Origin of the sequence: Candidatus Thioglobus autotrophicus (assembly GCF_001293165.1) — a bacterium.
Lineage (GTDB): Bacteria > Pseudomonadota > Gammaproteobacteria > PS1 > Pseudothioglobaceae > Thioglobus_A > Thioglobus_A autotrophicus.
Map to the genome: position 1 here is coordinate 1377860 of NZ_CP010552.1, position 56941 is coordinate 1434800.

At 38.1% G+C, this 56941-nt stretch carries 64 protein-coding genes, 2 tRNA genes and 1 pseudogene (2 of these 67 cut by a window edge); 43 read left to right on the forward strand and 24 right to left on the reverse strand.

Annotation, left to right across the window (positions count from 1 at the left end):
* The 15 genes and pseudogenes from SP60_RS07475 to SP60_RS07545 form a co-directional block, all read left to right on the forward strand.
* Positions 1 to 351: the 3' portion of a cytochrome c-type biogenesis protein gene (locus tag SP60_RS07475; protein WP_082319665.1), read on the forward strand. It extends 117 nt beyond the left edge of the window; 351 of the gene's 468 nt are visible here — the last part of the coding sequence; its start codon lies off the left edge, out of view; it ends in the stop codon at positions 349 to 351.
* Positions 348 to 746, forward strand: a complete 399-nt coding sequence (locus tag SP60_RS07480; protein WP_053952032.1) for a secondary thiamine-phosphate synthase enzyme YjbQ — start codon at positions 348 to 350, stop codon at positions 744 to 746. The genes SP60_RS07475 and SP60_RS07480 overlap by 4 nt, the downstream gene beginning before the upstream one ends.
* Entirely contained in the window at positions 743 to 1408 is a 666-nt protein-coding gene (locus SP60_RS07485) for a tetratricopeptide repeat protein (protein WP_053952033.1), read from the forward strand. The genes SP60_RS07480 and SP60_RS07485 overlap by 4 nt, the downstream gene beginning before the upstream one ends.
* A 4-nt stretch (positions 1409 to 1412) precedes the next feature.
* Positions 1413 to 2903, forward strand: a complete 1491-nt coding sequence (gene lysS / locus SP60_RS07490) for a lysine--tRNA ligase (protein WP_053952034.1) — start codon at positions 1413 to 1415, stop codon at positions 2901 to 2903.
* A complete protein-coding gene (gene cmk / locus SP60_RS07495) occupies positions 2900 to 3568 on the forward strand; it encodes a (d)CMP kinase (RefSeq protein ID WP_053952035.1) in 669 nt (222 codons plus the stop codon). The genes lysS and cmk overlap by 4 nt, the downstream gene beginning before the upstream one ends.
* Before the next feature lie 94 nt (positions 3569 to 3662).
* Positions 3663 to 5339 carry a 30S ribosomal protein S1 gene (gene rpsA, locus SP60_RS07500; RefSeq protein WP_053952036.1) on the forward strand — a complete coding sequence of 559 codons (1677 nt, stop codon included), beginning with the start codon at positions 3663 to 3665 and terminating at the stop codon, positions 5337 to 5339.
* Between the two features lie 39 nt (positions 5340 to 5378).
* Positions 5379 to 5681 (forward strand): annotated as a pseudogene (locus tag SP60_RS07505) (HU family DNA-binding protein); the annotation flags it as partial.
* A 71-nt stretch (positions 5682 to 5752) separates the two neighbouring features.
* Positions 5753 to 5828, forward strand: a tRNA-Lys gene (locus SP60_RS07510).
* A gap of 403 nt (positions 5829 to 6231) precedes the next feature.
* Complete coding sequence (locus SP60_RS07515) at positions 6232 to 7587, forward strand: hypothetical protein (protein ID WP_053952038.1); 1356 nt, start codon at positions 6232 to 6234, stop codon at positions 7585 to 7587.
* Position 7588: 1 nt separating this feature from the next.
* A complete protein-coding gene (locus SP60_RS07520; protein ID WP_158403356.1) occupies positions 7589 to 8752 on the forward strand; it encodes a tetratricopeptide repeat protein in 1164 nt (387 codons plus the stop codon).
* Between the two features lie 13 nt (positions 8753 to 8765).
* Positions 8766 to 9695 carry a heparin lyase I family protein gene (locus SP60_RS07525; protein ID WP_053952040.1) on the forward strand — a complete coding sequence of 310 codons (930 nt, stop codon included), beginning with the start codon at positions 8766 to 8768 and terminating at the stop codon, positions 9693 to 9695.
* Between the two features lie 314 nt (positions 9696 to 10009).
* Positions 10010 to 10477, forward strand: a complete 468-nt coding sequence (locus SP60_RS07530) for a hypothetical protein (protein WP_053952041.1) — start codon at positions 10010 to 10012, stop codon at positions 10475 to 10477.
* Between the two features lie 100 nt (positions 10478 to 10577).
* Positions 10578 to 11060: an FKBP-type peptidyl-prolyl cis-trans isomerase gene (locus SP60_RS07535; protein WP_053952042.1), complete on the forward strand. Its 483-nt coding sequence runs from the start codon at positions 10578 to 10580 to the stop codon at positions 11058 to 11060.
* Positions 11061 to 11082: 22 nt separating this feature from the next.
* A complete protein-coding gene (locus SP60_RS07540; protein WP_053952043.1) occupies positions 11083 to 11724 on the forward strand; it encodes a class I SAM-dependent methyltransferase in 642 nt (213 codons plus the stop codon).
* Positions 11721 to 12089, forward strand: a complete 369-nt coding sequence (locus SP60_RS07545; RefSeq protein ID WP_082319666.1) for a DUF423 domain-containing protein — start codon at positions 11721 to 11723, stop codon at positions 12087 to 12089. Before SP60_RS07540 ends, SP60_RS07545 begins: the two co-directional genes overlap by 4 nt.
* 72 nt (positions 12090 to 12161) lie before the next feature.
* Here SP60_RS07545 and SP60_RS07550 read toward each other — a convergent pair whose 3' ends face one another.
* On the reverse strand, positions 12162 to 12920 hold the full coding sequence (locus SP60_RS07550) for a DUF302 domain-containing protein (RefSeq protein WP_053952044.1): 759 nt from the start codon (positions 12918 to 12920) through the stop codon (positions 12162 to 12164).
* Between the two features lie 99 nt (positions 12921 to 13019).
* Here SP60_RS07550 and SP60_RS07555 point away from each other — a divergent pair, with 99 nt between their 5' ends.
* On the forward strand, positions 13020 to 14330 hold the full coding sequence (locus SP60_RS07555) for an MBL fold metallo-hydrolase (protein WP_053952045.1): 1311 nt from the start codon (positions 13020 to 13022) through the stop codon (positions 14328 to 14330).
* Between the two features lies 1 nt (position 14331).
* Here the strand turns inward: SP60_RS07555 and SP60_RS07560 are convergent, their stop codons facing one another.
* From SP60_RS07560 to SP60_RS07590, 8 genes are all read right to left on the reverse strand, one after another.
* Positions 14332 to 14919, reverse strand: a complete 588-nt coding sequence (locus SP60_RS07560; RefSeq protein ID WP_053952046.1) for a DUF938 domain-containing protein — start codon at positions 14917 to 14919, stop codon at positions 14332 to 14334.
* Positions 14916 to 16043 carry a GNAT family N-acetyltransferase gene (locus SP60_RS07565; protein ID WP_053952047.1) on the reverse strand — a complete coding sequence of 376 codons (1128 nt, stop codon included), beginning with the start codon at positions 16041 to 16043 and terminating at the stop codon, positions 14916 to 14918. The genes SP60_RS07560 and SP60_RS07565 overlap by 4 nt, the downstream gene beginning before the upstream one ends.
* A 54-nt stretch (positions 16044 to 16097) precedes the next feature.
* Positions 16098 to 16775, reverse strand: a complete 678-nt coding sequence (locus tag SP60_RS07570) for a transposase (RefSeq protein ID WP_053952048.1) — start codon at positions 16773 to 16775, stop codon at positions 16098 to 16100.
* 53 nt (positions 16776 to 16828) lie between these two features.
* Complete coding sequence (rsgA, locus tag SP60_RS07575) at positions 16829 to 17791, reverse strand: ribosome small subunit-dependent GTPase A (RefSeq protein WP_053952049.1); 963 nt, start codon at positions 17789 to 17791, stop codon at positions 16829 to 16831.
* Between the two features lie 3 nt (positions 17792 to 17794).
* Positions 17795 to 18049: a hypothetical protein gene (locus tag SP60_RS07580; RefSeq protein ID WP_233487255.1), complete on the reverse strand. Its 255-nt coding sequence runs from the start codon at positions 18047 to 18049 to the stop codon at positions 17795 to 17797.
* A gap of 81 nt (positions 18050 to 18130) precedes the next feature.
* Positions 18131 to 19381 (reverse strand): M48 family metallopeptidase, encoded by a 1251-nt coding sequence (locus SP60_RS07585; RefSeq protein ID WP_053952051.1) that lies wholly within the window; start codon positions 19379 to 19381, stop codon positions 18131 to 18133.
* A 188-nt stretch (positions 19382 to 19569) separates the two neighbouring features.
* Complete coding sequence (locus tag SP60_RS08410) at positions 19570 to 19737, reverse strand: type II toxin-antitoxin system RelE family toxin (protein WP_158403359.1); 168 nt, start codon at positions 19735 to 19737, stop codon at positions 19570 to 19572.
* Positions 19734 to 19982 carry a hypothetical protein gene (locus tag SP60_RS07590; RefSeq protein WP_053952052.1) on the reverse strand — a complete coding sequence of 83 codons (249 nt, stop codon included), beginning with the start codon at positions 19980 to 19982 and terminating at the stop codon, positions 19734 to 19736. Before SP60_RS07590 ends, SP60_RS08410 begins: the two co-directional genes overlap by 4 nt.
* A 206-nt stretch (positions 19983 to 20188) precedes the next feature.
* On the opposite strand from SP60_RS07590, the gene SP60_RS07595 reads away from it, so the two are divergent.
* From SP60_RS07595 to fdx, 20 genes are all read left to right on the forward strand, one after another.
* A complete protein-coding gene (locus SP60_RS07595; protein ID WP_053952053.1) occupies positions 20189 to 21139 on the forward strand; it encodes an outer membrane lipoprotein-sorting protein in 951 nt (316 codons plus the stop codon).
* Between the two features lie 79 nt (positions 21140 to 21218).
* Complete coding sequence (locus tag SP60_RS07600) at positions 21219 to 23210, forward strand: DUF1302 domain-containing protein (RefSeq protein ID WP_053952054.1); 1992 nt, start codon at positions 21219 to 21221, stop codon at positions 23208 to 23210.
* 180 nt (positions 23211 to 23390) lie between these two features.
* Positions 23391 to 26273, forward strand: coding sequence for an efflux RND transporter permease subunit (locus tag SP60_RS07605; protein ID WP_053952055.1), 2883 nt, complete (start codon positions 23391 to 23393; stop codon positions 26271 to 26273).
* A gap of 130 nt (positions 26274 to 26403) precedes the next feature.
* Positions 26404 to 27081 carry a transposase gene (locus tag SP60_RS07610; RefSeq protein WP_053952056.1) on the forward strand — a complete coding sequence of 226 codons (678 nt, stop codon included), beginning with the start codon at positions 26404 to 26406 and terminating at the stop codon, positions 27079 to 27081.
* 103 nt (positions 27082 to 27184) lie between these two features.
* The gene (locus SP60_RS07615) at positions 27185 to 28408 is read left to right on the forward strand and encodes an aspartate kinase (RefSeq protein WP_053952057.1); all 1224 of its coding nucleotides are present in this window, start codon (positions 27185 to 27187) and stop codon (positions 28406 to 28408) included.
* Positions 28409 to 28410: 2 nt separating this feature from the next.
* Positions 28411 to 29343: a branched-chain amino acid transaminase gene (locus tag SP60_RS07620; RefSeq protein ID WP_053952058.1), complete on the forward strand. Its 933-nt coding sequence runs from the start codon at positions 28411 to 28413 to the stop codon at positions 29341 to 29343.
* Positions 29340 to 29531: a zinc-finger domain-containing protein gene (locus tag SP60_RS07625; protein WP_053952059.1), complete on the forward strand. Its 192-nt coding sequence runs from the start codon at positions 29340 to 29342 to the stop codon at positions 29529 to 29531. The genes SP60_RS07620 and SP60_RS07625 overlap by 4 nt, the downstream gene beginning before the upstream one ends.
* Before the next feature lie 6 nt (positions 29532 to 29537).
* Complete coding sequence (locus SP60_RS07630) at positions 29538 to 30059, forward strand: shikimate kinase (protein WP_053952060.1); 522 nt, start codon at positions 29538 to 29540, stop codon at positions 30057 to 30059.
* Positions 30056 to 31348, forward strand: coding sequence for a TolC family protein (locus SP60_RS07635; protein ID WP_053952061.1), 1293 nt, complete (start codon positions 30056 to 30058; stop codon positions 31346 to 31348). The genes SP60_RS07630 and SP60_RS07635 overlap by 4 nt, the downstream gene beginning before the upstream one ends.
* Positions 31348 to 33093 carry a M61 family metallopeptidase gene (locus SP60_RS07640; protein ID WP_053952062.1) on the forward strand — a complete coding sequence of 582 codons (1746 nt, stop codon included), beginning with the start codon at positions 31348 to 31350 and terminating at the stop codon, positions 33091 to 33093. Before SP60_RS07635 ends, SP60_RS07640 begins: the two co-directional genes overlap by 1 nt.
* On the forward strand, positions 33075 to 33812 hold the full coding sequence (locus tag SP60_RS07645; protein WP_053952063.1) for a tRNA 2-thiocytidine biosynthesis TtcA family protein: 738 nt from the start codon (positions 33075 to 33077) through the stop codon (positions 33810 to 33812). Before SP60_RS07640 ends, SP60_RS07645 begins: the two co-directional genes overlap by 19 nt.
* Positions 33805 to 34650, forward strand: a complete 846-nt coding sequence (locus tag SP60_RS07650; RefSeq protein ID WP_053952064.1) for a lysophospholipid acyltransferase family protein — start codon at positions 33805 to 33807, stop codon at positions 34648 to 34650. Before SP60_RS07645 ends, SP60_RS07650 begins: the two co-directional genes overlap by 8 nt.
* A 62-nt stretch (positions 34651 to 34712) precedes the next feature.
* The gene (cysE, locus tag SP60_RS07655; RefSeq protein ID WP_053952065.1) at positions 34713 to 35411 is read left to right on the forward strand and encodes a serine O-acetyltransferase; all 699 of its coding nucleotides are present in this window, start codon (positions 34713 to 34715) and stop codon (positions 35409 to 35411) included.
* An 88-nt stretch (positions 35412 to 35499) separates the two neighbouring features.
* Complete coding sequence (locus SP60_RS07660; RefSeq protein WP_053952066.1) at positions 35500 to 35919, forward strand: Rrf2 family transcriptional regulator; 420 nt, start codon at positions 35500 to 35502, stop codon at positions 35917 to 35919.
* Between the two features lie 4 nt (positions 35920 to 35923).
* Complete coding sequence (locus SP60_RS07665) at positions 35924 to 37138, forward strand: IscS subfamily cysteine desulfurase (protein ID WP_053952067.1); 1215 nt, start codon at positions 35924 to 35926, stop codon at positions 37136 to 37138.
* Positions 37139 to 37214: 76 nt separating this feature from the next.
* Positions 37215 to 37592: a Fe-S cluster assembly scaffold IscU gene (iscU, locus tag SP60_RS07670; protein ID WP_053952068.1), complete on the forward strand. Its 378-nt coding sequence runs from the start codon at positions 37215 to 37217 to the stop codon at positions 37590 to 37592.
* Positions 37593 to 37598: 6 nt separating this feature from the next.
* A complete protein-coding gene (iscA, locus tag SP60_RS07675) occupies positions 37599 to 37922 on the forward strand; it encodes an iron-sulfur cluster assembly protein IscA (RefSeq protein ID WP_053952069.1) in 324 nt (107 codons plus the stop codon).
* Between the two features lie 15 nt (positions 37923 to 37937).
* Positions 37938 to 38453: a Fe-S protein assembly co-chaperone HscB gene (gene hscB / locus SP60_RS07680; protein ID WP_053952070.1), complete on the forward strand. Its 516-nt coding sequence runs from the start codon at positions 37938 to 37940 to the stop codon at positions 38451 to 38453.
* 12 nt (positions 38454 to 38465) lie between these two features.
* The gene (hscA, locus tag SP60_RS07685) at positions 38466 to 40310 is read left to right on the forward strand and encodes a Fe-S protein assembly chaperone HscA (RefSeq protein ID WP_053952071.1); all 1845 of its coding nucleotides are present in this window, start codon (positions 38466 to 38468) and stop codon (positions 40308 to 40310) included.
* Between the two features lie 26 nt (positions 40311 to 40336).
* Positions 40337 to 40675: an ISC system 2Fe-2S type ferredoxin gene (gene fdx / locus SP60_RS07690; protein WP_053952072.1), complete on the forward strand. Its 339-nt coding sequence runs from the start codon at positions 40337 to 40339 to the stop codon at positions 40673 to 40675.
* A 135-nt stretch (positions 40676 to 40810) separates the two neighbouring features.
* Here the strand turns inward: fdx and SP60_RS07695 are convergent, their stop codons facing one another.
* Together SP60_RS07695 and apbC are read right to left on the reverse strand one after the other, a co-directional pair.
* Positions 40811 to 41233 carry a hypothetical protein gene (locus SP60_RS07695; RefSeq protein WP_053952073.1) on the reverse strand — a complete coding sequence of 141 codons (423 nt, stop codon included), beginning with the start codon at positions 41231 to 41233 and terminating at the stop codon, positions 40811 to 40813.
* Between the two features lie 84 nt (positions 41234 to 41317).
* The gene (apbC, locus tag SP60_RS07700) at positions 41318 to 42400 is read right to left on the reverse strand and encodes an iron-sulfur cluster carrier protein ApbC (protein WP_053952074.1); all 1083 of its coding nucleotides are present in this window, start codon (positions 42398 to 42400) and stop codon (positions 41318 to 41320) included.
* Between the two features lie 84 nt (positions 42401 to 42484).
* On the opposite strand from apbC, the gene metG reads away from it, so the two are divergent.
* The 5 genes from metG to SP60_RS07720 all read left to right on the forward strand — a co-directional run bounded on the left by metG (position 42485) and on the right by SP60_RS07720 (position 47404).
* Entirely contained in the window at positions 42485 to 44488 is a 2004-nt protein-coding gene (gene metG, locus SP60_RS07705; RefSeq protein WP_053952075.1) for a methionine--tRNA ligase, read from the forward strand.
* Between the two features lie 276 nt (positions 44489 to 44764).
* Positions 44765 to 44852, forward strand: a tRNA-Ser gene (locus SP60_RS07710).
* 161 nt (positions 44853 to 45013) lie between these two features.
* Positions 45014 to 46204 (forward strand): tyrosine-type recombinase/integrase, encoded by a 1191-nt coding sequence (locus SP60_RS07715; RefSeq protein ID WP_053952076.1) that lies wholly within the window; start codon positions 45014 to 45016, stop codon positions 46202 to 46204.
* A gap of 199 nt (positions 46205 to 46403) precedes the next feature.
* The gene (locus tag SP60_RS08300) at positions 46404 to 46586 is read left to right on the forward strand and encodes a helix-turn-helix transcriptional regulator (protein WP_082319668.1); all 183 of its coding nucleotides are present in this window, start codon (positions 46404 to 46406) and stop codon (positions 46584 to 46586) included.
* Between the two features lie 224 nt (positions 46587 to 46810).
* Complete coding sequence (locus SP60_RS07720; RefSeq protein WP_053952077.1) at positions 46811 to 47404, forward strand: YagK/YfjJ domain-containing protein; 594 nt, start codon at positions 46811 to 46813, stop codon at positions 47402 to 47404.
* Between the two features lie 347 nt (positions 47405 to 47751).
* Here SP60_RS07720 and SP60_RS07725 read toward each other — a convergent pair whose 3' ends face one another.
* The 13 genes from SP60_RS07725 to SP60_RS07785 form a co-directional block, all read right to left on the reverse strand.
* Positions 47752 to 48831 (reverse strand): efflux RND transporter periplasmic adaptor subunit, encoded by a 1080-nt coding sequence (locus SP60_RS07725; RefSeq protein WP_144418612.1) that lies wholly within the window; start codon positions 48829 to 48831, stop codon positions 47752 to 47754.
* Between the two features lie 224 nt (positions 48832 to 49055).
* Positions 49056 to 50312, reverse strand: coding sequence for a tetratricopeptide repeat protein (locus tag SP60_RS07730; RefSeq protein ID WP_053952079.1), 1257 nt, complete (start codon positions 50310 to 50312; stop codon positions 49056 to 49058).
* A gap of 33 nt (positions 50313 to 50345) precedes the next feature.
* Positions 50346 to 50960: a pentapeptide repeat-containing protein gene (locus SP60_RS07735; RefSeq protein WP_053952080.1), complete on the reverse strand. Its 615-nt coding sequence runs from the start codon at positions 50958 to 50960 to the stop codon at positions 50346 to 50348.
* Between the two features lie 52 nt (positions 50961 to 51012).
* Positions 51013 to 51315 (reverse strand): hypothetical protein, encoded by a 303-nt coding sequence (locus SP60_RS07740; RefSeq protein WP_233487258.1) that lies wholly within the window; start codon positions 51313 to 51315, stop codon positions 51013 to 51015.
* Between the two features lie 410 nt (positions 51316 to 51725).
* On the reverse strand, positions 51726 to 51923 hold the full coding sequence (locus tag SP60_RS07745) for a hypothetical protein (RefSeq protein ID WP_053952081.1): 198 nt from the start codon (positions 51921 to 51923) through the stop codon (positions 51726 to 51728).
* A gap of 17 nt (positions 51924 to 51940) precedes the next feature.
* On the reverse strand, positions 51941 to 52225 hold the full coding sequence (locus SP60_RS07750) for a hypothetical protein (RefSeq protein WP_053952082.1): 285 nt from the start codon (positions 52223 to 52225) through the stop codon (positions 51941 to 51943).
* Positions 52222 to 52512, reverse strand: coding sequence for a hypothetical protein (locus SP60_RS07755; RefSeq protein WP_053952083.1), 291 nt, complete (start codon positions 52510 to 52512; stop codon positions 52222 to 52224). Before SP60_RS07755 ends, SP60_RS07750 begins: the two co-directional genes overlap by 4 nt.
* An 11-nt stretch (positions 52513 to 52523) precedes the next feature.
* Entirely contained in the window at positions 52524 to 53168 is a 645-nt protein-coding gene (locus SP60_RS07760; protein WP_053952084.1) for a hypothetical protein, read from the reverse strand.
* A 3-nt stretch (positions 53169 to 53171) separates the two neighbouring features.
* Positions 53172 to 53456, reverse strand: a complete 285-nt coding sequence (locus SP60_RS07765; protein ID WP_053952085.1) for a hypothetical protein — start codon at positions 53454 to 53456, stop codon at positions 53172 to 53174.
* Positions 53457 to 53546: 90 nt separating this feature from the next.
* On the reverse strand, positions 53547 to 53711 hold the full coding sequence (locus SP60_RS08415; RefSeq protein WP_158403362.1) for a hypothetical protein: 165 nt from the start codon (positions 53709 to 53711) through the stop codon (positions 53547 to 53549).
* Between the two features lie 57 nt (positions 53712 to 53768).
* Positions 53769 to 54083 carry a sulfurtransferase TusA family protein gene (locus SP60_RS07775; RefSeq protein ID WP_053952087.1) on the reverse strand — a complete coding sequence of 105 codons (315 nt, stop codon included), beginning with the start codon at positions 54081 to 54083 and terminating at the stop codon, positions 53769 to 53771.
* Positions 54083 to 54676, reverse strand: coding sequence for a YeeE/YedE thiosulfate transporter family protein (locus tag SP60_RS07780; RefSeq protein WP_053952088.1), 594 nt, complete (start codon positions 54674 to 54676; stop codon positions 54083 to 54085). Before SP60_RS07780 ends, SP60_RS07775 begins: the two co-directional genes overlap by 1 nt.
* A gap of 12 nt (positions 54677 to 54688) precedes the next feature.
* Positions 54689 to 55180 carry a YeeE/YedE thiosulfate transporter family protein gene (locus SP60_RS07785; RefSeq protein WP_053952089.1) on the reverse strand — a complete coding sequence of 164 codons (492 nt, stop codon included), beginning with the start codon at positions 55178 to 55180 and terminating at the stop codon, positions 54689 to 54691.
* 341 nt (positions 55181 to 55521) lie between these two features.
* On the opposite strand from SP60_RS07785, the gene SP60_RS07790 reads away from it, so the two are divergent.
* Positions 55522 to 56478, forward strand: coding sequence for a sulfurtransferase (locus SP60_RS07790; protein ID WP_053952090.1), 957 nt, complete (start codon positions 55522 to 55524; stop codon positions 56476 to 56478).
* 134 nt (positions 56479 to 56612) lie between these two features.
* Positions 56613 to 56941 carry the 5' portion of a c-type cytochrome gene (locus SP60_RS07795; RefSeq protein ID WP_053952091.1) on the forward strand. It continues 295 nt past the right edge of the window, so 329 of the gene's 624 nt are visible here — the first part of the coding sequence; the start codon lies at positions 56613 to 56615; its stop codon lies beyond the right edge, outside the window.

The window sequence follows — 56941 nt, forward strand, 5'->3', positions numbered from 1 at the left end:
GCTCACGAACAAAGATATCGCAGCTTGATTGATGAAATACGTTGCCCAGTTTGTCAGGGGCAAAGTATTGGTGGCTCGAATGCTGGGCTGGCAAAAGATTTGCGTGAAAAAGTACGCGAGCTTATTATTGATGATCAAACAGACGACAGCATTCGCCGATATATGACTGATCGTTATGGCGATTTTGTAGTGTTTAAGCCGCCAATGAATAAAAATACCTATTTATTATGGTACGCACCTTTTGTATTTTTAGCGCTAGGCTTGTTTTTCTTTATTCGCTCATTAGGTAAAAAGCCCTCTAACACCTCTGGGGTGGTCGACACACAAAAAGCCAGGGATTTACTTAAGTGAGTCAAACGTTAATTGTCAGCACTCAAGGTCGTGGTGTAATAGATATTACTGCCCAGGTCAATGCACAACTTAAAAAGGCTGACGCTCAATTGTGCCATGTGTTTGTAACTCATACCTCTGCATCACTTATTATTACCGGCAATGAGGATCCTGATTTACTGCTTGATGTTGAAGATTATTTTAAAAAACAAGTGGCAGATGCAGATCCAAATTATCGTCATAAAGGCCAAGGTGACCTTGATATGTCGGGTCATATCAGATCGATTCTAACAGGTGAGGCTAAAACCATTCCGATAATTAATGGTAAGCTGGCTTTGGGTAAATTCCAAGGCTTGTATTTATATGAACATCGTTCTGGCAACAACACCCGTAAACTAATTATTACTGAGTTATGAGTAACGAGACAGAACTGAGCAATTTAATGGTGAGTGCTTACACACACCAGAAAAATAATGACCTTTCTCTGGCGATTCAAGCGTGGAATGAATTAATTAACCATACAAGTGCAGATGAGACTCTTAAGGCTAATGCGTACCTAAGTTTGGGCAATTTACATCAACTGCAAGGTAATGACGATTTAGCTATTGAAAGTATGTCGAGCGCCATTAAAGCGAACCCAAATAGTGCTGAGGCTTATTTTTGTCTAGCTTACCTCGAACAAGAAAAAGAAAACTTTGACTCGGCTATAGAATACTTTGAGAAAGCCATCACGCTTAAGAACACTGACAGCGGCGCCTTTAATAATTTGGGTAATTGTTATGATCGACTAGAGCGAAGCGAGGAGGCAATAGGGGCTTACTCGCAAGCGATTAGCTTGGATGGTAACTATATAGCCGCTATTTATAATCGGGGTAATGCCTATATTAAATCTGCTAAAGATGATTTAGCATTGAATGATTTAAATAAAGCCATTGAATTGGATGCAAATTTTTACCAAGCCTATTATAATCGTGGCACTTTGCACAAGCGCTTAGGTAATGCAGTTCAATCTGAACAAGATTTGACCAAAGCAAAAACCCTAGCACAACAAGAATTAGAAACTAAAACACAACATTAAAATCATGAGTGACCAAGACAACAACAAGCTAATTGCTGAAAGAAAATCAAAACTGGATAAATTAAGAGAGGCGGGCAATCCATTTGTCAACGATTTTAAACCTGAGAATTTGGCGCAAAATATCTTAAGTGACTATGATCAATTTTCTAAAGAAGAATTAGAAGAGAAGTCAGTCAAAGTCTCAATTGCAGGGCGTATGATGCTTAAGCGCGTTATGGGTAAAGCCAGCTTTGCAACGTTGCAAGATTCTAGTGGCAAAATTCAAATATTTGTCACTCGTGATGAACTGCCTGAAGGTTTTTATAACGAACAGTTTAAAAAATGGGATATTGGTGATATTTTGGCCACGACGGGCACTTTGTTTAAAACCAACGTGGGTGAGTTGTCAGTGCGTGTTGATAGTATTAAGCTATTAACCAAATCACTCAGACCTTTGCCGGAGAAATTTCACGGCCTGTCAGATCAAGAAGTTAGGTATCGTCAACGCTATGTTGACTTAATTACCAATGAGCAAACTCGCGCTACATTTAAACGTCGTAGTGCAATTGTGTCTTATATTCGTAATTTCTTTAATGATGCTGACTTTATGGAAGTCGAAACACCAATGTTACAAACCATTCCTGGTGGTGCCACAGCTAAGCCGTTTGAAACGCATCATAACGCCTTAGATATGCAAATGTTTTTGCGTATTGCGCCAGAGCTTTATCTCAAGCGCTTGGTGGTTGGTGGCATGGATAGGGTGTTTGAAATTAATCGTAACTTCAGAAACGAGGGCTTGTCAACGCGCCATAATCCAGAGTTTACTATGATTGAGTTTTATCAAGCCTACGCCACTTATCATGACCTAATGGATTTAACGGAAAAACTATTTCGCGGCATTGCTGTGGATGTCTGTGGCAGTTCAACTATTCATTATCAAGGTGATGATTTTGATTTCTCCAAAGCGTTTAATCGTATTAGCGTGTTTGATTCTATTCTTAAATACAATCCTAATTTCAAGGCAGATGATTTAAACGAGGCTAACGCCAAAGCAACTGCTGAAACATTAGGCATAGAGGTTAAGGATAATTGGGGTTTGGGCAAGATTCAAATTGAAATTTTTGAAAAAACAGTAGAAGAAAAGCTCATGCAGCCAACTTTCATTACTGAGTATCCAACAGAAGTCTCGCCTTTAGCAAGGCGCAATGACGACAATCCATTTATCACTGATCGATTCGAGCTATTTATTGGCGGACGCGAAATTGCCAATGGCTTTTCCGAGCTAAATGATGCACAAGATCAAGCTCAGCGATTTAAAGCGCAAGTGGCTGAAAAGGATGCAGGCGATGATGAAGCCATGCATTATGACAGCGACTATATTCGTGCACTCGAATACGGTATGCCGCCAACAGCAGGTGAAGGTATTGGTATCGACCGATTGGTTATGCTATTTACCGATTCGCCATCAATTCGTGACGTGTTGTTATTTCCTCACATGAGGCCGGAAGTTAAATGAGTGCACCGGTACTAACCATTGACGGTCCTAGTGGCGTTGGAAAAGGTACGGTCGCTCGCGTTATTGCACAGCAACAAGGCTGGCATTTATTAGATTCTGGCGCTATTTATCGTGCTTTTGCCTTGGCAGTCGATGCTAGAAATATTGATGTAGCTGATGAAAAAGCATTGGAGGAAATTGCTAAAAATCTAGATTTAGCCTTTAAAACTCACCAAGATAGTGAATTGGTTAGTGTGTACTTAGATGGTAAAGATGTATCTAGTGTTTTACGCACCGAGCAAACGGGTGAAATGGCCTCTCGCATCGCCTCTATTGGTGTGGTGCGTAGTGCATTGTTAAAGCGTCAGCAAGACTTTGCAGTAGCCCCTGGCTTGGTAGCTGACGGGCGTGATATGGGCACAGTAGTGTTTCAAGAGGCAGCGTTTAAAGTCTACCTTACAGCGAGTAGTGCGGCGCGTTCTAATAGACGCCTAAAACAATTGCAAGTACAAGGTCACAAGGGTATAATGTCGCAGATCTTAGCAGAGGTTGAGGCGCGTGATGCGCGTGATAGTTCACGCAAACATTCTCCTTTAAAACCTGCAAAAGACGCCCTTATCATTGATACCACTGAGTTATCATTGGATGAGGTAGTCGCTCAAGTGAGCGCATTGGTTAAAGCTTAAGCGGTTAAGCTTTATAAATAAACTAACCCGATATGCATTAGGCGAACACCGTAAATAGCCTAAAAAATTACCGGTCAATATCAAAGAAGAAACTATGTCAGAATCATTTGCTGAGCTGTTTGAGAACAGCGTAGAACAACAAAACGTAAAAGTAGGTGCCTTATTAATGGGTACCGTAGTTAGCATTAATCGTGAAAAAGCGATTGTAAATGTTGGACTAAAATCAGAGGGTTTTATCTCTCTAGACGAATTTAAAAACCCAAAAGGTGAATTAGAGGTTGCAGAAGGCGATATTGTAGAAGTCGCTCTTAAATCAATCGACGATGGCCTGGGTAATACATTATTGTCACATGCTGATGCGAAGCGCATCAAGCTATGGCAATCACTAGAAACAGCAATGAATTCTAAAGAAGTGGTAACAGGTATTGTTACTGGCGCTGTTAAAGGTGGTCTTACAGTTGATATTGGCGTTGTTAAAGCATTCTTACCGGGTTCACTAGTTGATGTTCGCCCTGTGAAAGATTTCTCATACCTTACAGGTCAAGAAATTGAAGCTATCGTTATCAAGATGGACGAAGTTAGAAACAACATCGTTATTTCTAGAAAAGCAGTTATGCAAGAAGCTAACTCAGCTGATCGTGAAGCATTACTTGAAACACTTGAAGAAGGTAAAGAGATCGAAGGTATTGTTAAGAACTTGGCTGACTACGGTGCATTTGTTGATCTTGGTGGTGTTGATGGCTTATTACACATTACAGATATTTCATGGACGCGTGTTAACCACCCATCTGAGAAGCTTACAATTGGCGACAAAATTAAAGTTAAGGTTCTTAACTACGATAAAGAGAAGATGCGTGTATCACTAGGTCTTAAGCAGCTTACTGCCAGTCCTTGGGATAGTATTTCTGATCGTTTACCAATCGGCAAGAAAGTAACTGGTACTGTTTCTAACCTGACAGATTACGGAGCGTTTGTACGCATCGAAGATGGCGTTGAAGGTTTGGTTCACGTTTCAGAAATGGATTGGACAAATGCCAATGCTCGCCCTTCTAAGATTGTTAAGCTAGGTCAAGAAGTTGACGTGGTTATCTTGGATGTACAAGAATCTAAGCACCGTATTTCATTGTCAATGAAGCAAGCTTTAGAAAATCCTTGGGAAGCATTTGAAGCAACACAAAACAAAGGCGACAAGATTATTGTTAATGTTAAGTCAATTACTGACTTTGGTTTATTCGTTGGCCTGCAAGGCGGTATCGATGGCCTAATTCACTTGGCTGATATCTCTTGGGATAAGCAGTCTTCTGAAGAGTTAGTATCTAGCTATTCAAAAGGTCAAGAATTAGAAGTTGTTATTCTTAATATTGATGCAGAAAAAGAGCGTATCTCTTTAGGTATTAAGCAGCTTGCTGAAGATGACTTCATGCAGTATGCATCAGCTAATAAGAAAGGCGCTATTGTTAAAGGTACGATCTTAGAGGTTGATCCACGCGGCGCTGTAATTCAGCTTGCTGATGATATTACTGGCTACTTAAAAGCGGGTGAGATCTCACAAGAACGTGTTGAAGATGCAACAACAGTGTTGAAGACGGGTGCTGAAGTTGAAGTGGTTATTATGAATGTTGATAGAAGATCTCGTAATGTTTCAGTTAGTATAAAAGCTAAAGATTCAGTTGAAGAGCAAGCAGCTATGGCAGACTACAATAAGCAATCTTCTGATGAGGCAACAGGCTCAACATTAGGCGACTTACTTAAGCAAGCAAAAGATAAGTAAATCTTATTGATTGAAAAGGCCGCTGAGTAGCAATACAAGGCGGCCTTTTTTTATGGTGAAATCATGAAAAAAACCGATTTAGTTCAAACCTTAACTGAAAATAACAACCTGCAAAAATCCGATGTTAAATTGGCAGTTGACTGTATCTTGGAAAAGATTACCCAGTCGATTGTATCGGGCGAGGGGGTTGAGATTAGAGGTTTTGGCGGTTTTTTAAAAAAACATCGAAAAGCCCGCCAAGGTATTAATCCAAAAACCTGCGAAAGAACACAGGTAGAGGAGAAATACGTGCCATTTTTTAAGCCGGGAAAAAGCTTAAAAGAAATGGTAAATAAAGGCTAATTTTTGATTGTTTTTAAATAGAGATAATGTATAATTTCACTTTTTGCACTTAGTGTTGAAAAAACCAATAGGGGGCGTTAGCTCAGTTGGTAGAGCATCGGACTTTTAATCCGCTGGTCGAGCGTTCAAATCGCTCACGCCCCACCATATTATTTAATGTTTTAATTCCTTAAAACCGCTTAAAACCCTCAAAAACCCCTTAAAACACACTCCATGCAATCTTTTTGTATGGCGTTTTTTGGCGTTTTATTAGTGCGGATAGTTGTCCAATAGTCTTATAGAGCTGTTTAGGCCGATATAGAATGCTTTAGGCTTGTTTGTGTTGTCTTAAAATAAGTAAGTGGCAACATAATGACAACGCCAAATTAATTTTCAAGCTTTATTGGGTGATTTTTCTTGTATTTAAGATAAGTGAAGATAGTGTTAATACACAACTTGAAGGGTGCCTAAGATTGGCTGACCACTACACGTGAATTTTTACACATTCACGATAGAGTAATTTTTCATATAGACTATTTTGACTTATTATTGTTAAGCGTATAATGGATTCATGAAGCGTATAAAAATTATGGCAGTTGTAATAACAGTACTCAGCTTTAACTCTGTTAGATCTGAGTTGCCAAGTAGTATCCAGCATAAATTAATGGACTTATCAGGTGTAATATCGATTACCAATATTCCAAAATTAGAGACAACAGTTCAACGCAATCAATTTTTTGATAACTATTCAGCATTATCGATACCAGATATTAAAACTATTGATCAAACACAGTTACAAAATATTCAAACCTTTTCTCCTAGTCATAGAAAGATTAGTTTGGGCGGTCTATATAAAATTAAAGATATTACTTCTGGATTGGTATTACAAGATGTAACAGTAACACCTGAAGACTTTAAAGGTATTGGTATGCAAGATGGGAAGATTGTAGTTCCTAATATAGCCGATAAGAGTCAACAAGTTAAAGATATTTTAGAAGCCACAAACACTATTCTTCAAGAGGTAAAGAGTCTTAATCAGAAAGAGTTAAATTCATTAAAGCTAACCATTTCTGATATGAGGAATATGCAGAAGATTATGCCAATAATTCAACAGCAATTAGACGGATCTACATTTAAGGACGAAAAGATAAATGGCGTAAGTGCAGATGTTGATGCGATGACTGCTGAGATGAGCAATGCAAAGAAAGAGCTGTTCACTTTGATCCCCAACCTTACATTTGCTGATTTTGATCAAATGGCTAATGCTGGCGTGTCTACAAATGGAAAACTTATTTTACCTAACTATAATAAAGATACTGCTAGTAACAATCTTAACAGGTTTATTGAGATATCTAATCAGGGCTCTAAATATGTTGATGCGGAGTTATTGTCTGCCACACCTTCTTTGGCTGATATAAATACATTCTCAGGCCAGCCACATACATTTGTAATGAAAGGCCCCGAGTCAGTCACAGGAAAGAAAAATGGATTTTTGAATATTGTGCCCGATCTTGGAATGGCCGCCAAAATCTTTGATTCTAATTTAAGTTCTGCAGTGACATCTGCGGTGCCAGTATTTAATTGGGATAACAACTCAGGATCCTTATTGACAGCCAATACAGCTAATGGGCTTTCAGGGGCTCAGTTGTTATCAGCAGTAGCTGATACCAGCCTATATAATACCAATCTAGTGTCTGCGAATACAGGCCCAAGTGCATTTGAGTATATGAGTAATACATCTTTTGCAACGTTTGAAACCTTTCAGGATAAGCCGCTCCTTCCTTTTCCAAATATGAGCTTAAATAATGATCTCGGAGGGCTTTGCCCTATAGGAACAGCCTGTAGACAAAAGCTTTCAATTGGTGATTTGAATGGGGCATTTAATGAGATGATGAATAATCTTCCAGAGGATGCAAGGCCTAGATAATATGAATTATAAGTCTATTCTATCAGTAGCTATATCGTTCTATTTGGTACAAGGTGTTGCAATGGCAAATAATGACATCGTTGCTTTGTTTAAGCAAGGTATTACAGAGAGTTCTAAGGGTAACTGCAAAGAAGCAATCCCATATTTTGAGTCAGCTTTGGAAATTGATCAGAATATTAATCGTATTCAAATTGAGCTGGCTAAGTGCTTATATTTAACTGGAGATAGTAAGAGGGCAAAAGAGTACTTTACTAAGTCTCTTGACTATCCGAATGATATTGCAGTGCAGCAAAGTATCTTACTATTTCTACAAGAAATCTCAAAGAAAGAGCCTGTGGTTAGATGGAGTGCTAGCTTAGTATACGATAGTAATCCAACAGGGTCTTCAGATATCGACAGTATTAATATCAACGGCATTCAGTACAATGTTGACTCAAAGCCAAAAGCTAGTTGGGGCGCTAATTTAACTCACTATACTAAGAATAGACCGTTTAAAGATTCAGACTATTTTGTAGAAACTATTGCTAGCACTGCTTATTTTGATAAACATGATAACACTCAAGTTTCGGCTGATATTAATCTTGGCAAGGAAGTTATGATTAGTCCGTCCTCTTTAATGACGGTTAAAGGACTATATAACAAGACATATTATCAGGGCGATCACTTGCTCGATAGTACAGGTATCAATGCAACTATATACCATCAGCTTGATGGTGGCAATACTGGAATATACGGACTTACCATTAAAGATTTTGATTACACTGAATCACGTTCTGCATATTCTGGCACTGATAAGAAATTTCAGTTTGGAATCAATACACAGCCTAAAGACGGGGTCAGTTACTTTGGAGAGGTTTCTTATGCGACATATTCAGCTGATAGAAATAGTGACAGCAACAAAACACGTGGCTTACAATTTAATGCCTCTGGAGATGTAGTTTCAGCGTTGATAGGTCTATCTAAGGTTGAGTATGACGGTATTGATGAGACGTACAGCGTGGTGCGTGACGATACTAAGAGAAAGGTTGAATTTACTATAAAGCCTAAAACCCAATTCATTAACGATCTTAACCTGAATATTGTTTTAGGATACAGCGAGACTGACTCAAATATAGCTAGCTACACTTCTAACAAGTCATACGTCTATTTTAAGAAGCCTTTGTAGGTAGGAGCTAATAATGTTCAAATTAATATCAATAAAAAATAAGCTGCGTTTGAATATATCAGTGCCTTTCCTTCTTTTATTGTCACTCAATAGTTATTCCATTGGTGTAAATAAAGACACAACAATTAATCATGTTATTAGTCATTCAAAACCTTATGGCTATATAACTAGTTCTGACATTGTGAGAAAAGGTAAAGAGTCACAACGATTTGAAATTCGACATGGCGATTGTGGATATGATAAGGATTGGAATGATTGTGAAAATGATAGGCGACGAATTGAAAGATATTTAAAACCTGTTTTATCTGAAAAACCTGAAGGGGTTGTTTGGTACTCATGGAGTATGTATTTACCTGAGGATTTTGAACAACTACACCCCACAAATACAACACTTGGTCAAGTAAAAATTCATGGATATGGTGAGCCTCTTTGGTACATAAATGCTAGAAAGAAAGGTATTAAAATTAGGTTTGACGCATCTAAGCAAAAATGTAGATTGATTAAATTTGAAGATGCCATTGGGAAATGGACGGACTTCTTAATGAAAGTTGATTACAGTACTAATGAAGAAAATTACAAATCATATTCTGAAATTTATGTAAACGGTAAGCATAAAGATTGTGAAATAAATGAACCTGTATTAACTAAAGAAGTTTTAAGAAATAGAAACAAAAGAAAAACATTGAAAATTAACTTTAGATATGGAATATATAACTCATATGTTTCGAAGTGGCTAGATGAGCATAAGAATAAAGATGTTGATACCAAAGGATGGTCACATTTACACGCAGAGTCTGGAATGATTGTTAACAGTGTAACCAATAAACCGTGGGAATTTGATTGGGGTGTTAAGTTGCCAACCCAGGTGATTTATTATGATGAAGTTAGGGTTGGATCAACACGAGAGGATGTTGATATTTATATGAATGGTCCAGTAGACTGACATTCGATATATTGGTATAATATTTTCAGAAGCAAAGAGTCGTAATATGGTGATCAAGAAGGCGGATTAATTAAAGTTGAAAAAGATTAAAAGTGGCAACATAATGACAACAAGAAACCGCTTTAAACGCCTTATATCATTTTAAAGTGATAAAAAAGTGCTTTAGTAGGGCGGTATAGGGCGTTTTTAGATGTTCTAGGCAAGTCTTTTAATCCGCTGGTCGAGCGTTCAAATCGCTCACGCCCCACCATATTACTAAAGGCTTTCAAGCGATTGAGAGCTTTTTTTTCGTCTATAAAATAGACGTTTTTTTAATGGATAAAAGTTATTTAAAGATGAAAAATACAGACGTAGTTTTAAACACTGATAGTCAAACTAATGAACAACTTTGGCAAATAGCAATAGATTGGGCAACGTTCCCAGGTGATTGGATTATCTCAACGCTTGCTAATATGGATATAGGGGCTTATTTGGGTTTTGTTGAGGCGGATGTAGATGGCACTATTTCTGTTGCTATATCAGTGGTTTTGACACCGCTGATTATCTTTTTACTGATTTACCCTTTTAAAAATCTTGTTGATGTAATTTTGCATTGCAAGAGGCATGAGCTAAAAAAAGATCGCATCAAATGCAAAACTGGATTTTTGGTATTGGCGTTATTTCTGCTTGCTTTGATGGTTAAGCAATATCCTATTGAACCTTGGATTCAAAATAGTGCATTTGGTATATTTGTTATCTCATGGATTGTTTGGTTTTCACAGGGTAGATGGTTGAATAAATAACATTCATCCCTATATAGTAATCAAGCCAATTTTAGGCGCCTGCAATCTTGTAGGTTTTATATCAATTAACCTAGGCTTTAGCCACTTAAGGAGAAAAATAATGACTGTAAAAAAAGATGCCGTAGTTGAAATGCATTACACTTTAAAAAACGACGCGGGTGAGGTGATTGACTCATCACAAGGCAAAGAGCCTATGCCATTTATCCAAGGCCACGGTAATATTATTCCAGGTTTGGAAAAGGCTTTAGAGGGTAAAAAAGTTGGTGAAACTTGCGATGTATCAGTGGCTCCTGAAGATGGCTATGGCGTTCATCATGAAGAGGGTATTCAAGAGATTCCAAAGGAAGCATTACAAGGTATTGACAATATAGAAGTAGGCATGGAGCTTCAATCACAAGATGAGCAGGGTAATCCATTCATCGTTCGTGTAGAAAAAATTAATGAAGAGACGGTAACGATTAATGCTAATCACCCATTAGCAGGTGAAACACTACACTTTAATGTTAGCATTGAAAATGTGAGAGAGGCAACAGCAGATGAGTTAGAGCATGGTCATGTCCACTCTGGTTCTTGTTCACATTAATTAGACCTTCTGAGTTTGTATAATGGCTGAAGTTTACACCTGCCCATTATGCAACTCTAAACAAGTACAGTCTTATTATTCAAATGAAAATTCGAGCTACTGGCGTTGCTCAGAGTGTGAATTAGTTTTTCTCCCTAAGCGTTTTCATTTAAATAATATCGATGAAAAATCGCGCTATGATCTTCATCAAAACAATCCAAATGATGTTGGTTATCGGCGTTTTTTATCAACAATTTTTAATGCCGTTGAAAAACACCTGAAGCCTCATGCTAAAGGCCTCGACTTTGGCTGTGGCCCTGGGCCAACATTGTCACTTATGTTTGCAGAAAAAGGCTACTCAGTAGATTTGTTTGATAAATTCTACGCTGATAATCCAGATATCTTTAACAACCAATATGATTTTATAACTGCCACAGAGGTGGCAGAACATCTACAGGCGCCTGGGCAAGAGTTGAGCCGCTTGTACGATATGCTTAAACCCGGCGGTGTTTTGGCTATCATGACGAGCATGCTTAATAAGGGGATTGATTTTTCCACTTGGCATTACAAGAATGACCCTACTCATATTTGTTTTTTCAATCAAACCGGCATGCAACACTTGGCAAAAAAATGGGGTGCCAATGTTGAATTTGTTGGCTCAGATATAGGGCTATTTTTTAAATGAAAAAACTGTGGATTTTTGTTGGCTTAAGTGGTGCATTGGCCGTTATTGCGGGCGCTATGTCGGTACACTTATTGGCTGATATGCTGAGTGTTAAAGAACTGGCACGCATTCAAACCGCTGCCACTTATCAAATATATCACACCATTGTGCTGGCTGTACTGTGTGTTTATTATCAATTCAAACCTTTGTTTATTATTAAGCTTAGCTGCGTCTTATTTACTTTGGCGATTGTTTTATTTTCTGGTAGTTTGTATTTATATACAGCAAGTGCTTATCATCCTTTGGTATTTTTAACGCCAATAGGTGGTCTATTATTTATTCTAGGGTGGTTAAACTTAATCAGACTGGCTTTTGTAAAATCCTAATACTTGCACACAAGAACAAAGCCAAAAAAAAGCCTGAATTTGCAGGCTTTTTTTAACGAGTTTAGAAAAATGCTAGAAAGAGCCCTCTTTAGCGCCTTCAATAATCGCACTCATTTTTTCAGCCACATCCATAGCTGGGCCAAGCGCCGAATCAGGTAGATTCATTGCCTGCATGACATCTACATTCATACTCACCATTCTAATCTTGCCGTCCTTGCCTTCAACTACAGCAATCCGACAAGGTAAGATCACCGCGTAACGATCATCGATATCGGCAATTTTTCCAGCAGTTGCTGCGTCACAAATATTATGAATGGTTAAGTGGCGATAAGGCTTGCCCGTTACATTAGCAATCTGCTCACTGAGTGGAAACATCGCCACGTGCAAAATTGATTCATTAGTCGCCATGGATTTGATGGATTCATCAACTTCTGGGCCGCTAATACCTTCATCTACTTCAGTGATTTGTACCATTTGCAAAAACATCTCTGGGGTAATTTTAGCTGGCTCGTCGTCTGTTACTGATTGAACAGTCTCTTGCAAAGTGTTGCCTGCCGCTTTGGCAGCGTCCATGGGATTGAAGCCTCTATCCTGCCAATTGTGGCCACTATTAAATGGAGTAAAAGAATTCGATCCAGTATTAAAGTTAAAGGGGCGAGTGTTGCTAAAGGGGTTGAAATAGCTGTTGTTATTCCACGGCGTAAAGCTACTGTTATTATTAGGATAAGGGTTGTTGTAGTTAGTATTGTTCCAAGGATTCCAATTTTGAGCATTGGCAAGACTCATGCTAAGTGCGCTGGTTAATGCCAGAGTCAAGGTTAATTTCTTCATACTTCTCTCCTTTAGTTATATTATGATAAGGCTAAAGTGTAGCACAATGCGATACTATATGTGATAATTAGCCATAATTAACCTGAACAATAACCTCTTATGCTAAAACAAATTTTAACGATTGCCACTTTATTTATCTCACTAAATTCTCAAGCCGATATTGATATTATTGATGGCAACAAAATGCTAGAATCAGTCAACAAGCAAATTGTTAATATTAATACTGAAGAATTAAACAAAATCCTTAACGAAGATCCAAACGTTGTGCTGATTGACGTGCGCTCGCCATTTGAGCTGAATTATACGGGCACGATTAAACGTGGCCAAAATGTTAATATTGTGCGTGGCTGGTTAGAGTTTCAAATTGCCGATCATGTTAAATCAAAAGACACGCCAATTATTGTCTATTGCGGGCGTAACTTGCGCTCGCCACTCGCCGCCAAAACTTTAGAAAACATGGGTTATACCAATGTTAAGAATTATGCTGATGGATTCTTTGCTTGGAAAGAAGAGCTTAATCCTGTCAGAATTAGTGATTATGAGCCGAGCAATATTTTGTACAGATTGCCGATGGAAGTGGCAGAGAATGTCTATTCTGCGATTGGCGCCACACAGCCTTATACTTACGAAAATGCCTACCACAACAACAATTTATCATTTATTGTAACGACCGATGGCGTACTGGTGTTTAATGCAGGCGGTAGTTATTTAGTGGCCAAAGCCTTGCACGATGAGATCAAAAAAGTCACTAACCAAAAGGTTAAATACGTAGTGTTGGAAAACTCACAAGGCCATGCAATTTTAGGCTCAAATTATTGGAAGGAGCAGGGTGCTATTGTTATCGCGCATGTGGAAGCAGATAACGAGATTAAGCACCGAGGCGAAGATATTTTTGCACGTGCTCAACGTGTGCAAAAAGACAAGTTAATTGGTACTAAGCTCATCAGACCAGATGTCACCTTTGAAGAGAAAATGAACCTGCCAATGGGTGACACTCAGATTGAGCTGATGCATATTGGCGCTTCGCATTCACCTGATGATATTCAGCTATGGCTACCAGAACAAAAACTACTAATTAGTGGTGATACCGCTTTTAATGAGCGTATGCTGCCAATCTTCCCACATACAAACGCCGCCGCTTGGATTGAGACTTGGGATAAGATTGAGGCGCTAGAGCCAGAAATTATCATTCCAGGCCATGGCGAGCCAACTGATTTAGCAACTACTACTCAATTCACTAAAGATTATTTAGTTTATATGCGCGCCGAGGTGGAGAAAGTGCTAGATGACGATGGTGGTTTGTACGAAGCTTATAATATTGACCAATCTATGTTTAGAGATCGTGGCACTTACCGAGAGTTGCACAAACAAAATGCAGAGCGTATTTTTAAACAAATGGAGTTTGAATAAGCTAACGCTTTTGCCAAACCAAAATTCGATTGTTCGCCGGCATTTCATAATCTTTAATAAGCACTAACCCCACTTGTTTGGCGAGTTGGTTCAGTGCTTCAAAATCACGAATCGCACTTTGTGGGTTTTGTTGCGCTAGCCACAAATCAAAATTGGCATTACTGGTGCTGGTGTACTCGCCATTGTAATTAAACGGCCCGTAAAGAATAAAGATGCCGTCTTTAAGCAGGGTTTTTCCAAGCCCTTGAAAGAGGCTAATAACCATATCCCAGCTCATAATGTGCACGGTATTTGCAGAAAAAATAGCATCGTATTGTTCAACTGGCCAGCTAACATCCACATTAAGCTCTAGCGCTTGAGGGGTGTTATTTAGCTGGGCATCTGCTATCCAAGCATTAACACTCTCTAAGTATATTGCTTGGTCACTCGCTTGCCAAACAAGATGTGGCAATGCTTTGGCAAAATACACACAGTGCTGGCCTGTGCCGCTACCTATTTCTAACACGGATGTGGCGTTGCAAAGCAGGGGTTTAATCACCGCTAAAATCGGATCTTTGTTTTGATCGCAAGAAGGTGAGTATTGTTTCATGAGTTTTTATAAGGATTATGCGTGTTTACTTGTTGTATGTAGTGTGCAACATGCTCAGCCTCTTGTAGGCAAAAATGCTTAATAGGCTCTTTAAACGCCTCGTCTTTAATCCAATGTGCAGATTGAGTAAGCGTAGGCGTAAAGCCTCGAGCAATTTTGTGCTCGCCTTGAGCGCCAGGCTCAAACACTTGCAGTTTGTGCTTGATAGCGTATTCAATGCCTTGATAATAGCACGCCTCAAAATGCAGATAATCCACTTGCTCCGAACAGCCCCAGTGGCGTCCATACAAATGAGTATCGCTTTTAAACATTAGCGATCCAGCGATACACTCGCCCTTTAAATCTGCCAAGAATAGCAATACTTGATCGGGCATAGTTTTGGCAATGGTTTTGAAAAAATCAAGATTTAGTGTCGGTGTGCCGCTTTTTTCTAAGAACGTTTGATTGTAAAAATTTGAGAAATTTTGCCAATCGAGCTCTGTCGCGCTATTTCCATCTAATTGTCGAATAACAACCCCTGATTTTTGCACCTTGGAACGCTCTTGACGGATATTTTTGCGCTTTTTTTGCTTTAAATGGGCTAAAAAGTCCTCAAAATTAGCATATTTTTGGTTTTTCCAATGAAATTGACAGTCATTACGGATAAAAAGGGATTTTTCCTTAAAAAAATCAATCTCATTGTTTGAAAAAAGACAATGAAAGCTACTGGCATTAATTTTTTCGCAAATTTTGTAAATGGCGTTTAATAGCACTGGAAAAACACGTTTTTCGTCAGTTTTAGCTGCTAAAAATCGCGGGCCACTTGCTGGTGTATAGGGAATGGCTGAGGTGAGCTTTGGATAATAATTCAGCCCGTATTTTTCGTACGCATTGTGCCAAACGTGGTCAAACACGAATTCGCCATAATTATTGTATTTTTCATACAAAATCACAGCGCCGATTAACTGCTGGTTTTCGCTCACAAGCATATGTCTAGGAATCCAGCCGAATTTCTCACCCACGCAATGATGCGCCTCAAGCGCTGCTAGAAATTCATGCTTACAAAACGGATTGTTGTCACTAATTAGCGCATTCCACTGTTTGCGATCAATATCACTAATTTGTTCTAAAATTTCAATTTTCATTGGAATAATACCGGGTGACAGGCAAGGCCTGTCACCCGGTGAATTATGGTTAAATTATTCAAAAATTTTATCCATATCGGTGTCTTTAATTATTAATCCTTTATTATCGCCAAATACTTTTGAGGTTTGTTTGGCAAATATTTGATAGTCATTACGACTACCGATTTCACCAACTACGGCATTTAATTCATTTTTATTGCAAATATATTCACCTGATTCAGATCCTAAGTATTCAAAAATACTTGATTTAACCAAAGAGGTTTTAGGATGTATTTTATGATGTATGTAATTTAAATTGACATATACAGAGAGTACTGGCAGGCCAAAATCTCCATCAATCATATTAGCTTTAAATTTCCCCTGAAATAACGACCCAGATCTTTTATATTTGGCATTAAAGTACATGGTGTGACTGGTTCCGAGTTTTTGCATAAATTTTGAAATTCCATTCTCAGATTCTTGCTTTAGGATCAAATGATAATGGTTAGGGAGTAGGCAATAGGCAACAATTGAAACTAGCTTTTGTTGATCTAAGAAATGGATTTTTTCACCCTTTCGTTTAAATCTTTGCGTTGTGAATTTGGTACCAGAATCATCAATATTTAAATCAGCTAGCCTATTTAAAAAGTATTGAATATCTTTGGTATCTTTAAATATAGATCGCTTATCCACGCCACGATTAAACACATGGTAATATTGATCTTCTACAAAGGTTGTTTTTCGTATTGCCATGAAATTATCATAACATAAATACAGGGTGACAGGCAAGGCCTGTCACCCTGTATTTAAGCGCCAATCAGTTGCAAATAGCTATGGTAGCGCTTGGGATGAATGACGCCATCTTCTACCGCATTTTTGATCGCACATTTTGGCTCATTGATATGCGCACAATTTCTAAATTTGCACTCGCCAATAAACGGCTTAAATTCTTTAAAACCACTTAAAATTTCTTTATCCGTTAAATTGTCTAATTGAAACTCACGAATGCCTGGTGAGTCAATCAAATCACCGCCTGATGGAATGTGATAAAGCGTGGTGTTTGTGGTGGTGTGCTTGCCAAGTTTGCTCTTGGTGGATATCTCGTTAACTCGCAAGTTTAGATCTGGAATTAGCTCATTAATCAGTGAAGATTTACCAACACCAGATTGTCCTAAAAAGATATGTGCTTTATGCTTAAGTTGAGCCTTAAATTCGGCCACATTAGTTTGGGCTTTAACACTCAAATAGTGCACCGAATATCCTGCAGATTCGTACAGTGAAAAATCGTGTTTAACTTGATCAAAATCATCACTCAGTTCAATTTTATTGACCACGATATTAATAGGCAATCCAGCATTTTCAGCCACCACCAAATATCGATCAATTAGCTCAAATTGGTAATGTGGCTCAATTGCCACTACCAGCCACAGCTCGTCAATATTAGCGGCGATAAGTTTTTGTGAACGCGTTAGGAAATTATCTCGTGGCAATAGCGCTGTCACCACGCCTTCGTTATTATCAGTGGTTTGAAAAATCACCTGATCGCCAGCAACAGACAGTTCAATATTTCGCCTGCCAGTACATTGATAAAGCTCGCCTGATTGCGCTTCAACCAGTAGGCGCTGACCATAGCGGGTAATGACCAATCCAGTTTGTGCGTTGTCAGATTCTGACGTTAGCTCATTATCATCAGCAACGCGATTAGCTCGAGCAATGCGCTCAGCTTGGATTTTTTCAATGCGCCATTTTTGACGCCGTGTTAAGTCCAATTATTATTTGAATTTATAATACTTAGTGTTTAAGTAATCTAATACTGCTTTTTCCTCATCCGGAAACCAGCCAAGATTAAAGTTTGAAGTACACATACTTACTTGGCGACTTAAATCAGACAATGTAGCCATCTTGGAGCTATCACGAGTGTAGAAGGCATCATCGTGGGTTACTATATGGCAAGCAACACAAGATTCTTCGTGCAATTCCTGGCCTTCTTCATTGGCAATGGCAAAGTTGCTAACAAGTAATGTCACAGCTAGTAAAGGTATTTTCATTATATTCTCCGTTAATCTTTGCAGTTAAGTATACCGCTTATTTACTTAAAAATTAAAACTCTAACTATTGCCAGTTTTAAGGTGATTAATACGAATAGAAGCACTTGGATGCGAATCATGAAAAGCAGAGTAGAGTTTATCGGGCGTGAGTGTAGAGGCATTGTCGCGATAAAGCTTAACCAAGCTTGAAATCAAATCTTCAGCACGTGTGTGTTTAGCAGCAAAAGCGTCCGCTTCAAATTCGTGCTTGCGTGATAGGGCGTTATTAATCGGTGCAATAAAAAAGCTAAAGACTGGCATCACCAGCATAAACAAAATCAACGCCGTATGATTAGACGGATTCTCAATACCCAAGCCATTAAAAAACCACAGCTGGGTAATTAAATAGCCCAGAAGCGCCAGACCCAATAAAGAGATAGTAAAAGAAGAAATCATATGCTTACGGATATGCTTGTGATGAAAATGCCCAAGTTCATGCGCCAAAATAGCCTCAACCTCTGCATCTTCCATGCCTTCAAGTAGCGTGTCAAAAAATACAATGCGCTTGTTTTTGCCAATACCAGTAAAGTACGCATTACCATGTGCCGAGCGCTTAGAGCCGTCCATTACAAACACACCATCACTCTTAAAACCAGTGCGAATAAGTAAACTGTCAATCTTGACTTTTAGCTCAAGATTGTCCAGCGGCTTAAATTTGTTAAAAATTGGGGCAATATAAGTAGGGTAAAGCCAAAACATCAGTAAAGAAAATCCAGTAAGAACCAGCCAAACATAAGCCCACCAAAGCTCACCCATCTCGTTCATCAGCCACAAAATGGCGTAAATCAGTGGCAAACCAATGATTAGCATCAGCAGCAATTCTTTAAACAAATCCCCAATAAAGGTCTTGGCGTTGGTTTTGTTAAAGCCAAACTTAGCCTCTAAGACAAATGTGCGATAAATACTAAACGGCAAATCAATCAAGCTACCTATTACCATAAGGCTAATAATAAAGAGAACACCAGCATTTAGAGCACCATATCCTTGCATTTGCCAAGCGCCATCAAGCCAATTAAGCCCGCCACCCAGTGTCCAAACTAACAGTACTACGGTGGAAAATATAATCTCAAAATGATTAACAGAGAGTTTGGCTTGCGTATATTCAGCTGCTTTTTGGTGCTGCTCCAGGGTAATTTTCTCTTTAAATTCAGCAGGCACGCTGCCAAATGATGTGGCTACTGCCTTATCTTGGCGCACGTTTAGCCACAAAAGCGTCACAACATAACTTAGTGTTGCGATTAAAAAAACTAAAGTAAATAAATTAAATTCCACGTTCCTCCCAAGAATCGATATGTGAATATTGCCTATTTTACCGCCATTTTCATTTTTTCCGAAATTTTTATCAAGCCTGATAAGTAAGGATTGTTAGGTTTAGGCTAGTTATCTATATTTTTATAAACATCACCACGACTATCGATAATTAGAACTTTTAAAGTGTCATCTTCAAGATTAAATAGAATTCAATAGGTGGAAATTCGTAATCGGTATATTGGTGGTGTGCGTTTACCACTAAGGCGTTTAATGTCACCTTGTGGAATGTTGTTAATGGCAGAATAAACTTTCTTTTGAAGTTTGTTATCAAGTTTGGCAAACTTTTTAACAAGTTTCTTGGCGTAGATTATTTTCACAAATCAAATTTCTTCTTAAAATCATTATTAGATATAAAGTCATCTTTCGCCAAAATATCCAAAATTTCTTGCTCATCTTCAGCGGCCAAAACCAGCTTGGTTTTCTGGTTAGCTTTACTGCTACTGTCTAAATACGCACTCAAGCTTTCACGCATAATTTGTGAGATAGACTTCTTTGATACGAAGCTATGCGTACGCGCTTGTTCGTAGAGTGCTTCGTCAATAGTTAGATTAACTCTGTGCATAATAATTCCTAATATGATGTATTGATGTATTTACATTATAACACCATTTTGCTCGTTCTAAATCACTCAAAAAAAAATCACAATATGAAACACTTTGAAAAAATAATCCTGTAAGACAAAAGTAACAATTTGACATAAAAGTGTTGACAATAGGTTTCATTAAAGTATATTGAAGCACTTTATAACTTATCCATGGGGGAGAGTGTATGAAGCAAATCGCTTTATCGGTTGCAGTTGCAGCCAGTCTTGTAGCAGGTGCTGCAACAGCCGTAGTATCTAAAGATCTAGCTTATCCATCAGGCAGCGTGTCTGCTAATGATGTTGCTGAGCAAAACTACTTTGTTAATCATTTCTATTCTTTTGGTAATTATGCAATTACTAAAAAAGGTAAAGAAATTACTGCACTTATTCTTCGAGCTAAAGACTCAAGCCCTTTAACCCTTACCTTAGAACGCTACTTAAACAACGAGCCGGACGCTGCCGGTGTTAATGCACAAGATCTAGCGATTTTCCGTTCAGGCAAGCTAAAAGGTACAGGAATGCTAATTACGGATTTTTCTGATCAAGCAAAATCACAATCATATGAAATCTTCATTCCATCAATTCGCAAAGTTCGTCGTTTCGCCGAGCCTGCACGTGACGATGCATGGGGTGGTTCAGACTTTACCTTTGGCGATGTAACACTACGTAAGCCAAAGCATGAATCTCACGAGCTATTAGGCAAAGCAACATTTTCTGGCTGTTTAGGCGTAATGAAAGATGTTGAGCGTAATAAATACACACAAAACGCTAAAATCGAAGCAGATTGCTCTACTGACGGTAAAGAGGTTTACAAACTTAAATCAACCGCTAATGATGCAAACTGGTGGTACGACAACCGCGTAAGCTACATCGATGCCAAAACATTTGCTGACTACCGCACTGAATACTTCAAAGGCGGCAAGCAAGTTAAAACCATTGATAGATCTTGGGTGTCTGCAGGTATCGACGATCCACGTGGCAGCTACTGGGGCTACTGGTACGGTACAACACTAGCAACTGGTCATGAAACCATGGCATTCATTCCATCAAGCGTCACCAAGGTAAATCATAAATATAAAGCAAAAAATTTATGGTCAACCCGTACGTTAAAGAAGATGCCTAAGAAAATAAAATAAATTTAAAAACGTCATAGGTGATGCTTATGACGTTTTTTTTGTAAGACAGTAAGTAACTTTTTAAAAATAAGAGGAAAAAATGAAAAAACAAAACTTAATATTATCAGCTGCCTTAGCAGTAGTATTCTCAGCTTCAACGGCTTTTGCCGAAGCTGAGGTAACGGGTAAGATCGTGCATGAATCTGCCAATTTTACCACATCGGGTATTGGTATTGGTGCGGCAACGACATCAACTCAAACGGCTAATTCTCATGGCAAAGATACATTTAAACAAGAAACTTCAGCCCGCATCTATATTGATGGCGAGGCTGATACATTGCAAGAGGGTGCTACGTACCATGTGGAACTAAACTTAATGCGTGATTCTAAGGGTGCTGGTGATTATGATTCTAATGAATCGTACACTCAGCGCGATGCACTTCGTGAAGCTTATGTTGATGCAGAGACTAATGGTTATTCAATTCGCGCTGGTAAACAGCAAGTGGTTTGGGGTACTGCTGATGGTATGAAGCTATTAGATGCAATTAATCCAACAGATTATTCTGAAATGGCACAAAATCAAATGGAAGATTCCCGTATGCCAGTATGGATGCTTAATGCTGAAACGGATGCTGCTGATGGCGGTAACTGGCAATTTATTGTATCAGAAGGAAAATCAAGCCATTTTTCTGGTATGGGAAACGAGTCGACGACAGCTGCGACCACGCATTACTCACTTAGTGATTCTGGCAATGCATTTGTTATGAAGGGTGTTGACACCATCACTGGCAAGGTTAATGGCATATTAAACGTTGTCCCTGCAATGGGAGTTGTCGCCAGGTCATTTGAAAGAGCGGGGCAAAGCTTGGGTTTTGGTCATGGCGCACTACCAGGGTTTAATAAAGCAAGTGTTGACGATTTTATGACAAATCAAGCCTCTGCTCAAAATTTTAGAGGTATTTGTACTGGAGGATCATCGTCAACCGCTTCTTGTATGGAGAAAATTGTAAATACCGCATCTACAGAACGTGGTATTACAGGGCAAACTACTCTTGGTGCAGCCAATGCTAATGCTCAAAACTTGTTTTCAGATACTACCGCTGCCCAGTGGACTGCAGGTAAAGCCAATCCAACTTCAACGTTTCATTATATGCCGGAGGCAACTTTTGCAACTTTTGGACAATTTCAAGATATTAAATCTAAATACTTAGTTGATCATGATTCAACGCCAACACTTGCTACAAGGTATAAAAATACAACTGACAATGGGTTGAATTATTCGATAAATGCTTTACATGGTAATGATACAAATCCATATATTGACACCTATTGGACAAGTAGTGTTGATGGTGCTGTTCTTACTGAAACTAGAAGTAAGACTAATGACTATGTAACTAATAATCTTGGTGATGGATCCACAGTTGGTAACAATACTAAGGAACACGCTATTTTTAATATGGTTGAAAAACTAAATAAAATTACTCAGTTGGGTGGTTCATTCGACACTGCAATTGAAACAGCGTCGCTAGGCCCTGTAGTATTAAGGGGTGAGGCTTTATACCAAAAAGGTGTAATGTCACCTGTTGTTACCCGTAAAGATAGATTGGGTGTTGACTTAAATCACGGTTTCTTGGTAGAGTCTTTAAAAATGGTTAAAGGTGATCGTTTTAAATATGTATTAGGTGCCGATATGACAGCATTGACTAATATGATGATGTCAATTCAATTTATTCAAGATATGAATCTTGATTATGTAAATGTTGGTAATTCTGGCACAGCTGATTGGAGATATACTGCTGATCAAGCAACTATGCATTTAACTAACAATCTTAATAAAGCTGAAAAGAATAAAGAGTTTTATTCTTTATTCTTCTCTAAGCCATTTGGTGCTTCAGGCGAACATAGATGGAACAACATCTTTATGTTTGAAGAGAATGATGGTAAGTGGAATCGTTTAGATGCTGAATTCTCAATTGATGATGATACTCAAGCAACAGTTGAGTACAACAAATACTGGGGTGATGAAAATACTCAGTTTGGTCAATTAGAAAAATCATCTAATATCCAAGTTGGCGTTAAATACTCTTTCTAAGAATATTTAAAACCTAAAAAAAGCCTGCAGAAATGTGGGCTTTTTTTATAACTGCTAACAAAATTAGAACTTAATAATATAGTCATAAACAAACTATTTTAAAGATCTAAAACCAAAAGCATTTTTAGCTTTTGTTTTTAAATTTTAAACAAACAATATATCCTCTAGGAGAGATAAAACATGAATAATTTTGCAAAAAGATACGCCGCATTCGCAATTGCCAATCGTAAGCTAATATTGGCCTTAATGGCATTTTTTACTTTGTTCATGGGTTATTTTATTCAAGATCTAGATATTCGTAATGACCCAGATACGCTATTGCCTGAAACCAATCGCTACGTTGCTACCAATGCTTATGGTGAGCAGAAGTTTGGCTTTGGTAATATTATGGTGGTGGGATTTGTTTTAAAAGATTGTGTTGGTGGTAATGATCCGTATTCTGACGCTGATGAGATTATTAATTTTGACCCTGAAACAGGCTTAAGAATTAACGAATCAGCCCCTGTGAAGATGACACAGACCATTTGTGAAGCAGCTGGCGGCGCATGGGAAGATAGTGCAGATGTGTATCAGCCATGGTTTGTTAACATGGTGCAAAAAGCCCATAACGATATGGTGGCGCTTAAGCACTCACGTGGCAACAACTTTATGGATATTGCTGCGCAAAAGATTAAGTACATGGGCACGTCTGAAGATGGCGGACTGAAGTTTGAAAGACTAATCCCAGTTGCAGGTATAAACATCACAGACAAACAAGTGGCTGATACGCAGCTGGCGCATCTTAAAAAAGGTATTGAAACCAACCCAGTATTAGCACCAATGCTAATGCTAAAACAAGCTAAAGACGGCACGCGTTGTGAGTTTGCACAAGACGGTTGGTATGATGATGAAACTTGTAAAGCTAAGGGATTCTTTATTGTGGGTGACTACGCAGACACAGTAAAATCTGATTACCTGCCATGGGTAACATCAACCATTAATTTGGTTGACGCTATTAAAGCTGAGCATGGCGACAGAGTAGAGGTACGCATTGCGGGTGAACCGTATTTCTTGGCCTTCATGTTGTATGACTTAGTGCAAAAATGGTGGTTGTTTGCGATTTCATTCTTGATTGTTGTGGCGATGCTTTGGTACCTAAATAAGGGCTGGAGAGGTTCGGTATTCCCACTGATTGGTGTAGTGGCTACGATTATTATCACTTTGGGTTTAATGGGCTTTACCGCTTATAAGCTAACCACAATGATGGTACTTACACCAATGTTACTGTTAGCGATTGGTACGGGACACGCCGTGCAAGTAGTTAGGCGTTATCAGAGTGAATTACATACTAACGGTATATTGCCAATGAGTGCTGCAGAGCGCGCGATTGCTACTACGATTGTGCCAGCAACCTTGGCGATTGTAACTGACATGGTGGGTTTCTTTACCTTGTCATTTGTAGATATTTCATTCTACAAAGCTTATGCCTATTTTGGTATGTTCGGGATGATGACAATTCTAATTACCACCACCACCATTGCGCCGATCTTAATGGCAATGTTCCCAGGTAAAAACACACAAGTTGATGCGTCAATGGTTGAGGCCTCTAAGTTTGAAAAAGGCATGGCTAAAACCTTAACCAGCGTCATTATGGGCAAGATGAAAATTATCCCAATTGGCATGGTTGTGGCACTAGTAGCGTGGAGTGCGGTGCAAACTAAAGTATTTGAGCCAACAGTTGATAGCCCAATGCCGGGTGTTGAAGTGGGTATTAACTATTCACGTGCTGCGTTTAAATACGATTCAGATGCGAATATTGACTTGCGCCGTTTGGGTGAAGTAATGCCAGGTGTGATTTCGGTGAACATTCCTATTAAGGGTAAGGTTGAGAATTTCCCAATGTTGCCAGCGTGTTCGTATGATGGTTCGCAAGCGCCAGGAACACCGTGTTGGGATGAAGATGAAGATGCGCCACAAGGTGCGTTTAACAATGCCGAGGTGATGGCAGCGATTGAGAAAACCGAAGACTGGATGCGTTCGCATCCGAATATTGGCTTTACTGGTTCGTACATTCAGTTCTTAAAAATTGTAAATATGCTGATGATGACACCAGAAGGTCAAGAGCCAGATCTTAAGTATTTCCATGTGCCAAATGCAGAATTCATTGCTAAAAATATGGATGTGTATGGCGATGCTGAAGATCCTGAATGGGTGCCAGATGCGAATGAAATTGTTACAGGCTTTAACGGACTGCTTGAGGCAAATACCAATGCAGGTGATCTCGATTCGTTTGTGGCTAAAGGCTGGAACGAAGGTGTGATTATGGGTTTTGTTAATACTATGGACCCGGTTAAGACGCATCAAACAGTTAAAGATATTCAGCAGTGGTTTGTTGATAATAAGGACGAGCCAGGGTTTGATTTGGTTACTTGGGGCTTTAAATCTGGTGATGTTGTGCATATGCCAGAAAGTGGTAAGACGGTTCAGATCGAGGACAGCGGCACAGATACGATCGCTGTGGGTGGTTTCTTGGGTGCAACAGAAGCAACGCATGACGTGGCTGAAGTTGAATACATTAAGTCACCATTGATAACTGCATTGGCAATTTTCATCATTGCTGCGCTTATTTTTGGCTCGCCACTAATCGCTGCAATTTTAACCTCAACTTTGTTAGTAACGCTATTTGGTCAGTACGGCTTAGGCGCATACTTCACCAGTGTTGAGAATTGGTCAGGTAATTTGCACTTTGCAACGCTAGTGTCATTATCAATTGCAATGGGCTTGGGTGTCGACTACGGTATTTATATGATCTCGCGCTTACGTGAAGAAATGCAAGCTACGGGTGGCCAATGGGTCGAATCATTAAGAAACACGCTAGAAACAACAGGTGCTGCGGTATTTGCATCTATTGTGGTGTTACTAGCAAGTTTCATTCCACTGCTAATGACTCAGCTGGCTAACACTTGGGCACTCGGTATATTTATCTCTGAGGCGCTGATTATTGATGTGGTGATTGCACTAACCATAATTCCATTATTGGTTTATATCTTTAAGCCTAAGTATGTATTTGGTGACAAGAAATAAATAGAGTCCGTCATAGGCAAGGCCTATGACGTTTTCCATTTAAAAGGCCTGTATTACACAGGTCTTTTTTTTGCGTTGGATAAATTCGTCATAGGCCTTGCCTATGACGGAAACGTGGTATTATCTAAATATGTCAATTAGAAAAATTAATTTTATAGAGGGTGAGTACTACCATGTATTTAATCGGGGAGTGGATAGGCGAACCATTTTTGAGTCGCAAGATGATTTGGAATATTTCTTTCAAAGATTGGTAGATCTAAATATGGTTGTAACAGATTTAAAATTCAATTCTAAAAGATACAGAAAATCAGGTGAGGTAGTTGTAGATAAAAAGTATAAAAATTTGGTTTCAATAATTTCTTATTGCTTGTTGCCAAATCATTTTCACTTGGTATTAAAGCAAGAATCAGAAGATGGTATTTCTAGGTTTATGCAAAAGCTAGGAACTAGTTACACGATGTATTTCAATCAAAAATATAAAAGATCAGGTTCATTGTTTCAGGGAAAATTTAAAGCTAATATGATTGACGGTGAGTTTGGTTTGCCGGTATTGTCAGTTTATGTAAACTTAAATTACATTCACCATCGTATCAATCTTAAATCTAGTTTGGTAAAGTCCAGTATTTTTGAGTATCTAGATGAGGAGCTTGGTAATTCGATTTGTAATAAAGAAGAGATCAGGAGTGTTGTTAGTGAAATAGGCTCGATTGATGAGTATAAAAAGTTTGCTAAAAATACATCTAAAATATTTGGTGAAAACAAAGGGTTGGTTATTAAAGATGTTGATTTGGATAAAGTTTTTGAATAAAACGTCATAGGTCTTGCCTATGACGTTTTATCTATAGTAAAAAAAAATTTAGAAAAAGTGGATAAAGGTATAATTCTTAGAATATTGATTTATAGATAGTTTAATGGCGTTAATTGTACAAAAATATGGTGGAACATCGGTTGGTTCGGTTGAGCGAATTCAAGCAGTTGCGCAAAAAATTAAAACATTTGCAGATGGCGGCGATCAGCTGGTAGTGAGTGTTTCTGCGATGAGCGGTGAGACTAATCGAATGACCGCTTTGGCGCAAGAGATCCAGACCGTGCCATCCCTTCGTGAAATGGATATGCTACTGACCACAGGTGAGCAAGTCACTATTTCATTACTATCTATGGCGCTTCAGCAACTGGGTTGTGATGCAATTAGTTATCTGGGCTCTCAAGTACGTATTGTGACGGACTCAGAGCATGGTAAGGCGCGTATTAAATCGATCGATGATCACCGCATTCACGCGAGTTTAGATGCGGGTAAGGTGGTTGTGGTTGCTGGTTTTCAAGGGATTGATGAGCAGGGTCATATTACTACTTTAGGTAGAGGTGGCTCAGATACCACAGCCGTGGCATTGGCCGCAGCGCTTAAAGCGGATGAATGCCAGATTTATACGGATGTGGACGGGGTTTATACTACCGATCCACGTATTGAGCCAAATGCTCGAAAAATGAAATCAGTGAGTTATGAGGAGATGCTGGAGATGGCATCACTTGGCTCTAAAGTTTTGCAAATTCGCTCTGTTGAGTTTGCATCAAAATACAAAGTACCTTTAAGGGTGTTGTCATCATTGATTGACAATCCAGTTGGCACGTTAATTACCAGTGAGGAAAATATTGTGGAACAAGCGGTTATTTCAGGCATTGCGCATAATAAAGATGAAGCAAAATTAAGTTTAATTGGCGTTCCGGATAAGCCTGGTATTGCCTTTAAAATTCTCAAAGCGATTAGTAGTGCGAACATTGAAGTTGATATGATTGTACAAAGTGTATCTGCTCGTGAAGGGCTGACTAACTTTGCTTTTACCGTGCATCGTAATGATTTTGCCAAAGCGCTAAGTATTTTAGAAACAGTTTGTGAAGAGCTGGGCGCTATTGGCGTGCAAAGTGACGACAAAGTTGTTAAAGTGTCGTTAGTAGGGCTTGGTATGCGTTCACATGCGGGTATTGCTTCGCAAATGTTTGAAGTGCTGCATCATGAAGGAATTAACATTCAGATGATTTCTACTAGTGAGATTAAGATTTCAGTGGTGATTGATGAAAAATATTTAGAACTAGCTGTGCGCTCATTGCACAGTGCGTTTGAAATGGATAAGGAGTAAAAATGCCAGGATTTGACGACAGAGATGGTTTAATTTGGTTTGATGGTGAGTGGGTAGATTGGCGTGAGGCTAAGGTTCACGTGCTAACGCACACGTTGCATTACGGTATGGGCGTGTTTGAAGGTGTTCGTGCCTATGAAACTGCTACTGGTCCAGCGATTTTTCGACTTGAAGAGCATACAGATCGCTTGTTCAATTCAGCCAAAATTATGAATATGGATATTGGTTTTTCTAAAGAAGAAATTAATCAAGCGCAAAAAGATGCGGTTGCTAAGAATAACTTGGATAGTGCCTATATTCGTCCAATGTGTTTTTATGGCTCAGAAGGCATGGGGCTTCGTGCTGATGGCTTGAAAGTTCATACGATTATTGCCGCATGGGAATGGGGTTCGTATTTGGGTGAAGATAATATGAAGAATGGTATTCGTATCAAAACTTCAAGCTACACGCGTCATCACGTTAATATTGCCATGACTAAAGCCAAAGCTAACGGTAACTACATTAATTCAATGTTGGCACTTCAAGAAGCGCTAACAGATGGTTACGATGAAGCATTATTGTTAGATGTGGATGGTTTTGTAGCAGAAGGTAGTGGTGAGAACTTCTTTATCGTGCGTGATGGTGTTATTTACACGCCAGACCTCACCTCTGCTTTGGCTGGCATTACTCGTGATACAATTTTTAAATTGGCCACTGATTTAGGCTACAAGGTTGTAGAAAAACGCATCACTCGTGATGAAGTGTATTGCGCCGATGAGGCTTTCTTTACGGGTACTGCTGCGGAGGTAACCCCTATTCGCGAGCTTGATAATCGCACAATTGGCAATGGCACGCGTGGTCCAGTGACAGAAATTTTACAAAAATTGTATTTTGATTGTGTTTACGGTCGCAACGATCAGTACCAATCTTGGATTGCTAAAGGTTTGTGCGAATGAATTCACCAGTAGATGGTTTTCAGCAAAAGCATGTTAGCTACTCTACGGTAGAAGCCAAAAATTTACCATTTCATTGCCCGCCAAAAGATGCGCAAAAGTGGAATATGCACCCTAAGGTGTTTATTCAATTTGATGAAAAAGGCAAGGGCATGTGCCCGTATTGCGGCGCTAGCTACGAATTAGGCTAATTTATCATGATTAATAAGATAGCTAATATTGTTTTGGTTGGGCCGATGGGTTCGGGCAAGACCTCTGTTGGCCGTCGCCTAGCTTGTGTACTTAAGCGTGATTTTTTTGATTCAGACTTTGAAATTGTTGCGCGTACCGGCGTCTCTATTGATCATATTTTTGACGTAGAAGGTGAAGAAGGTTTTCGTCAGCGCGAAACGAGTATGCTAAGTGAGCTTTGCGATATTTCTAATATTGTTATTGCAACGGGCGGCGGTATTGTTATTAAAGCTGAAAATAGAGCGCTACTAAAAAACAACAGTTTTGTGGTGTATTTGGCCTCGAGTGTTGAGCAATTAGTCATGCGCACCGCCAGATCAAAATCCCGACCTTTATTAGAAAAATCAACCAATCGTGAGCAAACTATTCGAGATATACTCGAGGTTCGCGAACCATTGTATCAAGAGGTGGCCGATGTGGTGATTGACACCACCGGCAAAAAACTATACGCTATCATTAACGAGATTAAAAAATCCATTCCTCAATGAATAAAATACTCAGCTTTAGTATCATTTTATTGTGCACTAGCAATGCATTAGCAATGACACAATCTGAGTTTGTTGAACGCTTAACAAGCACACATCCATTTTTCACTCAACAAGGGCTTGATCAGCAAGTCTCGCAGCTTAATTACACAGCTAGTACGGCGAATCAAGATTGGGTGCTGGGTAGTTCGCTAGATTCTAAAAACCAACTTAATAATCAAATTTCTAGTGGTAGTATCAGTGCGACGCACAATTTGGTAGACACGGGTGCGGATGTCTCTATTACTAATACTTGGACTAACGCTACCACGAGTGATCAATTTTTGGTTAATTACACACAGCCTTTGTTAAAAGGTTTTGGTGGTATTAACGATCGACTTTCTAGTGATTTGTTGAGGATTAAAACTGAAATTAATAGTCTCAAGCTTAAACAAAGTGAAGAGGCATTTGTCTTGTCTCAATTGTTTAAATTGCTTGATTTAAGCAATGCTCAGCAACAGCTTTCTTTAGCAGCTAGTCGGCTTAAATTGGCAGACCAAGAATTAAAATTAGTCAAAGATAAATTCGCCCAATCAGTGGTTGATAAAGTTGATGTTTTATTGCAAAAAGATGCTTATCAGCGTGCTTATCAGCAGCACCTGCAAGCGGAACAAGACCTGGACTTATTAAAACAAGAGCTTGCTATCACTCTTGACATGCCAGCTAAATCTATGATGAGCGATTATGATTTATATCAATTGTATCACTCTAATGTGGATGATTTGCCCAAGCACCTGAAGATGTATACCACTGAAATGCAAACAGCTAAACTTGAGCAGGCAGTACTTATTAGGCAATTAAATAGTGATAAAAACAACACTCAATTGCAGCTAGATTTAAAGCTAGGTGCTGGTTATGATACCGATGATATTTGGAATGTAGGGCTAGGGTTAAGTTACCCATTGGGCAATACAAAAGCAAAATCTGCTTTAGAAAAAACCCAAATAGAGCTTATGAAATCTAAAGAGAATGCGGCTGAATTACTCTTAAAGCTGACGGTTAAAGCCAGCGTTCTTGAGAAAAAAGTTGCGCATTTAGCTAAGCTTTTGTCTTCATATCAAGCTCGAATTGAAATTGCCAAATCAAGAGCGCAGGAAGAGAAGCGTCGTTATGAATTGGGTAATTCGCCGGTTAGTTTTGTGATTTCTGCACAAAACAATGTTCAAGAGGTGCGCTCGAATTATGCGCAAGCAGCGCTTAGCTATCAAAAGTCTGTGCTTGAATTTCAAGCGGCTATTGATCAACTCTTGTAATGGCGATTAAATACAAAATCACCCCTAAAAACCTACACGCCCATGTGTTTGAGGTTGAGCTAATACTACAAAACCCTAACCCCTTAGGCCAGGTGTTTTCATTGCCAAGCTGGATTCCTGGTAGCTATTTGGTACGAGATTTTGCCAAAAATATTGTCAGCATTCAGGCGCATGGTGCTGGACAGTTGATACCCATTAAAAAGCTTGATAAAAATCATTGGATCACAAGCCCGTGTAGTGATGAGATTACACTGAGTTATGAGGTGTACGCTTTTGACTTATCTGTGCGCAGTGCTTATCTAACCAATGAGCGAGCATTTTTTAATGGCACTAGTGTATTTTTACTGCCACTTGGTTTTGAAGCTGAAAAGTGTGAATTATGTATTGTTCCTGCTCAAAGCTCCCAAACTTTGGGTGAGTGGTCGTGTGCAACGGGGCTTAAAAAGGTGGCTGAATTAAATTTTGAGGCGCCTAACTATCAAGACTTAGTTGATCATCCAGTTGAGATGGCAGATTTTACTTTGTTTGATTTTCAAGTGGCAGGGGTTGAGCATCAGATGGCAATAACTGGCGTACATAATACTGATATTGCACGCCTTAAACAAGATTTAAAAACCATTTGCAATCATCATGTTGGATTTTTTAATAACGATACACCATTTGATGATTACTTATTTTTAACATTGGTTAAAACCAAGGGTTATGGCGGTTTAGAGCATAAAAACTCAACCAGTCTTATTTGTTCTAGAAAAGAGTTGCCCACTCCTAAACTAGTCGATATCAATAAAGACTATACTCGTTTTTTGGCACTTTGTTCGCATGAGTATTTTCATGCTTGGTGGGTTAAAACCATTAAGCCTGCGAGCTTTTTCGAGCTTGATTTAAGTCGAGAAAATTACACTGAACAGCTTTGGATTTTTGAAGGGTTTACTTCGTATTATGATGAATTATCACTACTTCGAACCAAACTACTAACCCCTGAGCAGTATTTAGATTTATTTGCGCAAACCATTACTCGAGTGCAAAAATCAAAAGGCCGCCTAACTCAGTCATTAGCGCAGTCTAGTTATGATGCTTGGACTAAGTTTTATCAACAAGATGAAAATGCGCCAAATGCCATTGTTAGCTATTACACCAAGGGTGCACTATTGGCTTTTGTTCTAGATATGCAAATTCGACAACAAACTGGCAATACAAAGTCTTTAGACGATGTATTGCGAAATGCTTGGGAGAATTATCAAGCATGCGGCCTAGAAAATAACACCATTCAAACAATTGTTGCTCAAATCACTGATACTGATTTTTCTGAATTTTTTGAGGATTATTTATATGGCGTTAAAGAGCTTCCTTTACAGGCAAGCTTTGACTATGTGGGGGTTGAATGTCAGTTTGTTAAGCACTTAGATGATTTGTCTGATTTCGGGCTAACAATTAAAACTAAGGGTGAATTTAGCCAAATAATCCAAGTGTTTGCCGACTCCAGTGCACAGCATGCAGGCTTGTATGCGGGGGATAAGATTGTCAGTGTTAATTGTCAGCAACTTAAAGACAAGGAATTGATTGCTGAAATTAATAAACAGAAATTTGGTGAAGTGATCAAAATTGGCGTATTACGCGATGAGTTGTTGTTAGAAATTCCAGTTTTAATTGGGAAGATTACACCAACATTTTGCAAGCTTAATGCAAAAGATAAGCTTGATGAACAAATTACCCAACAGCAAAGACAATGGTTTTACCAAGAGTAGTTCTGCCCAAATTATTGGTGAAGCCTGTGGGGCGTGCTATTAGTGATTTTGGTATGATTAAATCCGGTGATAAGATTTTATTGGCGGTTTCTGGTGGCAAGGATTCACTCAGTTTGTTTCACCTGCTCAGGCATTTTCAGCGTCACGCTCCCATTAAATTTGATCTGGGTGTAGTGACCATTGATCCCCAAGTTGAAGGTTTTGAGCCACAAGCGCTTGAGGTTTTTTTTAAACAATTTGATACCCCTTATTTTTTTGAAGAATTTCCCATTCTAGAGCAGGCTAAAGAAAGCATGAAGGGTGACTCTTATTGCTCATTTTGTGCCCGTATTAAGCGTGGACTCATGTATAAAGTTGCTAGACGCGAGGGATACAATGTTTTAGCGTTGGGCCAGCATTTGGATGATTTAAGCGAGAGTTTGATGATGAGCATGTGCCACAATGGCAAGATTCAAACCATGAAAGCGCACTATATTAATGACGCTAAAGATCTGCGTATTATTCGCCCTATGGTGTATGTGCGTGAGCGCCAATTAGCCGATTTTGCCGCATCTAGCAATTTACCCGTGATTGCTGATTCTTGTCCAGCGTGTTTTACTATGCCGACTGAGCGTGATCATTTTAAGCAGTGGTTATTGACAGAAGAAAAGCGTACCCCGAATTTATACAAGAATTTACTGAGTTCTATGAAGCCGATGCTGGATGAAGTAAATGATTAACTTTATTCTAAAATTTTTTGCTATGATGCCATTGAGATTAAATCACTTGATCGGCTCGTTGATTGGCTATTATTTATACATGAGTGATAGCGATTCTAAAAAAATTGTGCATAAAAATATTCAAACTTGTTTTCCTAATTTGGCCAAATCTGAACAGCAAGATTTAATTAAAAAATCTTTAATAGAAACCGGTAAAGGTTTGAGTGAGTCTGGTTTTATTTGGTTAGGAAGTTTTAAGGATAATGCCAAGCATATTACAAAAACTAATGGGTCTGAGCATCTTAACAGCGATCAGCCAATTATTTTATTGGTGCCTCATTTTGGCTGTTGGGAAATTACGGGCAGAGTGTTATCAATTGATACACCTATTACCTTTTTGTACAAGCCACTTAGAAAGGCTAAGCAAGAAGCGCTACTCATTAAAAACAGACAAAAGCAAGGTTTGACAATGGCGAGTGCGGATAAAAAAGGCGTCATTAAATTGCAGCGTGCTATTAAAAACAAAGAGTTAATTGGCATCTTGCCAGACCAAGATCCAGGTGAAGAGGGGAGTGTGTTAGCGCCATTTTTTGGCACAAATGCAAGAAGTATGACGCTGTTAGTTAAGTTAGCCCGAAAAAATAATGCCAAAGTCCTACTCACTTGGGCATTCAGACTACCTAAAGGAAAAGGCTATGAGCTTAATCTTCAACCAGTTGATATTCTTTCTGAACAAGGCTCAATTGAAGCAGATGTAGCTTTAATGAATCAAGTTATAGAAGATTTAGTCAAAACTCAGCCTGAGCAGTATTTGTGGAATTACAAGCGCTTTAAATCCGTAGTTGATTATTCGTCGTAAGTGGTGTTTATAACGATTATTGAGTGATTAAGTTTATTAGTAATTTATGATATAATTTTGCCATGAGATTTATAGAAGATATTCAAAGCGTTTTTAATCGCGACCCAGCAGCTCGAAATACCTTTGAGGTAATTACCTGTTATTCTGGGGTTCAAGCGATGTTGTTTTATCGTTTAACGCATCGTTTGTGGCTATTAAAACTAAAATGGTTGGCTCGCTTTATTGCGATGTTATCGCGTTGGTTTACCGGCATTGAAATTCATCCAGGTGCTACCATTGGCAGGCGTTTTTTTATCGATCACGGCATGGGTGTGGTGATTGGCGAAACAGCTGAAATTGGCGACGATGTTACTTTGTATCATGGCGTCACTTTGGGCGGAACTACTTGGCAAAAAGGTAAGCGCCACCCAACTTTAGGTAACAATGTTGTGATTGGTGCAGGGGCTAAAATTTTGGGTCCAATTACTTTGGGCGACAACGTTAGAGTCGGCTCTAATTCGGTGGTTGTAAAATCAATCGAAGCAGAAAAAACTGTGGTTGGCGTGCCAGGGCGTGTACTTAAAGAAAAAACGGTCAAATCTGATCATTTTGATTCTTACGCAGTGGGTGGTAGCGAAGACGATCCAACTGTTAAGGCGATTAATTCGATCTTAAAGCACTTGCATGATGTTGATTCTCAATTGCACAAAGTGTCTAAAGAGTTAAACATAAAAGAGAAAAAAGATAGCTCAGTAAACGGCTTAGAAATCGAAAGCAAATAACCATTCACTATCAAAGGTTTTTTACTTGACTAAAAGACTAGGTTAAGCGTATAATGAGCGTCTGTTTATTTTTTTACAAGAGGTCGATATGCAATTAACCACAAAAGGTCGTTACGCAGTAACTGCTATGTTGGATTTAGCATCTAATGATACGGGCAAGCCCATTACTTTGGATATTATTTCCCAGCGACAAAACATTTCTTTGTCGTATTTGGAGCAGCTTTTTGCCAAACTGCGTCGTGCGGAATTGGTCAAAAGTGTGCGTGGACCCGGTGGTGGATATTTGCTAGATGCTGCGGCCAAAGACATTAACTTAACTCAAATTATTGAAGCAGTCGATGAAAATATTGACCTGCGTCGCTGCAAAGGTATGGGCTCTTGCCACAATGGACGTCAATGTATCTCTCACCAATTATGGTGTGAAGTTAGTGAACAAATTAGAACTTTCTTGAACGGCAAAACCCTGCAAATGGTGATTGACGATCATAACTTAACCAAAGGATTATAAAACTATGTCAACTCCTACTTATATGGATTATTCAGCAACAACGCCAGTCGATAAGCGTGTTGCAGAGGAAATGATGAAGCATTTAACTATGGATGGTGATTTTGGTAATCCAGCATCTAACTCTCATTATTACGGTTGGAAAGCAGACGAAGCAGTTAAAAAAGCCAGACAACAAGTGGCTGATTTAATTGGCGCTGATAGCAAAGAAATTGTATGGACTTCGGGTGCAACCGAGTCAAACAACTTGGCGATTAAAGGTATTGCGCATTTTTATCATAAAAAAGGCAAACACATTATCACTCTGAAAACTGAGCATAAAGCAGTGCTTGACACTTGTCGACAGCTTGAGCGTGAAGGCTATGAAGTAGATTACCTTGATCCAATGCCAAACGGCTTGCTAGATATTAATGTTTTAAAAGCTGCCATGCGTGAAGATACGATTTTGGTATCGATCATGCATGTTAATAATGAAATTGGTGTCATTCAAGATATTGAAGCGATTGGTAATTTATGTCGTGAAAATAAAATATTCTTTCATGTAGATGCTGCCCAATCAGCGGGTAAAGTTGATATTAATTTAAGCGAATTACCGGTTGATTTAATGAGTTTTTCTGCTCACAAAATCTATGGCCCTAAAGGTATGGGCGCACTTTATGTTCAGCGCAAACCTCGTATTCGACTAGAGGCACAAATGCACGGTGGCGGACATGAGCGTGGTATGCGCTCAGGCACACTCGCGACACACCAAATTGTCGGTATGGGAGAGGCATTTGCCATTGCCAAGGCAGAAATGGCGAGTGAAAATATAAAAATTAGGGCTTTGCGTGATCGCTTACTTGCAGGCTTTGACGGCATGGAAGAGGTGGTTATTAATGGCGATATGGAATCACGTATTCCAGGTAATCTTAATATCAGCTTTAACTATGTAGAGGGTGAATCGCTAATGATGGCTATTAGTGATATTGCTGTTTCTTCAGGATCAGCTTGTACATCATCAAGCCTAGAGCCGTCTTATGTATTACGAGCATTAGGCTTGTCCGATGAATTGGCACACTCTTCAATTAGATTTACGATTGGTCGTTATACCACCGAGCAAGATGTTGACAAGGCTATTGATCTGGTACGCGACAAAGTGCAAAAATTACGCGACTTATCGCCGCTTTGGGATATGTTTAAAGAAGGCATTGATATTAGTAAAGTTGAGTGGGCAGCGCACTAAATTACATAAAATAACTAAGGGTTAGTCTTGCTTAAAAGGGTTAGAATAACTAATAATAAGAACAAGGAGAAATAACATGGCATACGGCGAAAAGGTAATGGATCACTATGAAAATCCACGTAACGTTGGTGTTTTAGATAAAGACGCTAAGAATGTTGGTACAGGTATGGTGGGTGCACCTGCTTGTGGTGATGTGATGCGTTTGCAAATTCAAGTCAATGATGACGGTATTATTGAAGAAGCTAAGTTTAAAACTTATGGCTGTGGCTCAGCTATTGCTTCAAGTTCGCTATTAACCGAATGGGTAAAAGGCAAAACATTGGATGAAGCGGCTGCAATCAAAAACACAGATTTGGCTGAAGAGTTGGCATTGCCGCCGGTTAAAGTGCATTGTTCAGTGCTTGCTGAAGATGCAATTAAAGCAGCAATTAACGATATTAAAAGCAAAGCATAATTTAATATGTCCATCACCTTAACTGACACCGCTGCTAAACGCGTTGTTGATTTCTTGACGAATCGAGGCTCTGGTATTGGCATACGTTTGAGTGTGCAAACAACAGGGTGTTCTGGATTGGGCTACAACATGGAATTTGTTGACGGCACCAATGGTGATGACACGGTGTTTGAAGATAACGGCGTGCAAGTTATTATTGATGCTAAAAGCTTGATCTATCTTGATGGCACTGAAGTGGATTATGTCAAAGAAGGGCTTAACGAAGGCTTTGAGTTTAACAATCCCAATGCTAAGGCTGAATGTGGCTGTGGCGAATCCTTTACCGTATAAACACAAGCACCCTCTATGCAAAATTATTTCGAGTTATTTTCATTAACACCGAATTTTAATGTCGATTTAACGCTGCTTGAGTCCGCTTATCAGCAACAAGTTTCTAAATTTCATCCGGATAAATTTGCCACACATAGCGATCAAGAAAAATCTCTTGCACTGCAAAATACTTCGTTAATTAACACAGCTTATGACACTTTAAAGTCAGCTTTATTGCGTGCTACATATCTTTTAGAGCTTGAGGGTGTTAACGCTTTTGATGAAAAAGACACGCAAATGGATATGGAGTTTCTGCTGGCTCAAATTGAGTTAAGAGAGGCTTTAGAATCGATCGAATCTCATCAAGACGAGTTGGCGTTAGACGAGTTTATTGATCAAGTGACGGGTAAAATAAAGCTTAATATTGAGCATATTACCCAAGCTTTTAATGCAAACAATCAAACTCAAACAATCAAAAATTTGGTTAGAGAGCTTAAGTTTTATGAACAGCTTAATCTACAAGCAAAACAACTCATGGACGAGTGGATTTAACCAATAGCAATCATGGCATTATTACAAATATCTGAGCCTGGTCAAGCCAGCGCACCTCACCAACATAAACTAGCCATTGGCATAGATTTAGGCACAACTAACTCACTCGTTGCCTCGGTCATGAGTGGTCAGAGCACGATTCTAACAGATGAAAATAATCAATCAATTTTGCCATCAGTGGTGCATTGTGGCAAAGACAATAAGCTCACTGTTGGTTGTGATGCTTGTCCTTATGCAAAGACAGATCCAACCAATACCATTGTTTCGGTTAAGCGCTTTATGGGGCTAGGCTTTAAAGAGGTTAGTAACTTTAAAAATTGCCCTTATCAGTTGGTTGAAAATGGCAACAACGTTTTGTTTCATACTGCCATGGGTGATTTGTCTGCAGTTGAAATCTCCAGCACCATTCTCAGCTCATTAAAAGAAAGAGCTGAAAAATCTTTAGGCGGTGATTTGGTTGGCGCTGTGATTACAGTGCCTGCTTATTTTAACGACGCTCAGCGCCAGGCGACCAAGGACGCCGCTACCTTAGCAGGTCTTAATACCTTACGCTTACTGAATGAGCCTACTGCCGCCGCTGTGGCGTATGGACTAGAGTCTGGTGAAGAAGGCGTACATGCGATTTATGATTTGGGTGGTGGCACGTTTGATATCTCTATTTTGAGCTTTAGCAAAGGCGTATTTAAAGTCTTGGCAACAGGAGGAGACTCCACTTTAGGTGGCGATGATTTTGATCAGCTTATTATTGATGATTGCGTTGAAAAAATGGGGGTGAGTGAGCTAACACCAACTCAAATGCAAAAAATTAAGCAATTTGCTCGCGTCGCTAAAGAAACTTTAAGTACTCAAGATTTTGCTGAGTTTGATTGTATTGAAACGCCGTACAAAATTACTCGAGAAAAGTTTGATAAGCTTTCAAGCAAACTTATTAAACGTACATTGTTATTAGTTAAGCGTGCGCTTCGAGATGCGCAGGTTGAGATGAGCGCGGTTAAAGATGTGATTATGGTTGGCGGCTCTACGCGCATGCCCCAGGTTAGGTCGATGGTCACAGACTTGTTTAACAAGCCCGTATTATGCTCTATTAATCCTGATGAGGTAGTTGCCAAAGGCGCTGCAATCCAGGCAAATATATTGGCCGGTAACAAATCAGCTGATGAGATGTTGCTATTAGATGTTTTACCTCTTTCATTAGGCTTGGAAACCATGGGTGGTTTGGTTGAAAAAGTGGTGCATAGAAACACCACTATTCCCATTACTCGTGCGCAAGAATTTACCACCTTTAAAGATGGGCAGAGCGCCATGAGTATTCATGTCCTACAAGGTGAGCGAGAGCTGGTTAAGGATTGTCGTTCGTTGGGACGCTTTGACTTAACAGGTATTCCGCCGATGGTAGCTGGCAATGCGCGCATTCGTGTTGAATTTCAAGTAGATGCAGATGGTTTGTTGTCAGTAAGTGCATCAGAGCAAGTATCTGGCGTTAAGGCGCAGGTGGTTATTAAGCCGTCATATGGGCTTTCAGATGGACAAATGGAGCAAATGCTTAAAGACTCTATTTTATTTGCTAAATCAGATATTGAAGCTAGACAGCTACATGAAACGCAAGTAGATGCCAATAGGACGCTTGAGGCGATTGACTCAGCACTTGCTAAAGATAAAGATATGATTGATCAACAAATGTTTGATGACATTATGCAGGCCAGGTCCGAGCTGGAAGCAGTGGTCAGTCACACTGAAGAAAAAGTCATTCAAAATAAAATAGATCATCTTGAAAAAACATGCGCCGGCTTTGTGGAGATGCGTATGAACGCTTCAGTCATGAAAGCCATGCAAGGTCACAACGTCGATGAATTTTAAACTGTCACAAAAACCAGGAAAATAACATGCCACAAATTATCATCTTACCTCATCACGAACTTTGCCCAGAGGGTGTTGTTATTGAAGCAAAATCGGGCGAAACTGTGTGTAATGCTATGTTGGCAAATGATGTTGAAATTGAGCACGCCTGTGAAATGTCAAACGCCTGTACAACGTGCCATATTTATGTGCGCGAAGGCTTTGACTCATTAGCTGAATCCGATGAAACAGAAGATGATATGCTTGATAAGGCCTGGGGTCTAGACCCAGACTCACGTCTATCTTGTCAGTCAGTTGTGAGCGATACGGATCTGGTAGTAGAGATTCCAAAGTACACCATTAACCAAGTCAGTGAAAACCACTAAACTTTGGTTTTTTGTACTGTGTTTTGTCAGATTTAAAGAAATACTCAATCGCATAGTATCATCTATGCTCAATCGTCTTTTTTAAATCTGCCTCACACAATAACAAAATCTCTCGTCTAAAGAGAGATTGATTTTTTAAAACTTTAGGTATTTAGAAATAAAGCCTTCAGACTCTTCTTTTGAGCCAAACTCAGCCACCACGTCCATTGGTTTTTCTTTAGAAATTATCCATTGCGGCATTGGTGGGTTTTCGCTGCTACCGCAAGTTTTGCCCAAATTCTTTGGGTGGAATATTTTGACAAAAGTTGGGTTTTTAACATCATCAGCATACACAATACCGCAGTAGCGCTCATCGTGTTCGTCATCGATAATAGATTTTATTTGTTTAACCTTCTTAACAAAATCATCTGCATCTAAGCATTTGCTTGGCATTGGCTGTAGCGTGTCATAAACAAACCAATCATTTGGTGTGCTAATCAGTGTTTGTAGTAATTGGTCACAATCATCTAGTTGCATAATGCCAACAAAACGACCTTTAAATTTTTGAAAATAGTCCATACGAAAAAAAAAGCCTAATTAAGGCTTTCTAGTTTAATGATTTTTAAACCCTATTGATGATTTTATCAATAGGGTAAATAGCCACTATTCGATTGTAATACTTGGGAATGAGCTCATTGCACGATCTTGTTGAGTAAGCTTGGCGCTTACATTTCTAGCAATTTCTTTATAGATTTCAGCCACTCTACCATCTGGATTTTTAGCAACTGTTGGTGTGCCTTCGTCTACATCGGTTCTAATGTCCATTTCTAGTGGTAGTGCACCCAGGAAATTAACATCCGCTTCTTTAGCCATTGACTCGCCACCACCAACACCAAAGATAGCTTCTTCATGGCCACACTTAGAGCAGATGTGTAATGACATATTTTCAACAATACCTAAAATTGGAATGTTAACTTTTTCAAACATTTTTAGACCTTTTTTAGCATCTAGCAGGGCAATGTCTTGTGGAGTGGTAACAATCACAGAGCCACTAACTGGGATTTTTTGCGATAATGTCAACTGTGTATCGCCAGTGCCAGGTGGCAGGTCGATAATCATGTAGTCAACACCGCGCCATAATGTATCACGCAGCATTTGCTCTAAAGCTTGCGTTACCATAGGGCCACGCCAGATCATCGGATTGTCTTCATCAACCAGATAGCCAATTGACATGCTCTGCATACCATGACCTAAGATTGGTAGTAATTTACCCTCTGCAGACGTATCAGGCTTAAGCTTACTAACACCAAGCATTCTTGGCTGAGAAGGGCCATAAATATCCGCATCTAAAATTGCAACTTTTGCACCTTCTGCTTGAAGGGCAAGTGCCAAGTTTACCGAAGTCGTTGATTTTCCAACGCCACCCTTGCCTGAGGCAACAGCAATAATATTCTTAACTTCTGATAGAATCTCAACTCCTTTTTGGGTTGAATACTTCACAATTTTGGTTTCAATATTAACACTGGCATTATTAATGCCGTTAGCAGTTAAAGCGTCCGTTATTTGCTTGCTTAGCTCATCATGATAGCCTTTAGCTGGGTAGTTGAGTTCAATCGTGATTTCAACTTTATCACCATTAATATCAATATTATTAATTGAATTTGAAGAGACAATATCTTGCTCAGTGTATTTATCGACAACACTACTTAAAATATTGTTAATGTTGTCAACCGTTAAATCTGCCATATTCTTGCGCCTGTATTTCAGTAAAATGATGCTATTTTATCGTATAACGATATCACTCAACCTTAATATTAACAAGCCTATCTTATGAGCTCAAGAAAAATTTTAGTCACGTCTGCACTGCCTTATGCCAATGGCGAAATCCACTTAGGACATTTGCTTGAATACATCCAAACTGATATTTGGGTGCGTTTTCAAAAAATGATGGGTAACGAGTGCCATTATGTCTGTGCTGATGACGCACACGGCACCCCAATTATGCTGAAAGCCAACGAACTTGGCATTACTCCAGAAGAGTTGATTAAAGGGGTGAGTGAGCGCCATCAGGCTGATTTTAAAGAATTCTTTATTGGTTTTAGCCAATATCATTCAACCCATAGTGAGGAAAATAGAGAAATTTCAGCTGATATTTATAACAAGCTTAACGATAAGGGTTTTATCAAAACCCGCACCATTTCCCAAGCATTCGACCCTGAAAAACAAATGTTTTTACCTGATCGCTTTATCCGTGGAGAATGCCCAAAGTGTGGCGCCAAAGATCAATACGGTGACAATTGCGAGGTGTGTGGTGCAACTTATTCACCTACAGAACTCATTAACGCTAAATCAGCTGTTTCAGGCGCAACGCCTATTACCAAAGATTCTGAACACTATTTCTTTGATTTACCGCAGTTTGAAGACCAACTCAAAGCTTGGACAGAAGCAGGGCACTTACAAGTTGAGATTAGTAATAAACTCGCTGAGTGGTTTGAGCAAGGCTTGCAGCAGTGGGATATTTCTCGCGATGCACCATACTTTGGCTTTCAAATTCCGGGTGTAGAGAATAAATACTTTTATGTGTGGCTGGATGCACCAATTGGCTACATGGCTAGCTTTAAAAAACTGTGTAATGAAAAAGGCTTAGATTTTGATGAATATTTCAGTAAAGATTCTAAAACTGAGTTGTATCATTTCATTGGTAAAGATATTATCTATTTCCATGCACTCTTTTGGCCAGCGACCCTTATGGGATCTGACTACCGCACGCCAACGGCGATTTATGCACACGGATTTTTAACTGTTAATGGCCAAAAAATGAGTAAATCGCGTGGCACCTTTATCCAAGCTAGAGCCTATTTAGACAGCCTTAATCCGGAATGTTTGCGCTACTATTACGCCTACAAACTCTCGAGCAAAATTGACGATATTGATCTGAATTTGCAAGATTTTAAACAAAGGGTTAATTCAGATTTGGTTGGAAAAGTGGTTAATATCGCTTCTCGCTGTTCAGGGTTTATCGTCAAAAAGTTTGACAAAACTTTGTCTGCCTACGCCATCGAACCAGAACTTTATAATGAGTTTGTTGACAAGGGTGAAGACATCGCCAAACTTTATGAAGCACGCAATTACAATCAAGCCATGCGTGAGATTATGAAACTCGCTGATAAGGCCAATCAATATATTGATGAACACAAACCTTGGCAGCTAATTAAAGAAGAAGGTAGTGAGGCACAGGTGCACGACGTCACCTCGCTAGCGCTTAATTTATTTCGTGTACTCATGACTTATCTTAAGCCGGTGTTGCCAGAGATGGCCAAACAAGCTGAAGATTTTTTAAATATCGACACGCTTAATTGGGCAGATCTTAAACATCCGCTTACCAAGCACCAAATTAACAAATTTAAGCCGCTCATGTCACGCATCGAAGATGAACAAATTAATGCCGTGATTGAAGCTTCAAAACAAACAACCATACAACAAGAGTCAGAACAAGAAGAGGACGACAGCATGATTAGCATTGATGATTTTACGAAAATAGATTTACGCATCGCCAAGATTGTAAAGGCCGAGCATGTTGAAGGTGCTGACAAATTATTACAACTCACCCTTGATATTGGTGAAGAAAATACTCGTAACGTTTTTGCCGGCATTAAAGCGCACTATAAACCTGAGGATTTAGAGGGTCGTTTAACCGTTATGGTGGCTAATCTAGCGCCAAGACAAATGAAATTCGGCCTTTCTGAAGGTATGGTGCTGGCAGCGGGTGACGGTAAAACGCTACACATTTTATCCCCTGATTCTGGCGCAAAAGCAGGGATGAAAATCAGCTAAAAATTTAGCAAATTTTCAAAATATCCTGAATTTATGACAAAATACAGCTTAAACGGGTGTGCAAACACCTATTTAAGCTTAAAAATAGGCTATTTTTAAGCACTTTTTAATCAAAAGTTATTAACGCCTATAAAATTTAGCAAATTCTTTAAATGGGTAGTTTTAAGGTGATATTAACGTAAAATACTTCTTTCTGGAGAAGTGTCAGAGCGGTTGTGTTGCTCGCTTGGAAATCTTTCCTGGAAAAGAAAATATTTAGACCGTTTGATTTATATTGGAGAGATGTCAGAGCGGTTTAATTTGCTCGCTTGGAAAGCGGGTGTACGGTAACGTACCGAGGGTTCGAATCCCTCTCTCTCCACCAAATTCACCTTTTATCAAAAGTCATAACCTATTATAAACATTGTTGTATAGGGTGATATAAGGCATTTAATCTTTATAACCTCCTATAAAGAACTTTGACATCCTATCATTATATGAGTAGAATCATGGGTAGATTTTATTATTATTGTATTTTCTACTCATATGTCATTAACCGAAACTCAAATTCAAAAATTTAAATCTAAAGATAAAGTTTATCGAAAATTAGATAAAGACGGTCTTTACCTTGAGGTTGCCACAAGCGGCACAAAGTCTTGGATACATCGATATAGTTTTAACAATAAATCAACAATGAGAGTTATTGGTCACTACGACAATAAATCGATGTCCTTACGCTCAGCAAGAGAAGAGTTGTTAGATGATAAAAAGTTATTGGATAGGGGCGTAAACCCAAAAGACGTCAAAGGGAAAAATAAAAATAAATCCACTTCTGTAGGGGTAACTTTTAAAGATGTGTTTTTTGAATGGCACAACCTTCAAAGTAATAGTTGGAGTCCTGCTTACGCACAAGATGTTATAGAGAGGGCTTCTAATTATCTATTACCATTTATTGGCTCAAAACTAGTTCGTGACATTACACCACAAGAGATGATTACCCTTCTGAAAAGGATGGACGACAAGGGTGTACTTGATACTTTGTCAAAAGTAAGAAGCATAGCGAGCAGGGTGTTTAGATATTCGGTTGGGATAGGCATGTCAGATGTAGACCCTGTTAGGGATATTCCTAATGATATTTTTACACCTAAAAAGAAGAGTCATTATTCAACAATGACAAAACCAAAAGATATTTCAAGATTGCTAAAGATGATTGATTGTCACCAAGGGACACATCAAGTTGAAACTGCATTAAAGTTAGCACCTTATTTGTTTTTAAGACCTGGAGAATTGACAGGGTTAACTTGGGATGAAATTGATTTCGACAATAGTCTTATAAGGATTGACGCACAACGGATGAAAATGAAGGTTGAGCACCTTGTCCCTATGAGTGAACAGGTTGTTTCAATAATCAGAGAATTGCAAACTATTAAGACCAACAGTAAATTTTTGTTTCCATCTCCAAAAAGCAAGAGCCAACCTATTACAACCACCGCTTTACGTGCCGCGCTAAGAGGTCTTGGTATTAGTAAAGAAGAGTTTACCCCTCATGGGTTTAGACATATGGCAAGCACCCAATTGAATGAATTAGGGTATAAATCTGACATTATTGAAAGACAATTATCCCATGCTGAAAAAAACAAAGTTCGAGCAGCATACAACTATGCTGAGTATCTAAGTGAAAGGGTAAAAATGATGTCAGAATGGGCGAATTATCTTGATAAATTAAAATCTCAATAAAATATAGACATGATAATAATAAGGTCAATATAGACAAAAACATACAACTATATTTACACTTTGTATCGTATGGTTTACACTTTTAAAATCACCACTATAAATACGCAAAAAACCTTGTTGCATCAATCTCTGTAAGGCTTTATTATCGCTCTTAAGTTCATAGGAAAACCTGTGAAATCTCATAGAAAAAGGAGCAAAAATGTCGAACACAATAATCAAGTTGGATGAAGTAAAAAGAAGGACCACATTTAGCGGGTCAACAATCTATCGTCTTGCAGCAGAAGACAAATTTCCAAAGCCAATTAAACTTTCTGAACGCTCTTCAGGGTGGCTTTTGAGAGAGGTGCATGAGTATCTAGAAAAGCGAATACAAAACCGTTAAAAAGTAGGTGCGCTTTTTACACCACGCTTCTTGCTCAGATGACACTCTTACCATTACAACAACACAATTCGTATAACGATGAACGTTGGGTATTTAATAGTATCTATTCTCTTTAAAAGAAGGTTTGTAAAACCAAGCAACGAACGAAGTGAGGCGCAGTAATTAAACAGAGTCTTGGATGCTACGAAGTAGTATCGAGAAACACAACCGATAGGGCGTTAGTAATGAAAAAACCAAGAAACAGAAAAACTGTAATTAATGATGGATGGATAGATTACAACGGAGAAAAGATAGAGATATGCAACTCATCAAAATTTGGCATTTATAAAAAAATACTACTGTCTTTTATAGAGCAGTTAGATACGGCAATACAAATTCACGGCAGGGTGTTGGTACTTAGAAGTGATTTCCACATGAATTTCTATACAAGCGACAATAAAATATTCTCTAATTATATTAAGAATATCAAGCAGTATCTCAAAAGACATTATGACATAACTAATATAGGTTATCAGTGGGTACGAGAGCAAGAAAAGGCTAAAAAGCAACACTATCATCTTGTACTGATGTTGGATGGCAACAAAATTAGACATCCTAGTAAATTAAACAAAATCATGAAGAGCAAGTGGCTACCTAGAGGGCATATGCACATACCTGAAAACTGTTTTTATTTGATTGATAAAGACAATATTGAAAAGCAAAGACCTGAGGCTATCTATAGAGCCTCATATATGGCTAAATCAAGAGGAAAAGGAGTTAGACCAGCACAAACCAAGGATTTCTACTGTAGCCGTTTAAAACTTAAAAATTGTGCCTAATAGATATATCTTCCCATCCTTTTTAGAAGAGAGGTCGGCAGGGGAAACTGGGTCGTGTGTGAGGTTTAGTATTTTTGTTGCAATCCCAATGTTTGTACTTTGCCCCCAGTCTATCTCGTATTTTTTATCCATTTATCCACCTCAGTAGTTTAAGTAGTTCTTCAATTAGTATATTTAGTTCTTCCATAGTCTCTTTGCCATCTATTATTTTGCCGTCTTTGAAATTTGTCTATTTTTTTAGCTGGCCATTTTCATACCACTTAGTCCACTTACCATCATTGTAATTACGTTCTGACTTTAAGTTCTCTTTTAGACAAGGAACTATTGATATTACGATGCCCTTAGTGTTATGGCTTAGTGAAAGTAAATACGGAAACTTTATCATTAACCTGCATCCCACTGGTGATGCCTGATGGATTAGCAATAATCTTATCACCAAACTTCAATCCACTACTTTTTACACTTACCTTGCCACTTTCAATAGTATTGAATAACCATTTTTGGTTTATATTCGTATAAATATATCTTAATTCAGCCTTGTTGGTTTGTGGATTAACAACCCAAACCATTTCTCTGCCTTTTACTATTCCAATTGCTGACTTTGGAATTTTAGGCCACATATTAGTTAAATCACATGCCTCAATAAGCAGTTTAGTTGCTTCAGAAAATCCCGAAGTTTGAAATTCAAGTATTCTTTCAGATTTCAAAAATGGAGTAATCTGAATTAGTAATCTATTAGTGTCCATCAACCACCTCATTGTAAATTCTATTTCTTCTAAGTACGTTGAAGCGCCACCATACCCTGATTGGTGGCTTGCCGTTAATCCTAGATGAAAGGGCGCTAATTGACCATTAAAAAATTGGTTACTCCCCCACAAATAAGCCGATTTACTGCCTTTATCAATACGCACCCACACTGGATTTTCAATGTTAGTGTGAATGGCAACCCACTCACCAAAATCAACAAACGCTTTAATGTCGCGCTTACTCTTGGTACAACTAAAATTCAAAGATACTGGCTTACCTATACTATTTTTATTGGTTGCCTCTAAAGATGCGGTTATCTTTACAGAGTCGTCCATCCTTGAAACACTTCTATCAATTTTCCATTTGCCCATTGAATTGGCATTCTCCTTGGGAATACCAGGTTCAACAACGTCAGTAGTCCATCTATCAACAATTGGTTTTTGGTTAACCTTGCCGCCACCTTCTGCAACTAAAGCATCTCTTTCTGCGTCAGTAGGTGGACCTTTAGCTTGACCTAACCACCCAGGTACTTCCGCTTCAACAACGTCAGCAGCCCATCTATCGGTAATTGGCATTCGGTTAGGTTCGGCATTCCCCTCAGGAAGCATTAGGTCATCGCTGTAACAACCAACTATAAAAAATGACAGTAAAAAAAGGACTAATGTTGTTCTTAATTTCATAATTTATCCGACATATTCAATAATCATTTAGTGATTTTAGTTTCATAATATTGCTAGAATTATTGTGTATTAATTTAAGTTCAATTATAGCTCAATCCTATATTCATATCAAAATGAGGATAAAATAAATCTATGATAGACAGCGGATTACAACAAGAAATTAACTTTGTTATGACACAGGCGCGTAACAACCATTTAGAGTTTGTGACGGTTGAACATTTATTTTAATACTTCCATAATTCATATTCATTCCAATTATCTTTAGCTAGCTTACTCGCTTCAATATCACTTCCATTTAAAGCTTCTTCAATTAAAAGTTTTGCCTTAACTATATCTTTCTTGACACCTTCTGCTTCAAGATACATTACTGCCAAATTGTTTTTAGCCATAAAATCACCACCTTCTGCTGCTTTTTTATACCATTTAACAGCTTTTTTGTTGTTTTTATCAGTCCCATTTCCTTTGTGATACATCCAACCTAGATTAGTTTGCGCATTAATATGACCTTGATTTGCCGCCTTTTGATACCACTTTATTGCTAATTTATAATCATGTTGTATATCGTTGTTAAAAGTATACAATATGCCTAAATTATATTGTGCTTTTGCAAACCCTTGCTCTGCCGATTTGACATACCATTTAATGGCTTCAGTGTAATCCTTACCTATGCCCAAGCCTTTTTCATAAACGAGAGCCAAGTTATGTTGAGCGTTAGGGTATCCAAGTTCAGATGCTCTTAATAGCCATTTAACTGCTTCCTTATAATTCACTTGTGTTCCTTGGCCATCAATATACATCAGAGCCAAGTTATGTTGAGCTTTAGGGTCTCCAAGTTCAGATGCTCTTAATAGCCATCTAACTGCCTCCTTATAATTCACTTGTGTTCCTTGGCCATCAATATACATCAAAGCCAAGTTATATTGAGCTTTAGGGTTTTCTTGTTCAGCTGATTTTTGATACCAGTATATAGCTCGAGAATAATCTTGTGACACGCCTAAGGCATGATAATACATTGCCGCCAAATTAAATTGAACTGTAGCATCGTTTCCAAGTTTGGCTTGTATCCATGTCTTATAAAATAATGTCTCAAACCTTTTATTTACTTCAATTTCTTGCACGCTCTCCTTAACCATAAGATTCTCTGCTACCCATACAACAGAACTGCCAACAATAAACACAAAGCCCATAGACTTAAATGTATTAGATAAACCCTTCTTAAATCCAAAGCGTCTAAAAAAGTAAATTAGAATCCCTAAAGGCCCTAAGAGTATTATTGATAAAGTAAGTGGTGGCTCAACATTATGATATTTGGCATGCTCTACACACCAAGCAAAGAATAAAAAATTAAATACTAAAGCTGCAGCTAAATTGTATCCATAAAATTGGTTGCTATTAAGACTGCTCTCGAGTTTTGCATCCAAAATAAAAGATATAGACATGACTGCCGCAATTAACAATAAGTAAATATTTTTCTTTGCCATTTTAAATACCCTGGTGGTTTATTTCTTTGGTCATTATTTTTTACAGCCTGAATTGTCCAAACCCCACGGTGTTTTTGTATTACAGAAGATAGCTCCTTTAATTTCTGCATTTTTTAATTTGGTTTCTGTAAGGTCTGCATCTGTAAGGTTTGCTCGATGAAGTATTGCTTCCTTAAGGTCTGCTCCTGTAAGGTATGCTCCTGTAAGGTCTGCTCCTGTAAGGTTTGCTTCTCTAAGGAATGCTCCTGAAAGGTGTGCTCCTGTAAGGTCTGCTTCTGTAAGATTTGCTTTTCCAAGGTTTGCTCGATGAAGTGTTGCGTATTTTAGGTTTGCTTTTGAAAGGTCTGCTCCTGTAAGGTTTGCTTCTCTAAGGAATGCTCCTGAAAGGTTTGCTCCTGTAAGGAATGCTCCTGAAAGGTTTGCTCCTGTAAGGTCTGCTTCTGTAAGATTTGCTTCTATAAGGTCTGCTCTTGTAAGGTTTGCTTTTGTAAGGTTTACTCTTGATAAATCACATCCTACGCAGGCGTTTAATGCGTTAAATTTTAAAAGATTTTGTGCTATCTTAGCGTCTTCACTCTCTACTGCGAATACAGGTTGTGAGAATACAAATACAAAAAATAAAGCTGTTAGTAGTGTTTTCAATATCATGACACTGAACTATACACCTTGTTTTTACAGCGGACAAGAGGGTGGTTTCAATTTAATCCAATACCTTATCTTCGCCATAAGCCACAATTTCAATTTTAATAGGAGCCGCCTCTTCCATAGATGTAACACGAAGTTCTTGTGATTTGAACTTAGGGTAGGTGTATTGTGCGATTGTTTTGTAACAGTTAATTTTTTGGTCAATAGGTGTTAAGTCAGACTCAGCAATTTCAATAAGCCTCTGAATCGGATTGACGTTTAATTCAAGTAGTAAATCATCAGCCTTGATTAATGTCTTTTTATTAGGCGTCCCTTTTTGCCTTCCACCTAATTTTTCATGTCCATTTTCAAATGCCATAGATAGTGAGTATTTAGTATAAAATTAGTAAAAAGTAACAAGATATGAGTAGAGAATTGAGTAGAAATTATAAACTTATCTTTAATTTTAATTAAAAAACAAGTAGTTATAAGTTTAGTTCTATTCCCTCTCTCTCCACCATATTTTTACTTAAAAATCAATGACTTATAAATGTTTACAAGTCATTGACACTACATTTTTCACGTGAAAATGTACTTAAGTTTTTTCCTAGAATTGCCACTGTTACTGTATTTTTTGAATAAAAATGAGGGATTCTTGCCCTCTACCAATTATCAAAGCAAGGAGTAAATTGGCTGGACATTTTCAATGGGTCTTTTAGGTAATAAGTGTTAGCCCTTATGTGTCAGCCAAGGACTTTTAATCACTTTTATTTAAACAGGCGACCCACCTTATAAAATAATATTTTTTTCAGAATCAATGATGTGATTTAAAACTTGATCCCAATCCTGATCAGCCATTTTATTGATAGAAAAATTAGCTATTATTGAGGTTTCGTTTTGCGTTTCAATGAATTTTAATTCATTTTTTAGGTGGCTAGAATCTGGGAAGTAGCCTACATCTAGAACAAAATATTTTAAGTTAGTCATGTTGTATGTTTTATCGGTTAAATGGTAAGTATGTGATTAGATTTGTCTAATTCTGCACGAAATTGAACTTGGTCTATTTGTTGCATGTTGGCATCGTCAAGTATTGATAAAGGCTCAATTTCACACAATTCCAATAGCTCTGCATTTTCAATAGTCTCTGCATTTTCTTCAATATGCCTATCAACAAAAATACAGCTGACACGGTGTCCAAATATTGTCAATCCAGCTGCCACTCTCATTGCTTCCGCATGATCACTTATTGCAAATACTAGAATATCTTTTTTAGTGTTAGATATTGTCATATTGATACCACCTTATCATGGTTGGCAATCATTTCACTTAGGTTTGTTTGACTACCCATAGTAGCAATTGAAGTTGTATTGGGAAGATATCGATCCCAAGAGTGGTGGCATGCTACAGAGTTTTCTATTATGTTTAGATTTTGCTTAATTTTTGCATCTTCTAAAGTCTTTATGCCTGCACCTGTAAAAAAGCAGCTGTATTGATATTTTTTCCTTATACATGCATCGCTTAGTGGAAGTAATAGGTCTGCACCACGCTCTTGGCTAATAATAAATAATAAGCTCATTTTTTAACTCCTTAATCAATAATTATTTTTACATTTGTGTAATCTAAAGCTACAAGGTTGGCAAAAACTGCAAGTGATGTAGAAATATCTTTTGATTGAATGATGATCTTTTCATGTTTTGACTGGGTTTTAGGGTTATCGACAAACCTCCAGTTTTGATCTTTCATTTTTTGAATTTGACTTTTTAGTACTAGAAAATTTTCTCTCATTCTTCCTAGATAGGCGCTAGAGCGGAACAGTTGCCTCTTACTTCCACTAGCTTTACCTGTTGCCTCAACTAATTGTTTAATATTGTTATTTGACCAAATCCATATTTTTTTTTGCCCAGCAAGAAAAAATAAAGCTGCCAACGCTTGGCTTTCTTTTTGACTTTCTCCATAAATCAATAATTCATCGGTATGGACTATGTTGGATGTGGAAAAAGCCCAAAAAATATCCCTAAAACTAGCCAGTTCTCCTTTAGATTCAAAGTCGTTAAAGGGCATGCATTTAGTTTTTTTAGCACTATAAAGTGTACATTCCTGGAGTTTACTGGAATTTACAGGGACTATATTTTCTAAGAATTCTTTGCTTAAATTATTTGTATAACTAATATCGGTATTGGCTATCGACTCACCAAGATGTAGAAAAATACTTATCCCAATAATGTAGAGCATTAATTAACAGCCTCCGAATTGGCGCTCAGGTATTTTTAAGAGTGTATTGTTATTAGTTGTAGGGGGGTTCTCCATATAGTGATCCATTAATTCAACAACTGGAAGAAATCCATAGTCGTCCCCCATATTTATATTTAGATCAAAATTTTCAATATTTTGTGGTGTATTCATATGCTTAATTTCTTCTGGCGATAGCTTGGCAAATGGGAAAATAAGAAGCAGTACAATTAAACTAATTGTTAATGCAGATGAGCAAAAAATTAAACCTAGTTTTGTTTGGTATTTCATATGGCCTTTTGGTTAAGTAAGACTAATGTACATTAAGTAAAATGCAGTCGCAAAAGCAATTAACTGAGCAGTAGTTTCATAATCCATTATCTAATTACCTTTAAAATGTTTAACAAGTGTTTCTATTGACAGTATTTCACCTGATTCTGGATGAATCGCAGCTGGCGTAAAGAAAGGTACGCCATTTCTAGAAGTTTTCAAAGATTCAGGCGTTTTAGCGAACATGTAGAAAAAAATCACGACTGTCATTATCATGATTAGTACTGATATTACTAAAAGCTGCTTATCTTTTGCTTTGTTAAAAGTCATGAGTTAATTTTTTTGTAAAAGAACTTTCCAGCTCTGATCAGAAAAAACTGTTCCTAAATGTGTACTACTTAACTCCGACTGCATTGATGCTAAAGATTCCATTGAAGTGGGATTATCAATGACTATCTTGACAATATCACCACTCTTGGCATCATTCATTGCGCCTTTGGTCATTAACTGCGGTCTAGGGCATGAGAATCCAAGGCAATCGATAGTTTTTGTAACATTTATCACGTCTCCGTTATCAAGGGTTATTGTGGGATCATTGTCGCTGATGTTAGTCACTTTTTCAGTCACTTTTTTTGTAAATAAACCCATTACTTATCTCCTGTTGTTTGTAAAGATTTTTTTGCTTGAATTTTTAAATATATGAAAAGTAAAACTGCAAACTGTATTAGTCCAAAGAATATTGCTGGGATTCCAGTTTTTTCTTGGAGTGTTTCTGCATTTGCAAATCCTAGCTGAAGGGTTTCTAGATTAGGCTCACCAGTCATCGCAATAGGAGCGGGCGGCCAGTAATCAAATGACCAAAGTAATGAGAATAAAAACATACCTATAAAGGTAAATATTAATGCCCAGATTGCACCAACATTACCTTCACCAGACTTAACCCATGTCGATACGGTGCACGCACCTGCAAGAACCATACCTATTCCAAATATAAATAAGCCGATAACCTGATTAAGGCCAACATCAAATTTCATGGTATGGCCTAGACCAAAGGTAATAAATGTTGTAAATCCTATGGTCAAAACCATCATAGCAAGCAATAAAGCTTCAGTATTTCGATAGGTTTTAAACAATATTGCATCTCTTAGAGCTGCTGTATTGCAAAATCTAGAGCGTTGTACTAGTAATCCAACTATAGATCCAAATAAAAATGCGACTAAAATTTCACCAATTACTGACATATCATTCCTTTTTTAAAATCCTAAAACTTTTTTATAAATATGAGAACCGACCCAGGCGCCTGCAATAATCCCGGTCATTGATAGATAGCCTCCAAGGTTTAGTTGTGGCGTCAAACCAAAGAATGTTGAGACGTTGCAAACAAAAGCCAGGCGTATTCCAATACCCATCATAAGGCCACCTATAGTAATCATTACCCATTCAGATAAACTACCTGGAAAGCGCCAAAAGAATTCATTGCTTAACTTTGCCCCAACAAATGCGCCAAAAAGCATGCCAAGAGAAATGTAAATTTTCCAATAACCGAAATCAGGTGGAAATACTATTTGCCAGAAAGGTATTTCATTAATTTTATCTCCTATAATTAACTCAGCGGCTAAGCCAGTCATCATTGTTTCGCCACCTCCAACTGTCCATGCACCTAAAATCAAAAAAAGAAAAATATCAAAAAAAGCAATAGCCACTAATGCAATTCTTGGATCAAGTGATTTTTTAAAAAAGTCCATGTTGGTTATTTATTTTTATAGAAGTTGTGAGCACTATATTTGTTATTTTGAATTCATGGGTAGTATTATTGTATTAGTTTTTAAAATGATATTTTTCAACTATATAAATACAGCCCTTGTAACTAAAAAATTACACAAGTATTTTTTTATAGTAGTTGTTAATACTATTTTTTGTCATGTAAGTTTATAAGCAATATTAATCAATACATTTTTATTATTAATAATTGATGGGTTTATATAGAACACTTTCCGATTTAAAAAAAATGTATAGCAAATGCTACTACCTTTTAATATATTCTTTAGTGCATAATCAAATTCGAAACAATAAAAGAGGCTGTAGTATGAAAGTAAAAACACAAAAAAACGGAGAAGCAATGATGTTAAAAAACAAACTATTAATATTTACAACAATGTTATTTGCAATGGTATTACAAGCAAATGCATCAATAACTATTGGTACACCATTAGTAAGCACCTATTGGTTATCAGATCATAAAGACAAAGTAATTGTGCTCGATGTACAAAAAAAGATAAAAAAAGATATGAAGACAATAGCTGGGGCGGTTTTGGTTGACTGGTCTAAAGTTAGAGCCAAAAAAACAGAAGAAGGAATGGGGTTAATTAAAATGCTTCCCACCAAAGTAGAGTTTAATAAGCACATGCAAAGTTTAGGTGTGAATAATAATAGTGCAATAGTAATTACAACATCAGGAGATGGTGCTTCTAATATATTTTTAGGAACAAGGTTGTATTGGCAGCTAAAATACTATGGTCACGATAATGTAGCAATGTTAGATGGTGGTAATGCAAAATGGAATAACGAGAAGAAAGCAATGGGTCATGGCGCAACACTTTCTAAAGGTAGTTTTGTTTCAACAACTGAAAGAAAGGAGCTTCTGGCTACAACATCAGATGTAGAAAAAGCTGTAGAAAGTGGAGATACTGTGTTGGTTGATAGTAGAGAAGAGGACCAATATTTAGGATTGTTTTATAAGAAAAAGTATGTTTATAAAGCAGGACATATCCCTGGTGGTAAATCGGCTTTTGGTGGAACATTCTTAAAGCATAAAGGAAAGACCTTTCAAACAAAGAAAAACATAGCGGATATTTTTAAGGCTAAAGGAATAACGACTACAGGAAAGGGCATAGCTTATTGTAATAGTGGTCATTGGGGAAGTGGAACATGGTTTATACAACATGAGATTTTAGGCAATAAAAACTTCAAGCTATATGATGGTTCAATGCATGCTTGGACAAAAGGAAACAAGAGACTTGTAAATAAAATTATTTACGAATAATCACTTACATTCAAACCATTTAATAGATGGTTTGAATGTTTTTATATTTATATTTAGGTTTAATTTAAATTTAAATATAAAAACATTCTAATTAGGGCGGCAATATTTCAACTAGAAAAATTATATTGGTCTTTATGGTACTTATCTTTTTAGGTGGTCCCATAAAGGCCAATTCTATTATTGGTATAAAACAAGTGTCTTTAATTGAATATGATGAGCAACTATGTAGTTCAGAGCTGGTTATTATTAGAGGCGATCTTGCAAAGCTAACCAAAATAACAACGCCTGAATTATATAAAAAAGGGTTAAAAATCCGAATAGATGGAGCTTTTAGAACACTTAACTGGATTTGCAGAGGGGTTATTGATAATAACCTCAATGTTTCATATTTATTTAAAGAGTTAGAGCAATTGTTTATAGCAAAAAAGTTTCAAGAGTTGTATTTGAAGCTTGATTTTTTAAT

Bases quoted from the DNA above. Each gene is read 5' to 3' on its own strand.
- apbC (WP_053952074.1), bottom strand. From the start codon at position 42,400: ATGGCAGATTTAACGGTTGACAACATTAACAATATTTTAAGTAGTGTT.
- SP60_RS07750 (WP_053952082.1), bottom strand. From the start codon at position 52,225: ATGACAATATCTAACACTAAAAAAGATATTCTAGTATTTGCAATAAGT.
- iscU (WP_053952068.1), top strand. From the start codon at position 37,215: ATGGCATACGGCGAAAAGGTAATGGATCACTATGAAAATCCACGTAAC.
- SP60_RS07545 (WP_082319666.1), top strand. From the start codon at position 11,721: ATGAAAAAACTGTGGATTTTTGTTGGCTTAAGTGGTGCATTGGCCGTT.
- SP60_RS08300 (WP_082319668.1), top strand. From the start codon at position 46,404: ATGTCGAACACAATAATCAAGTTGGATGAAGTAAAAAGAAGGACCACA.
- SP60_RS07755 (WP_053952083.1), bottom strand. From the start codon at position 52,512: ATGAGCTTATTATTTATTATTAGCCAAGAGCGTGGTGCAGACCTATTA.
- SP60_RS07635 (WP_053952061.1), top strand. From the start codon at position 30,056: ATGAATAAAATACTCAGCTTTAGTATCATTTTATTGTGCACTAGCAAT.
- SP60_RS07790 (WP_053952090.1), top strand. From the start codon at position 55,522: ATGAAAGTAAAAACACAAAAAAACGGAGAAGCAATGATGTTAAAAAAC.
- hscA (WP_053952071.1), top strand. From the start codon at position 38,466: ATGGCATTATTACAAATATCTGAGCCTGGTCAAGCCAGCGCACCTCAC.
- SP60_RS07515 (WP_053952038.1), top strand. From the start codon at position 6,232: ATGAAGCGTATAAAAATTATGGCAGTTGTAATAACAGTACTCAGCTTT.
- SP60_RS07560 (WP_053952046.1), bottom strand. From the start codon at position 14,919: ATGAAACAATACTCACCTTCTTGCGATCAAAACAAAGATCCGATTTTA.
- SP60_RS07780 (WP_053952088.1), bottom strand. From the start codon at position 54,676: ATGTCAGTAATTGGTGAAATTTTAGTCGCATTTTTATTTGGATCTATA.
- cysE (WP_053952065.1), top strand. From the start codon at position 34,713: ATGAGATTTATAGAAGATATTCAAAGCGTTTTTAATCGCGACCCAGCA.
- SP60_RS07735 (WP_053952080.1), bottom strand. From the start codon at position 50,960: ATGATATTGAAAACACTACTAACAGCTTTATTTTTTGTATTTGTATTC.
- SP60_RS07740 (WP_233487258.1), bottom strand. From the start codon at position 51,315: ATGGCATTTGAAAATGGACATGAAAAATTAGGTGGAAGGCAAAAAGGG.
- SP60_RS07520 (WP_158403356.1), top strand. From the start codon at position 7,589: ATGAATTATAAGTCTATTCTATCAGTAGCTATATCGTTCTATTTGGTA.
- SP60_RS07485 (WP_053952033.1), top strand. From the start codon at position 743: ATGAGTAACGAGACAGAACTGAGCAATTTAATGGTGAGTGCTTACACA.
- SP60_RS07540 (WP_053952043.1), top strand. From the start codon at position 11,083: ATGGCTGAAGTTTACACCTGCCCATTATGCAACTCTAAACAAGTACAG.
- SP60_RS07595 (WP_053952053.1), top strand. From the start codon at position 20,189: ATGAAGCAAATCGCTTTATCGGTTGCAGTTGCAGCCAGTCTTGTAGCA.
- SP60_RS07535 (WP_053952042.1), top strand. From the start codon at position 10,578: ATGACTGTAAAAAAAGATGCCGTAGTTGAAATGCATTACACTTTAAAA.
- lysS (WP_053952034.1), top strand. From the start codon at position 1,413: ATGAGTGACCAAGACAACAACAAGCTAATTGCTGAAAGAAAATCAAAA.
- SP60_RS07765 (WP_053952085.1), bottom strand. From the start codon at position 53,456: ATGAAATACCAAACAAAACTAGGTTTAATTTTTTGCTCATCTGCATTA.
- SP60_RS07775 (WP_053952087.1), bottom strand. From the start codon at position 54,083: ATGGGTTTATTTACAAAAAAAGTGACTGAAAAAGTGACTAACATCAGC.
- SP60_RS07600 (WP_053952054.1), top strand. From the start codon at position 21,219: ATGAAAAAACAAAACTTAATATTATCAGCTGCCTTAGCAGTAGTATTC.
- SP60_RS07785 (WP_053952089.1), bottom strand. From the start codon at position 55,180: ATGGACTTTTTTAAAAAATCACTTGATCCAAGAATTGCATTAGTGGCT.
- SP60_RS07695 (WP_053952073.1), bottom strand. From the start codon at position 41,233: ATGGACTATTTTCAAAAATTTAAAGGTCGTTTTGTTGGCATTATGCAA.
- SP60_RS07565 (WP_053952047.1), bottom strand. From the start codon at position 16,043: ATGAAAATTGAAATTTTAGAACAAATTAGTGATATTGATCGCAAACAG.
- metG (WP_053952075.1), top strand. From the start codon at position 42,485: ATGAGCTCAAGAAAAATTTTAGTCACGTCTGCACTGCCTTATGCCAAT.
- hscB (WP_053952070.1), top strand. From the start codon at position 37,938: ATGCAAAATTATTTCGAGTTATTTTCATTAACACCGAATTTTAATGTC.
- SP60_RS07720 (WP_053952077.1), top strand. From the start codon at position 46,811: ATGAAAAAACCAAGAAACAGAAAAACTGTAATTAATGATGGATGGATA.
- SP60_RS07605 (WP_053952055.1), top strand. From the start codon at position 23,391: ATGAATAATTTTGCAAAAAGATACGCCGCATTCGCAATTGCCAATCGT.
- SP60_RS07665 (WP_053952067.1), top strand. From the start codon at position 35,924: ATGTCAACTCCTACTTATATGGATTATTCAGCAACAACGCCAGTCGAT.
- SP60_RS07620 (WP_053952058.1), top strand. From the start codon at position 28,411: ATGCCAGGATTTGACGACAGAGATGGTTTAATTTGGTTTGATGGTGAG.
- SP60_RS07630 (WP_053952060.1), top strand. From the start codon at position 29,538: ATGATTAATAAGATAGCTAATATTGTTTTGGTTGGGCCGATGGGTTCG.
- SP60_RS07550 (WP_053952044.1), bottom strand. From the start codon at position 12,920: ATGAAGAAATTAACCTTGACTCTGGCATTAACCAGCGCACTTAGCATG.
- SP60_RS07730 (WP_053952079.1), bottom strand. From the start codon at position 50,312: ATGGCAAAGAAAAATATTTACTTATTGTTAATTGCGGCAGTCATGTCT.
- SP60_RS07650 (WP_053952064.1), top strand. From the start codon at position 33,805: ATGATTAACTTTATTCTAAAATTTTTTGCTATGATGCCATTGAGATTA.
- SP60_RS07760 (WP_053952084.1), bottom strand. From the start codon at position 53,168: ATGCTCTACATTATTGGGATAAGTATTTTTCTACATCTTGGTGAGTCG.
- SP60_RS07645 (WP_053952063.1), top strand. From the start codon at position 33,075: ATGGTTTTACCAAGAGTAGTTCTGCCCAAATTATTGGTGAAGCCTGTG.
- SP60_RS07725 (WP_144418612.1), bottom strand. From the start codon at position 48,831: ATGAAATTAAGAACAACATTAGTCCTTTTTTTACTGTCATTTTTTATA.
- SP60_RS07625 (WP_053952059.1), top strand. From the start codon at position 29,340: ATGAATTCACCAGTAGATGGTTTTCAGCAAAAGCATGTTAGCTACTCT.
- cmk (WP_053952035.1), top strand. From the start codon at position 2,900: ATGAGTGCACCGGTACTAACCATTGACGGTCCTAGTGGCGTTGGAAAA.
- SP60_RS07640 (WP_053952062.1), top strand. From the start codon at position 31,348: ATGGCGATTAAATACAAAATCACCCCTAAAAACCTACACGCCCATGTG.
- SP60_RS07555 (WP_053952045.1), top strand. From the start codon at position 13,020: ATGCTAAAACAAATTTTAACGATTGCCACTTTATTTATCTCACTAAAT.
- SP60_RS07525 (WP_053952040.1), top strand. From the start codon at position 8,766: ATGTTCAAATTAATATCAATAAAAAATAAGCTGCGTTTGAATATATCA.
- iscA (WP_053952069.1), top strand. From the start codon at position 37,599: ATGTCCATCACCTTAACTGACACCGCTGCTAAACGCGTTGTTGATTTC.
- SP60_RS07715 (WP_053952076.1), top strand. From the start codon at position 45,014: ATGTCATTAACCGAAACTCAAATTCAAAAATTTAAATCTAAAGATAAA.
- SP60_RS07570 (WP_053952048.1), bottom strand. From the start codon at position 16,775: ATGGCAATACGAAAAACAACCTTTGTAGAAGATCAATATTACCATGTG.
- SP60_RS07610 (WP_053952056.1), top strand. From the start codon at position 26,404: ATGTCAATTAGAAAAATTAATTTTATAGAGGGTGAGTACTACCATGTA.
- SP60_RS08415 (WP_158403362.1), bottom strand. From the start codon at position 53,711: ATGATAATGACAGTCGTGATTTTTTTCTACATGTTCGCTAAAACGCCT.
- SP60_RS07745 (WP_053952081.1), bottom strand. From the start codon at position 51,923: ATGACTAACTTAAAATATTTTGTTCTAGATGTAGGCTACTTCCCAGAT.
- SP60_RS07590 (WP_053952052.1), bottom strand. From the start codon at position 19,982: ATGCACAGAGTTAATCTAACTATTGACGAAGCACTCTACGAACAAGCG.
- SP60_RS07530 (WP_053952041.1), top strand. From the start codon at position 10,010: ATGGATAAAAGTTATTTAAAGATGAAAAATACAGACGTAGTTTTAAAC.
- rpsA (WP_053952036.1), top strand. From the start codon at position 3,663: ATGTCAGAATCATTTGCTGAGCTGTTTGAGAACAGCGTAGAACAACAA.
- SP60_RS07660 (WP_053952066.1), top strand. From the start codon at position 35,500: ATGCAATTAACCACAAAAGGTCGTTACGCAGTAACTGCTATGTTGGAT.
- SP60_RS07615 (WP_053952057.1), top strand. From the start codon at position 27,185: ATGGCGTTAATTGTACAAAAATATGGTGGAACATCGGTTGGTTCGGTT.
- fdx (WP_053952072.1), top strand. From the start codon at position 40,337: ATGCCACAAATTATCATCTTACCTCATCACGAACTTTGCCCAGAGGGT.